Source organism: Agrobacterium sp. fls2-241-TYG-188a, assembly GCF_030209845.1.
Map to the genome: position 1 here is coordinate 1,427,284 of NZ_JARVRD010000002.1, position 55,729 is coordinate 1,483,012.

Here is a 55,729-nt window from a genome sequence, read left to right on the forward strand (position 1 = left end):
GCTGGAGCACGTCGCGGGCGTGGTTCAGATACCCGATGGCCCGGGCCTCGGCATTGAGATCAACCGCGATGCGCTGGAGCAATATGCTTTGAAAGACGCGTGATCCCTGGGTGAAGGGATCGCGATAAAAAAAGCCGGGCGTCAGAGATGACGCCCGGCTTTTTGTTCTTCATATTCCGTCACACCGAACTCGAGCTGCACCGCAACTGCGACCCGGCAAGTCTGGTACGTGCAAACGAGCGCGGAGGGTCAAGCCAGGCACGACGTATCGCGAATAATCAGTTCGTAGCCTTCAGATCGACCGGGAAGAACAGCGTCTCGCCAGATGAGTCGTCCACGCCGTCATTGTCCGTAACCGCGAATGCCTTGCCGGACTTGTCGAAGGCGAAGCCTTCCAGTTTGTCCACGACATAGCCGTTTGTCTGGGCTTTCAGCACGGCCAAGAAGTCGTAGACTTCCGTCTTCTTGACGAGCGGCAGTTCGCCACCGATCTTGCCGGGCTTGAGGTCAGAGATTGCGACGGTGTAAAGCTTCTTCAGCTTTGCCTTATCACCCACCTGGTTGTCACGCTCTACGATGTAAACCTGATCGCCATGGGCAGTGATTTCGGAAAGGCCGACCCAGCCCTCGCCAGCCTTCTCCAATGGATAGCGAACTGCGCCCCATTCCTTGGACTTCGGATTATAGGACACGAGCTTCACTGTGCCCTTTTCATCCTTGCCCCATTCGCGTTGAACGGCCATCCACAGCGTGGCGTCATCGCCCTTGCCGATCATGGTCACGCCTTCAAAGCCGAAGCGTGTCTCACCTTCCAGCAATTCCTTGGGAAGAGCGATCTCGGCCTTGATCTCACCCTTGGCGCTGATGTTGTAGAGAGCGTGCGGAACGAGTTTCTCACTATTGCCTTCGGATGCCACCCAATAGCCGCCCTTCCCATCCAGCGTGATGCCTTCGAGATCCAGTTTCTGAGCGGCAGTGCCATCGCGCTTGACGCGAAGGACGCTGGTGATGACAGCCGGTTGCTTCGTCGCGTCTATGGTGAAGATGGATGGCTGATTGCCGTAAACCGAATCTGAAACGGCGTAGAAAATGCCGTCTTTCTCGGAATCACCAACGAGACCAGACAGGGCGCCCCATCCAATCGGCATTCCATCTTTCTGCGCCGATACGATTTGCGGATAGGCTGCCTTGGCTTCGGAACGCTCGTAGATCATGACGTGCGAGCGCGCTCCGCCATCTTTTGCCAAATCAGCTTCGTTGGCGGTGACCAGCAGGTTTCGCGACGGAATGGCTACCGCACCTTCCGGTGACACGCCCGATGGCAGGATTTGCGTGAGGGTCGGCTCACCGCCAGTATCCTTGTAGACGCCGACGACAGAAGCGCGCTCCGCCAGGACGAAGAAGTATTTGTCTTCTCCGAATGTCGCGGCTTCAAGCCCTTCAGGCTCGATACCCTTGGATTTTGAACGCTTTTCCGGGTAGTGGCCGAGTGCGGCTACGGCATGTTCGAATGACGAACCAGCTTCGTAGACAACCTTGCCGGCCTTGTCGAAAATCGTAAAGCCACGCGCGCCACCTTCCCAGTCGCCCTCATTGGCAACAACGATGCGATCATTGCCGAGCCATTTCACGGCATCCGGCTCACGCTTGCGCGCATCCTGCTTGTCGGAAAACGCCAACTGTCCATCGCTCTTGGTATCGATGTCCTTGAGATCGACGGTCCCGGCAGAGAAGTGGCTGGTTACCTTGCCGCTCTTGCCGTCGATGATAACAATATGGTTGTTTTCCTGAAGTGTCAGCGCAACTTCGCCATTGCCGTTGATCGACACGAATTCTGGCTCGGGATCTTCCGGGGCAATCTCTGCCAGGCCCGTCACATCGATCTTCTTCAGCGTTCCGCAATCCGGCGCACCATCCTTCAAGCCGATGGTAACGAGGAAACCGGCGGGCATCTGCGGCAAGGCGCCGTCATTGGCTTTCTCATCCCGCTCATTCTCAATCGCGATGGCGATGAAGCTCTTGTCCGGCGAGATGGCAACGGAATCAGGCTGGCCGCCCAGGTCGCAACTGGTCTCGATCTTGCGAGAAGCGATGTCTACCGTAACCAGCTTGCCCGCTGGCTTCACATAGCTCTCGGACGTATTGACGGCCGCAAGAACCTTGGCTCCGGATGCCGTGACCGAGGTTGGCTCTCCGTCCATCATCAGCGCGCCCAGCGCTTTCGGTGCCTTGGCGTCGCTGATGTCGATAAAGCCGATCGCGCCGAGCGGGCTATCGGAATAGATCAGCGTCTTGCCATCACCACTGGCAGTGATGATTTCCGCAGAGGTTACGGTCTCTTCCTTCTTGTCGGAAGGAAGGTTCAACGCCACCGGAAAAGACGCAATGCGGTTGAAAACCTGTTCAGCCGCAGCAGGAAAAGCGGCAGAGGCGAAGAGTGCCGCAGTCAGCGCAGCACAGGAAAAACGAAGTGTCATGGTGTCCCCTTCAATGCACCCCAAAAATGCATGGATGCGTTTTTGCGACATGGACGTGACAGGGACATGACAGTGCGAACTTGATGATAAACAAAAAGCCCGGCGCGTGGCCGGGCTTTCAGCATTTTGTGGCAACCATTCGCAAGACTGCGCAAAGAGCCAAAATTTTCCTCGTCTACCTCAAATGCCGTCCGCACGCCGCAGGCGCAGACAGCCCGGGCGAATTAGGAGTTAACAGCGTCCTTCAGGCCCTTGCCTGCGGAGAACTTTGGAACGTTGCGAGCCGGAATATCGACTTCTGCACCCGTGGATGGGTTACGGCCCTTGGAGGCTTCGCGACGGCTTACGGTAAAGCTGCCGAAGCCTGCGAGACGGATGTCGCCACCAGCCTTCAATTCGCTCTGGACGGTTTCGAATACTGCGTCGACGGCAGAAGCGGCATCAGCCTTGGTGAGACCAGCCTTTTCGGCAACTGCAGAAACGAGCTCGTTCTTGTTCATGTTTCCACCCCTTTCAATGGTATGAAACGACTCAAATTGGATCGGCGCAGAATACTTATCTATTCGCGCACCGCCACCCAAAAGCGCTGGAATGGCCTGAAAAACAAGGGGTCTAGCGTTCTTTTCACAAAAAAGGCTGGCATTACTGCCAGCCTTTCAACGATTTTGTGCTAAATTAGCACCATCGATCACAGCAACGCATCAATGTGCGATTGTCTGACTGCCGTCATCTACACCTTCAACGGTTGCAATGACCGGCGTCTCGATGCTGCCATCCCACTCGATAGGCTCTGGCATACGCACAAGCGCATGTTGCAGGACCTCACCCATGCGGGCAACCGGAATGATTTCCATTCCGTTTTTGACGTTATCAGGAATATCAGCCAGATCCTTGGCATTCTCTTCCGGAATAAGTACCTTCTTGATGCCACCGCGAAGTGCGGCGAGCAGCTTTTCCTTCAGGCCACCGATTGGCAGCACGCGTCCGCGAAGGGTGATTTCACCCGTCATCGCGACGTTGCGGTCAACGGCAATGCCCGTCATGATGGACACGATGGCGGTAGCCATCGCCACACCCGCAGATGGACCATCCTTCGGTGTCGCGCCTTCCGGCACGTGCACGTGAATGTCCGACTTGTCGAAGCGCGGCGGTTCGATGCCGAAATCCACAGCGCGCGAGCGGACATAGGAAGCCGCTGCCGAAATGGATTCCTTCATGACTTCCTTCAGATTGCCCGTCACCGTCATGCGGCCCTTGCCGGGCATCATCACGCCTTCGATCGTCAGGAGTTCGCCACCAACCTCTGTCCAGGCCAGACCGGTGACAACACCAACCTGATCTTCGCGTTCGGCTTCGCCATGGCGGAAGCGTGGAACACCCAGATAGTCATGGATGTTTTCGGCAGTCACTTCGACCGATTTGGTCTTGCCCTTGATGATCTCCGTCACGGCCTTACGTGCCAGCTTCATCAATTCGCGTTCGAAGTTACGCACGCCGGCTTCCCGTGTGTACTGCTGGATGACCGCCATCAAGGCGCCATCCGTCACAGAAAACTCTTCCGGACGCAGGGCGTGTTCCTTGATTGCCTTTGGCAGAAGGTGACGCTTGGCGATTTCGCGCTTTTCGTCTTCCGTGTATCCAGCAATACGGATGACTTCCATACGGTCCATCAATGGGCCTGGAATGTTCAGCGTATTGGCCGTCGTTACGAACATGACGTCCGACAGGTCATATTCCACTTCGAGATAGTGGTCCATGAATGTCGAGTTCTGTTCCGGATCCAGCACCTCCAGCAAAGCAGATGATGGATCACCGCGGAAATCCTGTCCCATCTTGTCGATTTCATCGAGCAGGAAGAGCGGGTTTGCCTTCTTTGCCTTCTTCATCGACTGGACGATCTTGCCCGGCATCGAACCGATATACGTACGGCGGTGACCACGGATTTCGGCTTCGTCACGAACGCCACCGAGCGCCATACGCACATATTCGCGTCCGGTTGCCTTGGCGATAGACTTTGCAAGCGAGGTCTTGCCGACACCGGGAGGGCCGACGAGGCACAGGATCGGGCCACGAATCTTCGTCGCACGGGCCTGCACGGCCAGATACTCGACGATGCGTTCCTTGACCTTGTCGAGACCGAAGTGATCCAGCTCGAGAACCTTCTCGGCCGCATTCAGATCGGTCTTGATCTTGGACTTCTTGCCCCATGGCAGGCCGAGCAGCCAATCCAGATAGTTGCGCACGACTGTCGCTTCCGCAGACATCGGGCTCATCTGACGAAGCTTCTTCATTTCGGCTTCCGCCTTTTCGCGGGCCTCCTTGGAGAGCTTTGCTTTGGCAACACGTTCCTCCAGTTCGGCCATCTCGTCGCGGCCATCCTCGCCGTCGCCGAGTTCCTTCTGGATCGCCTTCATCTGCTCGTTCAGATAATATTCGCGCTGCGTCTTTTCCATCTGGCGCTTGACGCGCGAGCGGATACGCTTCTCGACCTGAAGAACGGAAATCTCGCCTTCCATGAAGCCGAGTGCCTTTTCAAGGCGCTGCTTCACACTCACCGTTTCAAGCATTTCCTGCTTTTCGGTGATCTTGATGGAAAGATGCGAGGCAACCGTATCGGCCAGCTTCGAATAGTCATCGATCTGGCCAGCAGCACCGACAACTTCCGGCGAAATCTTCTTGTTGAGCTTCACATAGCTTTCGAACTCGGAAACAACCGAACGAGACAGAGCCTCGATCTCAACGGGGTCTTCTTCCGGCTCGTCCAGAAGAACAGCAGTTGCTTCGTAGAAGTCTTCCCGATCGGTGTATTCATCGATTTTCGCGCGGCCCTTGCCCTCAACGAGCACCTTGACGGTGCCATCGGGAAGCTTGAGCAGCTGCAGCACGTTGGCAACAGTGCCGACGCGGTGAATTGCTGACGTGTCTGGGTCGTCATCGCTGGCGTTGATCTGGGTGACCAGCATGATCTGCTTGTCGGAACCCATGACTTCTTCCAGTGCGCGGATGGACTTTTCCCGCCCGACGAACAGTGGGACAATCATATGCGGGAAAACGACAATGTCGCGCAGGGGAAGTACGGGATATGTACCACCAGATGCAGCAGACGTAATGTTCGTCATATCATTTCCTTTCAATGGTCCCCCGAAGAGGACGCTTGCCGGACTGTCTTGGGGAGGTTCCGGCATATTCTCAGTCGTGACTAGAAGTGGAGTTCGCCACGGCCATTTTCAAGTCACAAGGTCAGATACCCTTTGGCACAGGCAGGATAAGCCCTCGAATACGCAACAACGCCTGACACATCAGAACTTTTCCGTTGCCCGCACCTGGCGGCAAACAGGAAAAACGACGCAGCTTCAAAAAAACGTCATGTCGCGCTGCAAATCACTTCTAAAACTTTATCAGGAAAGCGCAATCGGCTCCAAACGCAAAATGGCCGCGCGGGTTCTTATTGCAGTCTTTCCTGCGCATAAAACGCAAAAAAGCCCGCAGGTTGCGGGCTTTTCCATCCATATCCGCTCAGGTTGTTCAAGCCGAAACGTTGGCTTTTTCTTCCTGACGGTCCGCATAGATGTAGAGCGGACGCGCAGCACCACTCACGACCTCGTCGGAGATGACAACCTCGCGCACACCTTCCAGCGTAGGCAGCTCGAACATGGTGTCGAGCAGGATTTTCTCCATAATCGACCGCAGTCCGCGCGCACCGGTTTTGCGGGTGATTGCCTTGCGAGCGATCTCACGCAGAGCGTCGCCCTGGAATGTCAGCTCGACGTCTTCCATCTCGAACAGTCGCTGGTACTGCTTGATCAAAGCATTCTTCGGCTCGGACAGGATCTGGATCAGTGCGTCCTCATCGAGATCCTCAAGCGTTGCCAGAACGGGCAAACGACCGATGAATTCAGGAATGAGGCCGAACTTGACGAGATCTTCCGGCTCGAGTTCGCGCAGCACTTCACCCACGCGACGATCGTCTTCAGCCTTGACCGTTGCGCCAAAACCGATCGAGGTCTTTTCGCCACGGGCCGAGATGATCTTGTCGAGGCCCGCAAAGGCGCCGCCGCAGATGAACAGGATGTTGGTCGTATCCACCTGCAGGAATTCCTGCTGCGGATGCTTGCGTCCACCCTGCGGAGGAACGGATGCAACCGTGCCTTCCATGATCTTGAGAAGTGCCTGCTGGACGCCTTCGCCCGATACGTCGCGGGTAATCGAAGGATTGTCCGACTTGCGGGAAATCTTGTCGACTTCGTCGATGTAGACGATGCCGCGCTGCGCCCGCTCGACATTGTAGTCGGCAGACTGCAGCAGCTTGAGAATGATGTTCTCGACATCCTCGCCCACGTAACCGGCTTCCGTCAGCGTTGTCGCGTCAGCCATGGTGAATGGCACATCGATGATGCGGGCAAGCGTCTGCGCAAGATAGGTCTTGCCGCAGCCGGTTGGACCGACAAGCATGATGTTCGATTTCGCCAACTCCACATCGCCATTTTTGGAGGCGTGTGCGAGGCGCTTGTAGTGGTTGTGAACGGCAACAGACAGAATTTTCTTCGCCTGCTTCTGGCCGATGACATATTCATCCAGGATCTTGATGATGTCCTGCGGGGTAGGAACACCCTCGCGCGATTTCACCATCGAGGTCTTGTTCTCCTCGCGGATGATGTCCATGCACAATTCGACGCATTCATCGCAAATGAATACTGTCGGCCCGGCAATCAGTTTCCGGACTTCGTGCTGGCTCTTGCCGCAGAATGAACAATAGAGTGTGTTCTTAGAGTCGCCGCCGTTGCTGCCGCTGACTTTGCTCATATCTCTTTCCTTCCAGCACGCCGCAGGTCCGCAAGGCGGATCGCGGTCAACTTACCGTATGCAGACCGGTCGCTTCCCATAAGCATCCATGTCTGCCTCGTTCCCGGGGTACTAACCGCATCAGATGGTCGTCTGACGAGCGGCGGCAACGAATTCCCCTTTCAACTCCGAAGCGGCAACGCCTCGGCATATTGCTTCTGTACCAATCCCAAACCCAATTACGGCTTTTGTTGGATTGACCCATGCTATGTCATAAAAATTCAACACAGCCTTAATATCTACTATTAGCGCTTTATTTTTCGGATTAAACCCCGAATTTGAAGTCGGGGTTTGCAACCGGAACCCAAAAGCGCCTTTATCAGCCTGCTGTGGCGCCTTCAATTTCCTGACGCGATGTCAGGATTTTGTCGACGACACCCCAGTTCTTCGCCTCGTCGGCATCCATGAAGTGGTCACGGTCAAGCGTATTTTCAACTTCTTCGAGCGTGCGGCCCGTGTGCTTCACGTAGACTTCATTGAGGCGACGCTTCATCTTGATAATGTCGCGTGCATGGCGCTCGATATCCGATGCCTGTCCCTGGAAGCCGCCCGACGGCTGGTGAACCATGATGCGGGCATTCGGCGTGCAGAAGCGCATGCCCTTCTCACCGGCCGCCAGAAGAAGCGAACCCATGGAAGCGGCCTGACCGACGCAAAGCGTTGAAACGGCAGGGCGAATGAACTGCATCGTATCGTAGATTGCCATGCCTGCGGTAACGACGCCACCTGGCGAATTGATGTAGAGCGCGATTTCCTTCTTCGGATTTTCCGATTCCAGGAACAGCAGCTGTGCGCAAACGAGCGATGCCATGTGATCTTCGACCGGACCGGTGAGGAAGATGATGCGTTCCTTGAGAAGGCGCGAATAGATGTCATAGGACCGTTCGCCGCGGTTGGTCTGCTCTACGACCATCGGCACCAGAGCCATGGCGGTATCAACTGGATTTGTCATGTCCGTCCTTTGTCAACTCTTACCCGGGAGCATTCGCACCCGGAATCAATTCTATTCGTCTACTCTCTACATAGAGTGTCATTGCCCGGTTCTTCAAGACTCAGGTGGCGGATATCCTTAATGACGCACCGGCAAATGTTTCCTGCCGCCTTAGCGCGCCACGGCATCGGGCACCACCGGCTTTCGTTCAGCACGCTGCGTCATCAACGCCGAAAGATAAATGTGGTCAACCATTGGTTAAACCCAGAATGTTTATTTGCAAAGCGGCTCTCGTAACGTCAGGTAGAAACCACTTCTTAGCTATTCATGAAGATAGTACCGCCGAAATGTTTTTCGTCATTATCGTTGTGTGATGGCTGTTACGACCGTTCGCTACCTGAAAACGGACATACGTATAGCCGCAGATATGCCATGCAGCCATCCAAAAGCAACTAGACAAACGGGGTTAGGTCAGTGTTCGACGCCAAGACGGGCATGTTACTTTGGTCAATGGAAACATTGACACTTTCGGCGGTTCTTGCTGTCCTGTGGCTGCATAATACGTCCAAGAGACACCATCTTTGTTTTTCGATGGGCTTTGCGCTCGTCGGCCTCGGAGCCATCCTCGTTGGCCTTCGCGGCCTGATCCCCGATTTCATTTCGATACAGCTTGCCAATATTTCGGCTCTGATGGGCTTCAGCTTCTGGATCATGGGCCTGTTGCTGCTGGAGAGCAGGAAGGTCGAAGGCTGGGTCGCGATCCCGCCCCTCGTCTGGATTGCCTTCATGTTCCTTCCTGCTGTGCGTGACAATATTGGCGCACGGGTTATTCTTCACCATGTATGTGCCGGCATCGGCTATTTCATGCTGGCGGGCGTGCTCATGACGTCCAGGGAGTATATCTCGAAGACGCGCAAGGTGCTTGCGGGCGCGCTTGTCGTGCAGGCGTTTGCGGGTGCGGCTGCGGCCTGCATCGTGGTTCCCTATACAATGGCATCGGGCCGGATCGTGCCGTTGACCCTGCCGACCGCTGTTGTTGGAGCGCTTGGCTTCACCATTCTGATGATGATCAGCGTCAAGATGTTTATGGAAGACTCCGAGCGCAGGCTGCACAAGCTGACGATCACGGACCACCTGACCGGCACCTTGAACCGTCGAGGCCTGATCCAGACGTTCGACGCCTTGAAATCAAGACTGGCGGGAACATCGAAGCACATCGGCTTCATTCTTTTCGATGTCGACCATTTCAAAAAGATCAACGATGAATACGGGCACCAGTGCGGCGATGATGTCCTGATCCGCTTTTGCGCACTGGCGAGCGTCATTGCCGATGGTCAAGGCGCCATCATTCGCATGGGCGGCGAGGAGTTCGGTTGCCTCGTGGAGACCGATGATCCCTCGAAGGTTGCCATCCTTGCCGAGGCCATCAGGATACAGTTCAGCCGCATGGAAGTTGTTGCGGATGGCAAGCAATTCTCTCCCACGGTCAGTGCCGGTGTGTTTTGCCAGATCGCCGCCGAAGCCCAGCTGGACACGATGCTGACGATGTCTGACCGCGCACTTTACGGCGCAAAGAAGGAAGGCCGCAACCGGACCGTGGTCCGTGAAGGCTCGATCAATATCGTCGTGCCCGCGACGGATCGTGACGAAGATCCCTGCGATAACAACGCCGATCGTCAGGTGGCCGCACTCGCCCGCATCGCCCACATTGCCAAAAGATAAGCCTTTGGCTTGACCTTCATGTGCTGTCGCTCCCATCATGGGTGCTTCGGCAACGGAGGTTACGTCATGCATGTGAGGTTCTTTACCGGCCTTTTGGTATCCGCAGCGCTTCTGGCAGGACCCGCCGTCGCCCAGCAGGCCTCGGATCTGCTTGCGCCGGAGCGATCAACAGGCACGAAGGCCGCCAGCCGCGTTGAGACCCGGAATTTCATGGTCGCGGCTGCCAATCCACTTGCGGCAGAAGCCGGGAAAAAGGTGATTGCCGAAGGCGGCAACGCCATCGACGCAATGGTGGCGGTACAAACCGTGCTCGGCCTTGTGGAGCCCCAGAGCTCCGGTCTCGGCGGTGGCAGTTTCCTTGTCTATTACGACGCCGCAAAAAACAGGATGACGACCTTCGACGGACGCGAAACCGCGCCCATGGAAGCGACGCCGAAGCTCTTTCTGGACGGCAGCGGACAACCCATGAAGTTCATGGATGCCGTGATTGGCGGGCGCTCGGTCGGCACCCCGGGCACCGTGCGGCTTCTGGCGGATGTGCACGAAAAGCTGGGCACGAAACCCTGGCCCGATTTGCTGAAACCCGCAGAAGCGCTTGCGACGGACGGCTTTGCAGTCTCGCCCCGCCTTGCCTCGCTGATCGCGGCTGAAGGCGACAGGCTCAAGAAAAACGATCAGGCCAGAACCTATTTCTTTGACGCGGCCGGAGCCCCGCTCAAGGCTGGCAGCATCCTCAAGAATCCGGACTATGCGCAGACGCTGACAACGCTTGCGCAACAGGGCGCAGATGCGTTTTACAGCGGTCCTTTGGCTCAATCCATCGTCAAGACCGTCCGGGAAGCAGCGGGCAATCCGGGCGTGTTGTCCCTGCCCGATCTTGCAAATTACCGCATCAAGGAGCGTGAGCCCGTCTGCGCGGCCTATCGCGGCCTCGACATATGCGGCATGGGCCCGCCCTCCTCCGGTGCCGTGGCCATCGGCCAGATGCTCGGCATTCTCGAAAACTTCGACATCAAGGCACTGGGTCCCGACAATGTTGAAAGCTGGAGAATGATCGGCGATGCCCAGCGGCTGGCCTTTGCCGACCGCGAACGCTATGTCGCCGATCCCGATTTCACTCCGCTGCCGATCAAGGGACTGTTGAGCAAGACCTATCTCGGGACCCGCGCATCGCTCATGGATGGGGGCCGTGCACTTGATGGCGCAGCCGTCAAGGCCGGGGAACCGGAGTGGGACCACGCCCTGCTGTTCGGCCGCGGCCCGACGCTGGAGATGCCCTCTACCAGCCATTTCGTGATTGTCGACAAGCAGGGCAATGTCGTGTCGATGACCACGACCATCGAGAGCGGCTTCGGTTCGCGCCTCATGACCAATGGTTTTCTCCTGAACAACGAGTTGACCGATTTTTCCTTCAAGACCCATGATGGTGCCTTGCCCGTCGCCAACCGCGTCGAACCCGGCAAACGGCCACGCTCTTCCATGGCGCCAACAATCGTCATGAAGGACGGAAAGCCGCTTCTCGCCATCGGTTCTCCCGGTGGCAGCCAGATCATCGGCTATGTCGCACAGGCGCTGGTCGCCTATATCGACTGGGGAATGCCTGTAGAACAGATCGTCGCGCAGCCTCACCTCATCAATCGTTTCGGTACCTATGATATCGAGGCCGGAACAGACGCGGAAAAATTCGCAGCGCCGTTGAAAGCTCTGGGATATGACGTAAAGCCGGGAGAGATGAATTCAGGTCTCCACGCCATCGAAATCACCGGCACCGGCCTCGTTGGCAGTGCCGATCCTCGCCGGGAAGGCGTTGCTGTCGGCGACTAGAGGGACTTCCCCGGCGTAAGGCTTTGCGATAGAAATCGGCCATGACAGACATGCCCGATTTCCTCCGCATCGATACATCCAGACGTTCGGTTTCGCTCGACGCCCGTCACCCCGGCTTTTACGGCAACCCCAACGCCGTCTATGCAGCGCTGCACGCGCAATGCCCAACCTTTTACTGGGAAGAACAGAAGCAATGGTTCTTCACAGGCTATGACCACGTCAACGCGCTTCTGCGGGACCGCCGCTTTGGTCGGCAGATACTCCACATCGCAAGCCGTGAAGAACTGTGCCTGGCACCGCCCTGCGAACATACCCGCCATTTCGATGCTGCCGAGCGTCATTCGCTGCTGGAAATCGAACCGCCCGAACATACGAGACTTCGCACGCTGGTAAACCGGGCTTTCGTGTCGCGCCATGTCGAAAAGATGAAGCCGGAAATCGAAGCGCTGGCGCATGGGCTGATCGACCGCTTCGAACAGGACGGCAGGACGGAATTGCTATCGTCTTTCGCCGACATCATCCCCGTAACGATGATTGCGCGGATGATCGGCATTCCCGAAGAGATGGGGCCGCAACTGCTGAAATGGTCCCATGCCTATGTTGGCATGTACATGTTCAAGCGAACGCGTGAGGACGAGGTTGCCGCCGATCAGGCCGCAAGGGAATTCGCCGATTATGTCCGCAGCATCATCGAGGAACGTCGCAGGGAGCCGAAAGACGACCTGCTCAGCCATATGATCCACACTGAGCATAAGGGCCAGTATCTGACCGATGACGAGCTGATATCCACGACAATCGTTCTGCTGAATGCGGGCCACGAGGCCACCGTTCACCAGATCGGCAATTCCGTGCGTGTCATTCTGGAAAGCGGAAAAGACCCGGCGCCACTGTTTCAGGACGGGAAGTCGACTGAGAGGACTGTTGAAGAGACGCTGCGGATTTGTGCGCCGGTCCACATCTTCCAACGGTGGGCATTGGAGCCTACAGAGATAGACGGCATCCCGTTCAAGCGAGGCGATAAGGTCAGCCTCATTCTGGCCGCCGCCAACCTCGATCCCGCGAAATTTACCGAGCCGTTGGTCTTCAAGCCCGAGCGTGCCGAAGCGCCAAATCTTTCCTTCGGTGCGGGCATTCATTTCTGCATCGGCGCGCCGCTTGCGCGGCTGGAACTCAACATTGCCTTGCCGCTGCTCTTCAAGCGATTGCCCGGACTTCGCATCGACAAGAAGCCAAGGGTCAAGGACGTCTATCATTTTCACGGGCTGGAGCGGCTGGATCTGGCCTGGTGACAGGCTGCGCTGAGAGCTACAGCCTGATCACATAGTCCTTGCGGGTCGTCTTAACGACCTCCCATGTACCCTTGAAGCCCGGACGGATGATTTGCCGGTCTCCGGGCCTGAGATGTACGGGCTGACCGCCCTCCTCCGTCAGGATGGAGTGGCCTTCGAGAATGTGGAAATACTCCCACTCGTCATAGTCGACGCGCCACTTGCCGGGCGTCGATTGCCAGATGCCGGCATAGATTCCGCCGGAAGCTTCTTCCAGATTCCATGTGGTGAATTTCGGGTCGCCGGAGATCAACCGTCCGGGTGCGGGTGCGCCTTCTTCCGGCTGCACGGCGGCGAGGTCGCCCTCTGACTTGAAGTTGAGAATATGCGTCATGGGCGACCTTTCTGCTTTATCAGACCTTGGCGAGCGACTGCTCGAGATCTGCAATGATGTCTTTCACGTCTTCGATGCCGATGGACAGGCGCACGACATCGGGGCCGGCACCGGCCGCAGTCTGCTGTTCCGGCGTCAACTGGGCATGGGTTGTGGAGGCCGGGTGAATGACGAGAGAGCGCGTATCGCCGATATTGGCAAGATGCGAAAACAGCTGCAGACCTTCCACCAATGTCTTGCCAGCCGCATATCCGCCCTTGACGCCAAAGGTGAAGACCGAGCCCGCTCCCTTTGGAGAATAACGCTGTTGCAGGACATGGTTCGGGCTGTCTTCCAGACCGGCATAATTGACCCAGCCCACCTTTGGATGTGCCTTGAGCCACTTTGCCACAGCCAAAGCATTGTCCGAGTGGCGCTGGACGCGAAGCGGCAATGTTTCGATACCTGTGAGGATGAGGAATGCGTTGAATGGCGCAATCGAAGGTCCAAGGTCACGCAGACCGAGGACACGCGCAGCAATCGCAAATGCGAAATTGCCGAAGGTCTGGTGCAGGACAACGCCTGAATATTCCGGGCGGGGCTGCGAAAGCGCCGGGTATCTGTCACTCGCAGACCAGTCGAACGTGCCGCCATCGACAATGATGCCGCCCATGGAGTTGCCGTGACCGCCCAGGAATTTCGTGAGCGAATGGACAACGATATCAGCGCCATGTTCGATTGGCCGCAGGAGATAGGGGCTCGCCATGGTGTTATCGACAATGAGCGGGAGCCCGTGCTTGTGGGCAACCTCGGCAATGGCGGCGATATCGACAAAAGTGCCGCCCGGATTGGCAAGGCTTTCGATGAAGATCGCCTTGGTCCGCTCATCGATATGGCTTTCGAAACTTTGCGGATCAGCAGCATCGGCCCAGCGCACCTGCCAGCCGAAATTCTGGAAGGAATGGCCGAACTGATTGATCGATCCGCCATAGAGCTGTTTTGCGGCTACGAAGTTATCGCCAGAGGTCATGAGCGTGTGAAATACCAGCATCTGCGCCGCGTGACCGGACGCCACAGCCAAGGCTGCCGTGCCGCCTTCCAGTGCCGCGACACGTTCTTCGAGCACGGCCTGGGTCGGGTTCATGATGCGCGTATAGATGTTGCCGAACTCCTTGAGACCAAAGAGAGCGGCGGCATGGTCGGAATCACGAAACGCATAGGCCGTGGTCTGGTAGATCGGCGTGGCGCGCGCGCCGGTCGTCGGATCAGGTTCTGCACCGGCGTGAATGGCCAGCGTGGAAAACCCCGGATTGTTCTCTGACATGTGTCCCTCCAATATCTTTTCTTCGCCTCTCGCGGCTACGGCAAAGCATAGAGCCTCACCGTGAAATGATAAGTGCGACTTGTGCTAACTATCAGCTAATTTTGAGACGCGGATGCTCAATTGCCGGGCAGCGGTCCATGATCACGTCTATGCCATAAGCCTCGGCTTTTGCCGCAGCATCGTCGTGCCTTACACCCAATTGTCCCCAGACAACTTTCGGCCGCGGCGTCAGCAGAATAACCTCATCGACAAGGGAAGGCAGGTTTTCCGCCGCACGGAAGACATCGACCATGTCGATTGAAACGGGAATATCGGCAAGTTTGGCAAAGACATGTTGGCCGAGTATCTCCTTGCCCTCATGCCCCGGATTGATGGGGAAGACGCGGTATCCTGCGGAGAGAAGAAATTCCATGACCCGGTAGCTCGGCCGAGCAGGATTCGGCGACGCCCCCACCAACGCGATGGTTTTCGTTTCCGACAGGATCCTGGCGATATGGTCGTCTTCGTAGGCATCATGATTCATTTCGGTGCTCCTCATTCCGATGCAGTCATTATCCGCGCTCACTTCCATCAACGAAAGCTTTTTATCAAAGAGACGTTGCTTCGCAAAAGCCGAGCCGATCACGAAGCCTGCGCAAATTGCTGGGCTAGTCATTACTTGTACCACATATGTACCATATTTGTTCATGTACAATTTAGCAACTACTTATAGTTACATTAGAAAACATGCGGGGACCGTAATGGCGCGGTCGGTCACTGGTAGAGCCGGCGGAAACACCGCCTTTCGACCTTAAAACTATCTCAAAAAACTCAATTTTTCTTCATATCAATCGGCACGAATCGATTGAAAATTTCTCAGCGGCTGAAAACGGTCAAATCGCCGAACATCCAGGCTGAAACGTCCGGCTAAATCAAAAGTTGCATACACATTGAGAATTGGCGTTCCACCTGGATGCTTCGGAGAATTTTTGCCGTTCCCTGACTGTATTTCCCGCGACTTGGCTGCAGGAAAGCCGTAAGAACGGGATGTCATTAGAGACTCAGGTTGCCATGCCGATTGATGTATTGTTTCTGGTATTGCTGGGTGCACTGCTGCACGCCAGCTGGAACGCCCTGGTAAAAGCCGGCAGCGACAAGGCGCTCGACGCGACATTGATCGCAGCGGGAGCCGCCGCCTGCTCCATCCCCTTCCTGCCGTTTCTGCCGCTTCCGGGTGCCGCTGCCGTCCCCTTCCTGTTTGCGTCGGCCGTGCTGCAATTCCTATACTTTCGCCTCGTCGCAGCCGCCTATACGGCAGGGGATATCAGCCTCGTCTACCCGATCATGCGCGGGGTCGCGCCCTTGATCGTCGCCGCAGCCAGCAATCTCCTTCTGGGTGAAGCCGTTAGCCCGGCAGCGCTGGCCGGCATCATCATCATTTCGGCGGGCATTCTCACCCTTGCCTTTGAAGCGAGGCGCGGCGGTCGGCGTGCCATCATCCTGTCACTGGCGAACGCCGTGGTGATTGCAGGCTACACATTCGTAGACGGCGTCGGCGCTCGCCTGTCGTCAAATCCCGTGTCCTATACGTTATGGATGTCGCTGCTGCCGCCAGCGCTTCTTTTCTCTTGGGCCTTTTATCAGCGCGGCTGGGCCCCGGTCGCAAACCATGTCAGGCGAAACTGGTTGCGCGGACTCGCGGGAGGATGCGGCTCGATCCTGTCCTATGGTTTTGCGCTTTGGGCAATGACGAAAGCCCCGGTTGCCGTCGTCGCGGCACTCAGGGAAACATCCATTCTTTTTGCCGTAGCCATCTCGGTTTTCATCCTCAAGGAAAGCGCGAGCCATTGGCGATATGTCGCGGCGGCCGTCATCGCGCTGGGTGTTCTTGTGATGCGGCTTGGCTGAATTTCACGCAATTTCGTGTGGTATTATGAAACCACACAGATAATCATATGTTTTTAAACGATTATTTTTGCAGCCTCAACTTTTCAGGCCGTTGACGGCATTTCACTCCCGGAATATAAGCACGCCAGACAGAATTTCCCCGGAAATACGGTCATTCCGGCTTTCGCGCATGCGCCAAGCCTCAAGCAACAAGAAACGCCCGCATACTTCGTTTGAGTGTGACGGGTCCAAAAGAAAGTGAAAAGAATGTCTACTTTCGTTCAGAAGCCTGCTGAGGTGGAGAAGAAGTGGGTCATCATCGACGCCGAAGGCCTCGTTGTTGGTCGTCTCGCCACCATCGTTGCAACCCGCCTGCGCGGCAAGCACAAGGCAACCTACACACCTCACGTTGACGACGGCGACAACGTCATCATCATCAACGCTGAAAAGTGCGTTTTCACCGGCAAGAAGTACTCCGACAAGAAGTACTACTGGCACACCGGTTACCCAGGTGGCATCAAGGAACGTACAGTTCGCCAGATCATCGAAGGCCGCTTCCCGGAGCGCGTTCTCGAGAAGGCTATCGAGCGTATGATTCCGCGTGGTCCTCTTGGCCGTCGCCAGATGAAGAACCTCCGCGTTTACGCCGGTTCCAACCATCCGCATGAAGCACAGCAGCCAGTCGTTCTCGAAGTGGCACAGCTGAACAGCAAGAACACAAGGAGCGCCTGATAATGGCCGATCTTTCCTCTCTGAAAGACCTCGCCCCGGCATCGGAAGCTTCGGCTCCCGTACACGTCCGCAAGGTTGACACTCTCGGCCGTTCCTACGCGACCGGCAAGCGCAAGAACGCCGTCGCCCGCGTATGGGTCAAGGCTGGTTCTGGCAAGATCATCATCAATGGCCGTGACTTCTCTGCGTATTTCGCACGTCCGGTTCTTCAGATGATCCTGCAGCAGCCGCTCGTTGCAGCTGCTCGCGCTGGTCAGTTCGACATCATCGCGACTGTTGCTGGCGGTGGCCTCTCCGGTCAGGCTGGTGCCGTTCGTCACGGTCTTTCCAAGGCTCTCACCTACTTCGAACCAGGCCTTCGTGGCGTGTTGAAGAAGGGCGGCTTCCTGACTCGCGACAGCCGTGTTGTTGAACGTAAGAAGTACGGTAAGGCCAAGGCTCGCCGTTCCTTCCAGTTCTCCAAGCGTTAATCGCTTCATCGATACGATGTTCGAAAAGGCGGGGCTTCGGCTCCGCCTTTTTGTTTGTGACAAGGCCGTTACGGGCCGAAGATGGAATGAGGCCAATGTCTCAAGGGCTGAGCGAAGCGCTGCCCTCTGCGGGGCGATCGTCCTCGATTTCATCCAGAATGCGATCCACCACGAGTTCGGCACCCTTGCGCGTGTAGTGGCTCTTGTCTGCGATGAAAGCCACGCCATCGCGCCCGAAGTAGCAGGACGCGGCACCGCCAGCTTCGCAGAACAGTGATTCCGGCAGAACCTTTTCGATCTTGGTATCGGCAGCTGTATCGAGAACCGCGTATGCGCGTGCTGTCTCTGCCTTGAAGCGTGAGACGGGATAAGCGAAATCCGGCGTGTCATCGCCCTTGATGATGTTTGCCGCCATGACTTCCGCAACGGATTTCTTGAAGCGTGGCGTGGGATAGACAAGCACGACACGCTTGCCAGCCTGTTCAAGCTTTTCCATGGTCTCCCTCAGATTATCGGCCAGCACCGGAACGGTCAGCTCCGAGTCCCGCATTGGCTTTCCATCCACGGACATATAGCCGGATCCGAAAAAATTGACCCACGAAGCCGCCATGACGACGACTTCGACCTTGCTTGCCAACAGATAATCCATGGCGCGCCGGTTGAACTCGCTGCAATTGACCGCTTGATCGTTCTGGGCATTCCAGACATCGACAATCGGGGCACAATGGCCGTGGGTCAGCTGAACCAATCCAACGTTCCGCTCCCGCAATTTATCAACCAGTGCCGGTGAGATGGCAGCAGAAATAGAGTCGCCCCAGACTGCATAGGTCTTTTGCGCGCTCTCCGTATTGAATGAGCATTTTTTGTCGGGAAGCGAGGGTAATCCATCACGAATCTGGAACAGGCATTTGCCGCTCCACGTCGCGGCATCCATGAAACTGTCCACCTTCGGGTCCACTCTGAACGGCAAACCATCCTGCGCACCCCAGACACCGAAACCGACAAATGCGACAAGGCCCGCCGCAACCGTCGTAAATATCTTTCGCCCGCCAGGTTGCGCGCGCCGGAAAGGCTGCTCGACAAAGCGCCAGCTTAGCGCGGCAAGAACGAACACTAGAGCGATCAGGCCGAGCATCATCACAGGCGTTGGTGGCTCCAGGCTTCTGATTCTCGAGAAAGCAAAAACCGGTTGATGCCAGAGATAGGCGCTGAAGCTGATGCGGCCGATCCAGACCAAAGGTGACTGGGAGAGAAGCCGTCCTGCCAAGTCCTTCTCATGGGAACAGAGGATGAGCAGCATCGTCCCACCAACGGGCAGAAGCGCAGCAAGAGAAGGAACGCGCGTGGAGGGTTCGAAGAGAAAGATCGCGCAGGCTATGCAGACGAGGCCCAGGGTCGCAAGATAACCATTCTTCGGCCGTGCCCTGCCCTGCAGATAGAAGGCACAGAGAGAGCCCGCCAGTATCTCCCAGGCCCTTGTCGGCAAAAGATAGTAATTGGCGGAGGGAAACCGCCAAGCGCCTATTTCACTGGCAATCAAGCTGGCGACGGCCAGAGCCGCAACAACGGCGAAGATCGTGCGTATCCGCAGCCTGAACAGAAAGAGCAGCGGAAACAGAAGGTAAAACTGCTCTTCAACGCCCAGGCTCCATGTGTGAAGAAGCGGCACCTCTGCCGCGTCGGCAGCAAAATAATCGGTCTTTTTCAAAAAGTAGAAATTTGAAACGGAAAGCGCCGTCAGCATCAGGCTTTTTGAAAAGTCTTCATATGCGCCCGGCAAAAGCCAGAACCAGGCCACAGCCGCCGAACAGGCCAGAATGAAAAACAGGGCGGGCAAAATGCGCTTGGCCCGCCGCTGATAAAATCGCGCAAGAGAAAAATCGCCGCGAGAATACTCCTCCAGAATGATGCTGGTGATGAGATATCCACTGAGGACGAAGAAGACATCGACCCCGATAAATCCTCCGCCGAATGCGGTAAAATTTGCATGGGAGAGGATGACAGCAAGGACAGCGACGGCACGCAATCCGTCAATTTCAGGCCGATAATTCATAATAAAAAACCAAAAGCACAACCAATGGTAACGGTTTATCGCAAGCCTGTTTGCCCGTAAAGCGCGGCAGGTTTGCTTGTCCACGGCGTTGATCATTCAAATCAGGCATTATTTGGGGTATGCAGGTCGTGTGCGCGTTGTCGCAACCGCGGAGGATTTCATGCCGTCAACATCCATAGACCATGCTTTTACCGGCGCTTCCCTCACCTCTGCCGCCAGCGACCCGACCTATGCCGGTGCACTCTCCTTCATGCGGCGGCGCTTGACCAAGGAGCTGAGCGGCGCTTCGACCGTGGTTTGGGGCATCCCTTTTGATGCGGCCACCTCCAACAGGCCCGGTGCCCGGTTCGGTCCTCAGGCCATACGGCGCGCTTCGGCCATTTTCGACAATGATCCGCAATATCCCTTCAATCGGGATCTCTTCGCCGACATGCCGACCATCGACTACGGCGATTGCCTTTTGGATTATGGCAACCATTGGCAGACGCCTGAAACGATCGAGAAAGAAGCAAGCGCCATCCTCTCAGCGGCAGATTTCCTGCTGACGCTTGGCGGCGATCACTTCATTACATGGCCCCTGCTCAAGGCACACGCTGCCAAACACGGTCCTCTTGCACTCGTCCAGTTCGATGCACATCAGGACACATGGTTCGATGACGGCAGGCGGATTGACCACGGCTCATTCGTGGCGCGCGCTGTCCGCGAGGGGCTTATCGATCCCGATCGATCCATTCAGATCGGCATCCGGACACATGCGCCAGACGATTGCGGAATCCAGATTCTTCATGGCTATGAGTTGGAAGACATGCGGGCAGCCGATATTTCTGCGCTGATCATCAGGCGCACCGGCGGACGTCCGGCCTACCTCACATTCGATATCGATTGCCTCGACCCCGCTTTCGCGCCCGGCACCGGCACGCCCGTTGCGGGCGGTCCGACCAGCGCAAAGGTGCTTTCCATTCTGCGCGGTCTTCAACGTCTCGATCTGAGAGGCGTTGATGTGGTTGAGGTGGCACCCGCTTACGACCACGCGGATATTACCGCCATTGCCGGAGCGACGGTTGCGATGTATATGCTTGGCCTGCGGGCAGAGCGGCTTGCCAAAGGCGGCTGACGCGCAACAGGCGGCCTGTTGATCCGACACCGACGTTTCCCCAATCTCTTTAAAATCAGGACAAGGACATGACAGCAAAAATCTTCATCGATGGCGAACACGGCACGACTGGCTTGCAAATTCGCACACGCCTTGCCGACCGCCGCGATATCGAGCTGCTGTCCATCCCCGAGGCAGAGCGGCGCAATACCGCCATGCGGGAAGATATGTTGAACGGTGCGGACATCTCCATTCTATGCCTTCCGGACGACGCATCGCGCGAGGCCGTGTCCATGGTGGAGGGCAACAACAAGGTTCGCATCATCGATACGTCCACAGCCTACCGGACGCATCAGGACTGGGCCTATGGCTTTGCCGAAATGGACAAGGCACAGGCAGAGAAAGTGCGTTCAGCCCGTTTCGTCGCCAATCCCGGATGCTATCCCACCGGTGCCATCGGCCTCATCCGCCCCTTGCGCGTGTCCGGCATTCTGCCGGATGGCTACCCCGTGAGTGTGAATGCGGTTTCCGGCTATACCGGCGGTGGCAAGCAAATGATTGCGCAGATGGAAGACCCAAGCCGCGAAGACGCGATCAGCGCCAACAATTTTCTCTATGGCCTGACCTTGAAGCACAAGCACGTTCCGGAAATGAAGATTCACGGCCAGCTTGATCGCTCACCGCTGTTTTCACCTTCCGTCGGTCGCTTCCCGCAAGGCATGATCGTTCAGGTGCCGCTCTTCATTGAAAATCTCAAGGACGGCGCAACAGTCGAGACGATCCACGCCGCGCTTGTCGAGCATTATGCCGGGCAGAATATCGTCAATGTGGTTCCGCTTGCTGAAAGCCAGTCTCTTTCGCGCATCGATGCAGAGGAACTGGCCAATCAGGACACGATGAAGCTTTACGTGTTCGGCAATGGCGAGCATGTCAATCTCGTCGCCGTTCTCGATAATCTTGGCAAGGGTGCCTCCGGCGCGGCGGTCCAGAACATGGAACTCATGCTTTCGGCATGACCTGAAACATCCGCATATCCATTACAAAAAAGGCGACGGTTATTTCCGTCGCCTTTTTCATGTCCGTCTCAAGGACTGATAGCACTTGGCCTCACCGCCGCTCGGCAGCAGCTTCCGAGAAAGGGTATTCGCCGAGAAAGCCGCGCCAATGAGCGATGGAAAAGGCGAGGACGAGAAGGGCCATCCCCTGATGGGCGAGCGCGACATGAATATCCACATGCATGAGCAGAGTGGTGATGCCGAGTGCAGCCTGAAGACAGATGAGCAGAAAAAGCAGGACGGAGCGGCGCGCGTGTGGCGTTCCAGGCACAGCCCGCGCCAGGCTGATCATGTTCCACAAGCTGACGGCCAGAAGCACATAGGCACCCAACCGATGCACGAATTGCACCGTCTTGGGATTTTCAAACAGATTGATCCACCATGGCTGCTGGAGAAAAAGATCACCAGGTATGAGCGAGCCATCCATCAGCGGCCAGGTATTGTAGGAAAGCCCGGCATTCAGCCCCGCCACCAGAGCACCGAGATAGATCTGGAACAGACAGAGGCAAGCCAAGAGCGCGGCAAAGCCCCTGCCCTTCTGGACGTTGGCCGCCTGCGCCGAATGCATGGAAAGCCCGCGCAATATCCACATGCAACCGGCAAAGATCAGACAGGCGATCGTCAGGTGAGTGGCAAGACGATATTGAGAGACATCCGTGCGATTGACCAGCCCGGACGACACCATCCACCAGCCCACAAAGCCCTGAAACCCGCCAAGTGCCAGCAAACCGATAAACGCAGGTTTCAGGCGCTTCTCAACCCGGCCCGTCAGCCAGAAATAGGCCAGAGGAAGGGCGAAGATCAGGCCGATGGCGCGCGCCAGAAACCGATGCGCCCATTCCCACCAGAATATCGTCTTGAACTCATCAAGGGACATGCCCTTGTTGATTTCCTGATATTGCGGAATGCGCTTGTAAAGATCGAATTCTTCCTCCCACTCGGCAACGGAAAGCGGCGGAATTGCACCATGGATGGGCTTCCATTCGGTAATCGAAAGGCCGGATTCGGTCAGCCGCGTGGCGCCGCCCACAAGCACGAGACAGAACAGCGTAAAGAGCACGACCCGCAGCCACGCGCGCAGAAGGCGGCGATTCTTCTCCTGCGTTTCACGACGCTGCTTCACAGAGGTTTCGACATTCGCCGCCGTGTTCGCCTGCATTCTTGACACTCCACAAGTCTTTGCGTTGGTTTGCAACAACGCATCGTGCAAAACAAGCCCCGGGCCCACCTCCACCTGCCATAAAGATTTGCGGCATTGGGTCGCGCCTGTATACTGACGCCCGGATCAAGAAGACGGGAAACGGTATGCCTACGCGCCTGAAATCATTCATCGGCACCATTGTCATCATCGGCCTGGTGGTGCTCTACGCGCTGATTGCCACCACATTCGCGTCGGCCACGCTGGCGACGCAGCCCTGGTGGGTGCATCTGGCATATTTCGTTTTTTCAGGCTTGCTCTGGATTTTGCCAGCCATGCTCATCATAAAGTGGATGGCTGGCCCCAAGCGCAGCAAGTGAGCGTCAAGCGGCAGAACGCTCGCGAGACGACTGTTCGCTCATGGTCATGATGTCGTTGTAGCCGAGGGTGGCGAGTTCCAGAAGCGCCTCGTCAGCCCGCTCGTCGTCGGCGACAGGCAGGGACAGAACAATTTCGGCGTCCACATATTTCATCAGGCGGAGAACGCCCGAAATATCGGCAGACCCGAATTCCAGCAGCACCGTGTCATAGGTATCAGAGAGAGCACCGACAATCATCATCAGCCGCTCCGTTATCTTGCGGGAAGGCAGCACCGTGGACAGGCCCTGCGGAACGATATGGGCATTCGAAAGGCGATCATGATGGATGGTTTCGCCGAACGCCGTTTCGCCGAACAAAAGGTCCGCCATTCCTGGCAGGTCGGGCTCTGCCGCCATCAGCCGTGTCGGGCATCCGGATACCGTCATATCGACCAGCACCACGCTGCGCCCGAGCTCCGCCATGGACCGCGCGAGCATGACGCTGGCCGTGGACCCGTCGTCACCAGTTGGCGACAAGACGAGAACGGTCGACTTTGCGCCTCGCATAGAGAGGAAGTCCGCCACCCCATGCACGGGAAGAACGAAACGCTCCTGTGGCGTTTCACTCAAGTCGTCAGTATGGGATGCATCTCTCTGCACGGCGTTTTCTCTGCTTTTCTGTAGGCAGCTGGTCTGCTTGCCCGGGACCATACGGGCTGGCGGTAACGCAAGCGTTAAGCTGCTGATGGCGGGATGCGAAAAAGACATTCGGGCGGAACGGAAACCTGCGATCTTTACTGGCCATTAACCATACAGGCCGATAACTGGCTCATGAATGATTTTGGAGCATGATTGCGGATGACCTTCGCTGCCCCACGCCTGATGTCCGCATTTCTCGTCGCCCTCACGGCGACGCTCTGCGGCTGCTCGGCGTACAAGCCCGCACCACGCGCCTTCAACGAGGCAGCCCTTCAACCCTATCGACTCGATAGCGGTGACCGCTTGCGCGTTACCGTTTTCGATCAGGCGGCGCTGACAAATACCTACACGATCGATCAGGCAGGCTATGTCGCATTCCCGCTCGTCGGGCAGGTTCCGGCCAGAGCCAAGACCGTCTCCCAGCTCGAATCGGCTATTGCGCAGAAGCTACGTCAGGGTTTCCTCAAGAACCCGGATGTCACGATCGAGATCGATCGCTACCGCCCGGTTTTCGTCATGGGCGAAGTCGGTCGTCCAGGGCAATATTCCTACGTTCCCGGCATGACGGCACAGAATGCCATCGCTGTCGCCGGCGGGTTCACGGCCCGCGCCAACCAGCGCGACATCGATATTACGCGCAAGATCAACGCGAATGTCCTCACGGGCAGGGTCATCATCTCAGCGCCCGTGATTGCGGGCGATACGATCTATGTGCGGGAGCGGTTCTTCTGAACAGTTTCAAGGCGCTTCGCCGCCACGCCCTCCGAATAGAATCGGGTCTCAAAGTTTGCGGCCGAAGCGGCACTGCCAGCCAGTGTCTTTCGGCTCACCGTTGCGGGAAAAAAGGTATTGCGTATCCCGCCCCCTGTTCGTGCCTCAGTCCCACAGAGAGAAGCGCGTGAACTTGCGTCATTGGTAATGTTCATTCACCATTTGCTGCTATAGTGTGCGGCTATGGAACAGTTGATGTCAAACCCGACGCACGTATCCATCATCGCGCCGAAATTGATTACGCGGAAAGTCATAGATGAGTAAGGCTGGAGGGGGCAGTGATCCGATAGATCTGAACAGCTTGCGCAAGAAACTCTCTCGCTCAACTTCTGAACGTGAAGATCAGGCACCGCAACCAGTGACGCTCAATCCACTCGCTCGCCAGGTCGCCAATCAGCTCCGCGCAACAAGCCATTCACCCAACATCGTCATCGGCCAACTGCGCCTTCTTGAGTTCGCCGTGTTGGCCGTCATGGGCATCGTCGTCAACGCGATTGAGGTCCCAGACGCGATCACGTCGAAGCTGGCGCTGATCGGAATGTGCATCTGCAATGCGGTCATCTGCGCAACGATGCTGCAGCTAACGGATGCCTACCAGCTACCGAACCTTCGTCGCGCACTGCAGACGATGGCACGTGTGCAGGGAGCATTGCTGGCATCCTTCGCGCTTACCTGCCTGCTGACCACCCTCCTGCCCGTTGGCATTTTGTCCTGGAAGACCTTTGGTATCTGGTATGGCGCAAGCGCGGTCTTCCTTTTCATCGAAAGAATCATCGTCGGCCTCATGATAAGACATTGGGGCCGAAACGGCGTGATGGAGCGGCGCGCCGTCATCGTCGGCGGAGGCCAGTCCGCCAAAGAACTGATCCGCTCCCTTGAGCATCATGACAACGATATCCGCATCTGCGGAATTTTTGACGACCGCAAAAGCGCGCGCTCGCCGGATGTTGTTGCCGGTTATCCCAAACTCGGCACATTCGCCGAACTCGTGGAATTTGCACGGCTGACGAAGCTCGACATGCTGATCATTTCCATCCCCATGAGTGCGGAGGCACGCATACTGGAGTTGATTCGCCAATTGTGGGTCTTGCCGGTCGACATCCGCATCGCCGCCCACGCCAACAAACTGCGCTTCAGGCCCCGCTCCTATTCCCATATCGGCAGCGTACCCATGCTCGATGTCATGGATAAACCCATACGGGACTGGGACTTCGTGGCCAAGCGCACTTTCGATATCGTGTTCAGCATCATCTGCATTGCGCTGCTGTGGCCCATCATGCTGGCAGCAGCGGTTGCTGTAAAATCGACCTCCAAGGGTCCGGTTCTGTTCAAGCAGAAGCGCCACGGCTTCAACAACGAAACGATCAACATCTGGAAGTTCCGTTCCATGTATGTGGAAATGAGCGACCCGACGGCCAAGATGGCGGTGACGAAAAACGATCCGCGCGTCACGCCCGTAGGGCGCTTTCTTCGCAAATCCTCGATCGATGAACTGCCCCAGCTTTTCAACGTTCTTGCGGGCGATCTCTCGCTCGTCGGACCACGCCCTCACGCGATCCACGCGCAGACGGGCGATCTGAAATATACCGAGGTCGTCGAGCACTATTTTGCACGTCATAAGGTCAAGCCCGGTGTGACGGGCTGGGCCCAGATCAACGGCTGGCGTGGCGAAATCGACCATGATGACAAGATCAAGAACCGAACGGCGCATGATCTCTACTACATAGAGAATTGGTCACTGCTGCTGGACCTCAAGATACTGATTCTCACGCCGATCCGATTGCTGAAATCGGAAAATGCTTACTAGGCGACTGGAACCTCTTTTGATTTCATCCGTTTAGCTGCGCATTTATGACCGCAGGGGAATCCATATGACACGGACAAATAATCTTTATCTCGTTATCGGCGCGCTGGTCGTCGCAGTCATCGGCCTTGGCGCCTATGTCTGGCATGAGGAAAGCAAGCCCAAGGGCATCGAAATGAATATCGGTCCAAACGGCGTTTCCGTCCAGGAGAATTGATAGAATCCAGCTTCGCGCAGGTTGAGAAATCTAGACCGGTTTGTGCCAGTTTCGTGACGGGCAAAACCGGTCTTTTCATGAGAAGAGATCAGAAAATGATCGCTTCGCATGAAGTGATGGCTTGGCGCAGATGACGTGCGACAGGCCGCAGACAGGATTTAGTCAAACATGGTTTCTGGGCTCGGTTCACACGTACAGCTCTTCTCCACGGAGCTGGCGCTTAAGGCCATCAGCAAACAGGAAGCGGTCAGCGCATCGCTCCCCCAGCACTCAACGATCGACCCATCCTTATTGGCTCGCTGTATCCCTACCCCCGAGGTCGAGACGGTGAGCAAAGCAGGCCGCATTTCCCTGAGCGAACAGGCAGAGACCTTCGATCTATCGCCAAAGGTCACATCTGCCAGCTTTATGAGGGAACTCAAATTGTGGCTTGCGGATCTATCGTGCGACCGGATGAATTTCAGCCGTGGCTGCGCCATGCTGCAGGCTTTCGCATCCAGCACACTCAAGGTGTTCGATCCCGTTGAAGGCGTCGTTGTGAAAGCAGGCGACCGCGACACCGATGTCAGCAGCGAACAGATAAGCGCGGTTGGTTGGAGCCAGTTTCTCAAGTCGCGAGTCAAGCGCGAGGCCGATAACGCTTATTCGAAAGACGAGGACGGCAACTACGTCGACCTTATCTCAGGCGAGCAGGCTTATTTCGGCGCAGTGGGCAGCAAATTCTACTACTTCACCTGGCCGTAATCGTTTTGATCTGAGAGATGAAATGGGAGACCCGCCGCTGTCCCACCCAGCATATGGCGGGTCTCAACCGTTTACCCCTTCCAGTCAGGGCATTGACAGAGAACCACGGAAATTGAATTACGGCAAGATCGTGGCAGCCGTTTTGAGTAAAAATTATCCACACTGCATTTTGCGTGATCAGTTTTACCTTCTGCGAGACCAGCAACCGATCATCCGCACAGAGGTTTCTTCAGCTGTTTTTCAGGCGACTGCGATTTTCCGCTTGCGCAAGAACGACCATCTATATAAACGCCTGTCCTGTGTCGGAGCGTAGCGCAGCCCGGTAGCGCACTTGACTGGGGGTCAAGGGGTCGTGGGTTCGAATCCCGCCGCTCCGACCATTTCCTCCGAGGTATCCCCCATACCTCGTTCGCCTGAAGAATCAGGCCGCAGCTTCTTCAACCTTCAGATCATATCCTTTGGCACGTCGGTCATCGATGTGAGCGTTTGCACGTGCTCTAACTCTTCCCAGCTTCTATCCATGGCATAGGCGGACGACAGGTAAGGTATGCCGAGATGCCCATAGCGGATTGAAAGCTGCCGTTCCGCCGTTTCCTCATCCAGACCGGCCACACGGCTGACATAGATTGCGGATGCGAGGCCTGTGCGGTCGGCACCGGACTTACAGTGGATGAGGATAGGCTTTGGCGCGTCACGCATGATTTGCGCCAGCTGCGTCATGCGGGCCATCGCAAGCTGCTTGCGGGCAGACATTCCAAAGTCGATGTGCTGCACACCCAGTTTTTCAGCAGTTTGTGTTTCGTGCCTGTACCAAGACGATCTTTCGTTCTCACCACGGAGATTGATGATCGTCTTGATGCCGTTTGCTTTGACATACTGCGCCAGTTGGCTGTCGCTCAACTGGCTTGAGCGGTAGACCTGCCCGGGGATGACTTCGTGGAAATTTCCCGAAACCAGCAGCAATCCGAAATAGGTGAAAAAGATTGCAGGTAGAGCCAAAGCAATCGCAAAGCCACGGACCAAAAGAATGCGCATATTCATCTTTCCTGTTGTTCAACAGGACGATGGCCATCATTTCTGACAGCAAGCTGAACACGGAAACCCTTTGCATCCGGCGGTCAGGCCATGGGCGCAATAGGTGTCACCGGGCAAAGACATAGACGGCATAGACCGCAATCAAGGCCCCTGCGCCCACGGCGGTAATGACTGCGAGGCGCTTTTCAATGAAGTGCCTGATCGACTCGCCATATCGCTGCAACAGCCCAGCCAGAATGAAGAAGCGGGCGGCGCGTGTGACAACGGCAGACAGGATGAACAGACCAAGGCTGATATTGGCGGCACCGGAAAGAATGGTCACGACCTTGATTGGTGGAAGATGCGCAAGGCCCGATGTGACCAGGAGCAGCAGGATCGTTTCATAATCAACCGATGCCTTCATGTGTTCAAAGCTTTCCAGCTTCCCATAGAACTCCAGCACAGGCCGCGCTACGCTTTCAAAGGCGTAGTGCCCCAGATACCAGCCACCGATGCCCCCTAATACGGATGCGATCGTCGCAACTGCCGCATAGAACATCGCACGCCGTGGCTTTGCCAGCACCATGGGAATGAAGAGGACATCGGCGGGAACGACGAAGATGGAGCTTTCCACGAAAGCAACGATGGCGAGCCACCATACAGCTGTCTTTCGCGCGGCAAGCGCCATTGTCCAAGCATATAATCCTTTGAGCATCGCGCACCTCTTTCACAGGGCCGTTCTAGCCGCCGTCATGCCTGGTGGCAAATGCTGCGGAGCAGTAAATCATCGAACACCGACCATTATTTTGCATTGCAGCAGAATTAAGCCCCCGCAAACCCGGGGGCAACAGTAAACCATATGTTGCACCACGGAAAAAATCCATTTTTACTGGCAGTGGAGGTCAATCTGAACTATAATTTGAGCGGGACGCATGGAGGAGGAAATAGTTATGGACTATGTCGGCTTCGTTACTTCTATCAACCCGTTCATCATCGGCATTCTTCTGGCGGTTCTGGCCATCGGCGCTTATAATTCCTGGGTCTCGCACTAGACTGTCGCGCCATCCCAGCAGGCATTGATGCCCGACGTTGGTGTGAAGCGGGTTGGTTTGCCATAGGCATGACATATCGACGATGCTATCTATCCGGCAGGAAAAATAGCCTCAGGATAAGTAATGACGCAAAACTTCACCTTTACGGACACGTCTGAAAGTCTCAGCACGGTATTGCAGAGATTGATCGGAAACCTGAGTGGAAAAACGATCACACTGCGGGATTTGATGGAAGCAATCGGCGAGCAGGGCTTGCTGCTGATGTGCGCCATTGCCTGCCTGCCGTTTCTCATCCCCGTTTCCATACCGGGTGTCAGCACTGTATTCGGTGCAGCGATCGTCATGATCAGTCTCGCAATCACGCTCAACCGTCTTCCGTGGCTTCCCAAACGCATTCTGGACAAGGAAATGGAAACCGCGCGTCTGGTGCCGGCGCTTGAGAAGGGCGTCAACATCGTCTCGAAGCTGGATCGATATATGCGCCCTCGCCTGCCCGGCCTGACAACAGGGACTGTTATGGCGCGGGTGAACGGCCTTGCGATTATGACGGCCGGTGTTCTCTTGATGATGCCGCTCGGTTTCGTGCCCTTCTCCAACACCCTGCCCGGCGTTGCCATTCTGCTGTTTTCCGCAGGGATGATCCAGCGCGACGGCGCGACCGTTCTTGGCGGCTATCTGTTCCTTATCCTCACGACGATCTACTTCGCCATTCTGGCTTATGGTGCCTTCTGGGCAGGACAAGGCCTCAGCAACTCTCTCACGGGCGCGTAGTGCCTCCACGGCGCGCTTGCCTGTCGCGCCGCCTGGTTGCCCACCACACCGTAAGGCGCCGCCTCTGGCGCCTTACAAACGGCAAATCCTGTGACAGGACGAGGAGGCCGAGCGGCACCATCCAGAAGCCGAGGATCGGAAGAAATCCGAGCACACCGCCAACGATCAGCAAAACGCCGATAATGATGCGCCCGACTCGCGAACGCGGCATCGGAACACTCCATTTTCCCAAATGAAGGCGCCCGGTTTTGGGGTGAATGCCAAAAGTCATCGCAAAACACCCCCGCTAAAGAAGACGATGTGATTTTTTTTTGAGGTCAACATTCCCAGAAACGTGGGGACTTCGGTGGATAAAACAAGACTGATGCATTTTTTTTAAAAAAACCGCTTGGCAAAAGGGAAAAGCATTTGTATTACCCCGCTCACACCGCGCCAAGCAGCGCACGTTCCCTGGTAGCTCAGCGGTAGAGCATTCGACTGTTAATCGACAGGTCGCCGGTTCGAATCCGGCCCGGGGAGCCACTTCTACCAATATGGTCAAGTGGTACGCTGCAAAATCAGCAAACATACTTTACATAACATCCCCCCACTGATCGGCTGAGACCGTTTTGCTGCCTCAACCACAGTTGTCAGTGATTCCTGAACGATAGCGTTCTCCGTCTTCTCCTTCCAAGACAGCACCAGCACAGCGAGGCTAACCGCCATACGGTTTGAGCTTCGATTCGACTGTCCTCCGAGTCAGAACCGCTTATCTGGATGCTGAGATCCCGGCGAAATCTGGCGTCGGCTTCCCTTCATGCAAATGTATAAAAAGAATGAAACCCGACAATCCAGCAAATCGGGGATGGAAGGTACGGTATTTGACTTTTAACAAAGTTCAAAACTGAAAAGTGCGAAATTTGCGGTCAGCTGCACTGAAAAATTGACGAATGACTAAACGACAAACCTATAAATTAACAATTCATTCCGCAATAAAATACAACTATTCGCAAATTTAATTAATATAGTATTTGCAATTTACTTAATAAAAAACGGTCAGATTTTCGTAGTTAAATCAATTGCGCACCCACCAATTTATAGGAAAACCCTAGGGGATAAAAAGTGAAAAACCTGCCAATATTAACTAAATTTATGATAATCATGGCACTTAGCACAGTATTTTGCCTAGGTGTTGCAATTTATACTTCAAATAAAATGAAAAATATTGACGACTCTTACAGTGGCCTTCTGGAAGAGGAAGTTAATGCTGCGATTGCATCTTCGCGAGCAAATCGTAGCTTTCAGTCAATGCGCGGCTCTGTTGGCGAGGTGCTTATGGCAACCGATCAGGCTGCCTTAAATAAGTCCAAGGCTGAATTTGATGCTTCTCGCGCACGCTTCATCGAGCAGATGGACGTGGCAGCGAAGGCCTTACCTACCGACAAGTTGCTGGTGGAGGCCAAGAACGAAGGTCTGCGTGTTGCTGACACGGTGTGCAGTGGTTTGGTCGCAGCAGGCATGGCAACGACTGACCCAGAAGAAAACAAGCAACTTCAACAGAAGTTCTTTGAGAAGTGTCAGCCAGAAATTGCGCGCGTATCTGCAATGATGACGGAGAACACAGCTCGCATTATCAAGCTGACCGACGTCCAAAGCGTGGAACTGACGTCTCAAACAGAATCGATCGTCATGTCGTCGCTGGCTGGTATTGTTCTTGGAATGGGCATCGTGCTGGCCTTCGGAACATTCGTCATTCGCTCCTCAGTATCAAGCCCCATTCGCCAGCTGGCATCGACGATGGGCATTCTTGCCGGGGGCAATCTTTCCGCCGAGGTAGAAGGCACGGAACGTCGCGATGAAGTGGGCACCATGGCCAAGGCCGTGCAGGTGTTCAAGGATACCGGCCTCAAGGCTCGCGAGCTGGAGACACAGGCGGCCAGCGAACGCAACATGTCGGAAGCGGAACGCGCCCGTGTGGCAGAAGCCGATCGTCAGCCCGCCGCGGACATGGCAGAAGCCACCACCGGTCTTGCAGAAGGTCTGCAGCATCTGGCCGGCGGTAACCTCGGCTTTGAGCTGAGCCGCCCATTTGCGGCCGACTTCGAAGGCCTGCGCAGCAACTTCAATGCCGCCGTCGCCCAGTTGCGTGAAACCCTGTCTTCCGTGGCTGATGCAACCCGCGCCATCGATAGTGGCTCACGGGAACTCTCTGCCAGCGCCAACGACCTGTCCAAGCGTACCGAGCAGCAGGCCGCAGCACTGGAAGAAACCGCAGCTGCGCTCGACGAAATCACGGTCAACGTCAAGAATTCCACACATCGCACCGAGGAAGCTCGCGAGATGGCGGTCGACGCCAACAAGTCGGCACGTCAGTCGGGTGAGGTCGTGGCCAATGCGGTCAACGCCATGCAGCGCATCGAGGCTTCGTCCAACCAGATTTCCAACATCATCGGCGTCATCGACGAAATCGCATTCCAGACCAACCTCCTGGCGTTGAATGCCGGTGTTGAAGCCGCCCGCGCGGGTGAAGCTGGCAAGGGCTTTGCCGTCGTTGCCCAGGAAGTGCGCGAACTGGCACAGCGCTCGGCGCAGGCGGCAAAGGAGATCAAGGATCTTATCCGCACGTCTGCCGACGAAGTGGAAAGTGGCGTCAAACTCGTCACGGCAACCGGCGAGGCGCTGAAGGTGATCGATGACCACGTAGCCGCCATCAACGGCCAGCTGGACGCGATCTCGACATCGGCCCGCGAACAGTCTGTCGGTCTCTCCGAGGTCAACACCGCCGTAAACCAGATGGACCAGACCACGCAGCAGAACGCCGCCATGGTGGAACAGGCTACAGCCGCCAGCAGTACCTTGGCCAACGAAGCCGATAAGCTGCGCCAGCTCGTCAGTCGCTTCCAGCTTGGCAATGGCGGAACGGGCCGTGCAGGCGCAGCGCCCATGGCCGTCGCCACCCCGGCACGCCACGCCGCAGCCCCCTCGCCTGCCCGCAATCTTGTCAACAAGCTGGCCCGCGCTGTCGGCGGTGGTGGATCGGCAGCAGCCGCAGTACAGAACTGGGAAGAATTTTAAGCCACTTGTCCTCAAAAGACATCAGCATAAGCAAAGGCCTGGCATATCAATCTGCCGGGCGTTTGTTCTGGCGGAGAAGCTTCCGAACCGTTTCGCCATTCAGCTATTTAGGCACATGGACAGGTTGAATGGGAAATCCGCCAGAGAGCTCCTCGGAGCTTTGCTAAATGGGTGTGTAGTTAGGCGGAATGCGGGCCTTTGTCGCGCCTATCTTCGCGGCGATTTCAAGGGCAGGAAAACGCGATTCCAAAGTTTCCGTCTGTCTTCCACCTCACCTTCACCGCCACCGGTGGAACTTGCCTTGAGATCACGCAACGGATTCCCTGCCGAAATGGTCTGCTTAATGCTGATGCTTCGGACGGCATGAAAAAAGGCGCCATTCTCGGAATGACGCCTTGTGTTTTCGCATTGGGCTGCAAGTGCAGGCGTTAGCGGCGCTGCGCAGAACTCTTGCTGTTCATGTTGTTATTCGCGCTGCCCGATGTTGTCGTCGATGTAGCCGAGATGGGGTCGCTGGCTGGGAAGCTATCTTCCAGGCCTTCCTCCAGATCCTCGTCCTTGCTGTTGTTGTGAGCGTCTGCCTGCTCATTTTTCATCGACTGGGCTGCGGGAGACTTTTCTTCGCCAGACAAGCCCACTTCCTGTTCGGCTTCGCTCCAGTGGCGCTCGTGGTCGCCTTCGCGGCGGCCCTCCTGCTCCCACTTCTCGTAGGCCTTCCTGCGAATTTCTGCGTCACGATCAACCATGTCGTCCTCCTTAAGGTTTGATTGTGGGAGAAACAAATGATCAGCAAGGTTGGTTCCTGAGGGCACCAACAATCCTTTTGCGGAACCTCAGGGGTGCCCGCCCGTTGTTCCTTCATACCAAGGAGAATTACAATGGACGAGAAGCACAAAAACGCGCTGGACATTGACGACAAGGATGTCGCTGATTTTCATACCGAGCGCGAACTCAAGGGCGATCCGGAAGAAGTGGACCCTGATGGCGATATGAACCTGAGGGCGCGTCGTCAGGCGGCTCGACAGCACGAGGACGCCTTTATTGTCGCAACGGATCTCGAAGATGACGATCAGCGCGATGCTGCTCCCGGCACACGAGAGCAGCCTTAACCGCATACGTTCTAGCGGCGCACCGAAACGATGGACTTCCTGCTGAAGTTCGACACCTGAACGCGACCGGACTGATTGCCGCCCAGAATCTGGGCGGTATTTTTGTTGAGGCTCTTTAGGATACCGGCATGATAACTCCTGCCGCTTCTGACCACCACAACGTCGCCGGGCTTTGCACCACTTGTGGGTACGGCGTAACCGAATGACGTCCAGGACTTTGCAAATCCGGAAGATTTAGGCGGCTGGCGGCCTGATTTTTCTGCCACGACACTCAGGAAATGGCCACACCAGGGTGTCTTGCGTGGGTTTACACCGAGAATTGCCTTCAAGGTCTTGTTGTTTTTGCCCTCATGAAGGCCGGAATACCGCTCAGCTTGATTGAGCATTCCAGCAGATGCAGGAGCAGTGAACGCTGCGCAAAGTGACGCAGCCAGAACGAACGCAGTTACTTTCAAATTCTCGCCCTTTAGAAGCACGCAAACACATCGGCCCTGCCCCGTCGGAAGTGTTGTGTGCATATTCAGAGTACAGCGGCGGAAAGCGCTCATTCATTTTGCGCTGGCCGCCGATGACGGTCGATCTATTCCGCCAATCCAGCGAGAATTTGACCAGATATAGGCGAAAATTAGAACGTTTCTTAAGGGATTTTCTTAAGGTTATCTTAAGTATTCTGCAAGTCGGTTTTTGTGCTCTGCCACATTTCGAGATCATTGAGTGGGGGATGCCCGAAAAGCAAAAGCCACCCGGCTTTTATGGCGGGTGGCTGTCGTTGCGATCAATCCGTAAATCTGGTTCAGGAGGCGAGTTTCTGCGTATCCACAAGGCAGTGCGCATCACGGCTGGCCTCGATGAAGGCGATGCGGGCGATCTCGCCTGCCACGCTTCCAAGAAGGGAGGCTCTGCACAGCCTCAGCGCCTGCTCATAGACCTTGCCAGAACGGCTCGGCCACTCATGCTGCAAAAAATCAAAAGCCTCGTAAACGCCGTTGAAGGTTCTGGGTGCGCCATTTTCCAGGGAAATAATAACGGGGGCTTCCCATTTGACGTCGTTCAGCATCATTGATTGGACTTCCATACTCAATTAACCCGCCTCTAACGCCGGACCCGACATATGGTTCCGGCGCAAATGGTTTCAAGAGATAATAATTTACCCCTTGAAAACCATGTTCGTAGAGGGCGTGATTGTAGACTGTTTGACGGAACAAAGCTCTTCAACAATCATTCAAGGTCCAGTGAACCGAGGGGCATATGACGAAGACGAAAAATTCCGTTCTAGTGTGGTTTCGTAAGGACTTACGCCTTGCAGACAATCGAGCGCTACAGGCAGCAATCGACCATGGCGATACCGTGGTGCCTGTCTATATCCGCGAGGACGAGGCCACCACGAATGGACCTCTGGGAGCGGCACAGACCTGGTGGCTGCACCACTCGCTCGACACATTGTCGAAGGCGATGGAGAAGGCGGGATCAAGGCTGATCCTGCGTTCCGGCAAGCCGGAGTCGGTTCTTAAATCGCTTTGCGAGGAGACCGGAGCGAGTAGCATATTCTGGAACCGCCGATACGATCCCTCAGGTATGGAAACCGACCAGACGATCAAAAAGACGTTTCGTGACGATGGTTTCGAAGTCGAAAGTTTCGCCGGATATCTTCTGCATGAGCCCTCGCAGCTCAAGACGAAAAGCGGCGGGCCCTACCGGGTCTACACGCCATTCTGGCGGGCGCTCGAAGGCGGCAAGGAGCCAGACGATCCCCTGCCCGCGCCGAAGTCCATACCGTCCCCATCCAGTTGGCCAAAATCCGAGAAACTGGCGGATTGGAAGCTGCTCCCCACCAAACCAAACTGGGCCAAGGATTTTGACGAGGTCTGGAAGCCCGGCGAGGCAGCGGCAGCGGACAAGCTGAAAGACTTCGTGGATGGCGCCTTGAAAGGCTACGAGGAAGGCCGCGACTTTCCCGCAAATCCCGCCACCTCGATGCTGTCTCCGCATCTGACCATGGGCGAAATATCGCCTGCCCAGCTTTGGGCTGCCACGCAGGGTCTTTCACGGCATGTGAGTTCAAACGACGTCAGCCGCTTTCGCAAGGAGATCGCCTGGCGGGAATTCTGTTACCACCTGCTGTTCCACTTCCCGCACCTGGATAAGAAAAACTGGAACGACGCCTTCGATGCCTTCGAGTGGCAGACGGACAGAGCCAAATTCAACGCGTGGAAGAAGGGCAAGACAGGATATCCAATCGTAGATGCCGGTATGCGCCAGCTGTGGAAACATGGCGTCATGCACAATCGTGTGCGGATGATCACGGCTTCCTTCCTCATCAAGCATCTCCTGATCGATTGGCGCAAGGGCGAAGAGTGGTTCCGCGATACGCTCGTCGATGCCGACCCCGCCTCCAATGCCGCCAACTGGCAGTGGGTCGCGGGCTCTGGCGCGGATGCGTCGCCGTTTTTCAGGATCTTCAACCCCATTTTGCAGGGCGAGAAATTCGACCCCGAAGGCGAATACGTCAAAACCTTCGTTCCCGAGCTTTCCAAGTTGGAAAAGAAATTTATTCACAAGCCCTTCGAAGCGCCCAAGGCGGCGTTGGAGAAGGCAGGGGTGGAACTTGGCAAGACCTACCCTCAGCCGCTTGTTCACCACGATACGGCTCGGAAACGGGCGCTCGCCGCCTATTCGGACATCAAGAAAGGTGGATAAGCGGCGCTATCGGCAAGATTTTGCGCAAGAGACCTATTCACCGGAAGATAATTTCTTGTCACAACGCCTGTAGACGAGGAGATAACGGCATCATCTTCGCGACAGATCAAAAGGCCCCATCATGACCATTCATAGCTCTGTGATCACAGCCATTGGCAACACGCCTCTTATCCGCTTGAATGCAGCGTCTGAGGCGACCGGGTGCGAAATTCTCGGCAAGGCCGAATTCATGAATCCTGGCCAATCCGTCAAGGACCGTGCCGCGCTCTATATTATCAGGGATGCCGAACGCCGCGGCCAGTTGCGCCCCGGCGGTACCATCGTGGAAGGCACGGCTGGCAATACCGGCATCGGCCTGTCTCTTGTCGCAAATGCACTGGGCTACAAGACCGTCATCGTCATTCCGGAAACCCAGAGCCAGGAAAAGAAAGACGCATTGAAACTGCTTGGCGCGCAGCTGATCGAAGTGCCGGCAGCGCCCTATTCCAACCCCAACAATTACGTCAAGGTTTCCGGCCGACTGGCAAAGCAGCTCGCGGCCACCGATCCGAACGGAGCAATCTGGGCCAACCAGTTCGACAATATCGCCAACCGACAGGCGCATATCGAAACCACCGCTCCGGAAATCTGGGATCAGACCGATGGCAAGGTGGATGGCTTTGTCTGCGCGGTCGGTTCTGGTGGCACCCTTGCCGGTGTGGCGGATGGCTTGCGCGACTTCAATTCGGACATCAAGATTGGCCTGGCCGACCCGGAAGGCGCTGCCCTCTATGAATTCTACAAGAATGGCACACTGAAATCCGAGGGTTCTTCCATTACGGAAGGTATTGGACAGGGCCGCATTACGGCCAATCTGGAAGGTTTCCAGCCGGATTTTGCCTATCGCATTCCAGATGCAGAGGCCCTGCCGATTGTGTTTGATCTCGTCATGAACGAAGGACTGTCGCTGGGCGGTTCATCCGGAATTAACGTTGCCGGTGCGATTAGGCTTGCCCGCGACCTCGGTCCGGGGCATACAATCGTCACCATTCTTTGTGACTATGGCAACCGTTATCAATCGAAGCTTTTCAACCCTGCCTTCCTGCTGTCCAAGGGGCTGCCCCTTCCAGTCTGGCTCACGGAGAAGCGGGAGATTTCGGTGCCCTACGAAACTGCCTGAGGTGAGTGTCAATGCCCGTGAATGCCCTGTTTCGTGACGACTTTTACCTGTCCACATGCGAAGCGGTTGTAACGGCAGTTCACGAAGATGGTGGCATAGAGCTGGATCAGACCTGTTTCTATGCCACATCCGGCGGCCAGCCCGGAGATACCGGTTTCCTCGAACGCGCCGACGGCTCTAAGATAGACATCGGACTGACGAAACACGGCGCAGATAAAAGCATCATCATCCATGTCCCCACCGAGGGACAAGCTGCTCCAGAGCTTGGCGAAAAGCTGACCCTCCATATAGACTGGCAACGCCGCTACAGGCTGATGCGTATGCATACGGCCTGTCACCTCCTGTCCGTCGTTTGCCCATGGCCCATTACGGGTGCTGCGGTGGGCGAGGACGAATCGCGTGTCGACTTCGATATGTCCGAGACTATCGACAAGGATGAGGTTACCTCAAAGCTGATGGACCTCGTTCAGCAGAACCTCCCGGTTTTTCTGAAATGGATCACCGACGAAGAACTTGCCGCCAATCCTGATATCGTCAAATCCAAGAATGTCCGGCCGCCGCTTGGCCTGGGCCGCGTAAGCCTTGTCTGTATTGGCGAGGATTCGGCAGTTGACAGCCAACCCTGCGGGGGCACTCATGTGTCCGAGACGCAGGAAGTCGGCGAGATCTACATCGCCAAGATCGAAAAAAAGGGCAAGGAGAACCGTCGCTTCCGAATTCGCTTTGGAAAGCCCGACGCATCCGCCTGATTGTGGGAGAATTATCGTGAGCACGGATAAAAGCCGCTTCGTCGTTTCGGCGGATTGGGTAGAGCAGCAGCTCGGCACCCCGCATTTTCGTCTGGTCGATGCCTCCTGGTATCTGCCGGCGCACAAGCGCAACGGCAAGGAAGAGTATCTGGCCGGTCATCTGCCCGGCGCAGTGTTCTTCGATCAGGATGTCATCGCAGACCACGATACCGGCCTGCCGCACTCCCTGCCCTCACCCCAGTTTTTTGCCGATGAAGTCGGAAAGCTCGGAATTGGCGAGCATGACACCATCGTTGTTTACGATGGTCCGGGCTTTTTCTCCGCGCCCCGCGTGTGGTGGATGCTGCGCGTCATGGGCGCAGAACAGGTTTACGTGCTGGATGGTGGGCTGGACGGCTGGAAGGCCGCAGGCAAGCCACTGGAGACTGGTACACCTGTCATAGAGCCCGCCACTTTCGATCCGCATTTTAAGCCCAAGCGCGTCGTTTCCTTTTCGGCAATGCGCGCCCTCGTTGATAGCGGCGAAGAGCAGATTGCCGATGCGCGCGGCGCCGGTCGTTTCACGGGCGAAGAGGCGGAGCCACGCGCCGGAATGCGCTCAGGCCATATGCCGGGTGCGCGCAACCTGCCTGCCACGGCCTTTTCCGAGAACGGCCAGTTCAAGGACCTGCCGACAATCCGCAAGATGATAACGGAAGCGGGCATCGATCTGTCTCAGCCCGTCGTCACCAGCTGCGGCTCTGGCGTAACCGCTGCCGTCATTACACTGGCACTGGAATCGCTTGGGCACACGGACAACGCGCTCTATGATGGTTCCTGGTCGGAATGGGGCAGCAAGGACGACACGCCTGTCGTCACCGGCCCGGCAGAGCCAGTCCCGACGCAGGTCCATGGCCCGCTGAAGGCACATGTGACACAGCTGGAGATGACATCCGCACCGAAGGTCAGCCTGCCGGTGCCGGTCAACATCCAGACCGCCATCATGCGGACGACGAATATTCCCCTGCATTTTTACCGCTACCTCTACTGGCGTGTGGGAAAACGCTGGCATTGGCACAGGCGAATGGGCATGAGCGATGCAGAGCTTTCGGCAACGCTGCGCGATCCAGCCAATTGCGTGACCGTGCTCTACATGAACGGTGCGCCAGCAGGCTTCTTCGAACTCCAGAAACTCGACGCCGATGTCACCGAGCTCGCCTATTTCGGATTGATGGAAGAAGCGATTGGTGCGGGCGTTGGCAAATGGTTCCTCCTGCAGGCGCTCTATTCCGCGTGGCAGGATAATCCAAAGAAAGTCATCGTCTCCACCAACACGCTGGACCACCCCCGCGCGCTGCAGCTTTACCAGATGATGGGCTTTTCACCCGTCAGCACCTATCAGGCATGGGTAGAGCCTCTGACAGATAGCGAGTATCTGGAAATTTCCCGCCGCAATTGATCGGCAAACGATGAACGGTGCGTGGGGTCTCTCCAGGCACCGTTTTCACATCAGCGACACTATTCTTGGCAAAGGCGCAGATTCAAGAGATCCGCGCCGCCGTCGGGTTACAGTTCCTGCCCCAGATTGACCGCGGTCGGAATTTCCTGAGCAGGATTGCTTTCCTTTTCGTTGCCCGCGGCTGCGAGATGAGCGGCTATCAGTTCGCCATGGAACCGTGCCATTTCATAGCAATAGGTGATTTCGCGCTTTTCGGCTGACCAGTAGACATCAGGTCTGCCGCAGGTGCGGGCCGTCAGCTTGACCTCGCCCTTGAGCGCATAGCCGGTAAAGCTGCGTGCAATCAGGTCCAGAACCTTGGATTCCTTGAGAATCGTGGCATAGATATCCAGAAATGGATCGCGAACCGGCTCATAGCGCGACACGAATTTCGTGGCACCGGCCTTTGCAACATGCGGCTTCAGCAGCTCGTTCCAATGGGATACTGTCTGTGGATAGGAGGCCTCGCAGGCCTTCCAGTCGCCTTTCGGCAGCCCCATCATATCGGCCAGATCACCGTAACCACCAGCGTCCTTGCCAACCATCAGGCACGCCATCTGGCGATCACGCGTGGGGTTTGGCACCAGAACCGAATAGAGCGGCGCATTATGATCCGGCAACGCACCTGCCGAACGGGCCAGATACCAGCTGTCGGTGGCGTTGACGATGGCTGTATCGAGCCATTCCTCGTTCGCCTCCAGCATCATGGTCCCGGCGAGCTGATCAGCGGAATCGCGGCCTGCTCCCGCATCCGGCAAGGCCAGATCGGAGATGAGCATACGCGATGCTTCGTGAAAGAGGCTGAAGATCGCATTTCCGATGACGAAATTGACCGTCTGCTGCAGCTGCTCATCGGAAAGGCCATCCAGCGCGGGAGCCGTTTGCGCATGGGCTGCAGGTGAAACGAACGAAAAAACCGTGACCAGGGAAGCGGTCATCAACCTGCGCAGCATGGACGTCAACTTTCAAAAACGAGGACGTTCGATTGATTGCCACACTCAACGATTCAAGCAATGGGCTAGTTGCGTCTTTACGCAAGAAACGGGTGGATACACGACTCTTTGAAGCGCATAGCGACAAACAAGCAACGCAGGAGAGCCGATATGACCCGAATTACTTTTACCGCAATGCCAGCAGAGGAAGCCGAGGCCTATCGCAACGGAAAGTTGGACGCCTATGGGCAACAACCCGAATCCTCGATCGCAAGCGGACCTCTCCCCTGCCGCGCCTGTCTAGGCCAGATCAGAGACGGTGAACGCGTGCTGCTGCTTGCCTATCGACCTTTTCCAGACTTGCAACCTTTTGCTGAAACGGGTCCGATTTTCATTCACGCTGAAGCCTGTGCGACCTATGTCGCCGAGGAGGTCCTGCCGCCCATGCTCGACAGCACGGATTACATCGTCCGCGGCTACAGCGCCTCCAACCGCATAATCTATGGAACCGGCGCGGTCACGCCAACAGACGCCATCAGGAACCGCGCAAAAGAGCTTCTGATACGCGGCGACGTCTCCTATGTGCATGTGCGCTCGGCGCGCAACAATTGCTACCAGTGCCGGATCGACAGGGTATAAATGGGCGATTGCGGTAGATTTTACCGAAATCGATAAGCCGGCTTCAAATTTTCCATGCGATTTTGACCTGTAGTCAAAAGGGAATGGCAATGTCCGGCACATTGAGCACGCATAAGCGCGGTGCAGACCGCAGCAAGACACGCATCTTCGGAACGGTCCACTACGTCAATCAGTCTGTGAAGGGTCGCGTCGTCGATCTATCAGCCACGGGGATGGCGCTTGAACTTGAAGGCCCCTTTGCCGCCGCAAAGGGAAGCCGGGTCAAGGTGCAGAGCGAAGATCTGGGCCACATCGAAGGCATCGTCCAGTGGCAGCACAGAAACAGGCTCGGGCTGCAGCTGCAGCTTTCAACCAATACGCTGGCGCAGATTTCGTCCTATTTCCGCTTCTTCCATGAAGACGTGAAGCCGACACTTGCCGGATAGGAATTTTGACAAGACCGCCCGAAAATACGGGGCAAATCATACGCATGTCATTTTGATGATGGACTCCTCGGCAATTCGTTTTACGCTGACACCTTCCCATGCAGCCTGAAATCATTGCAGGAGTTTCCATGTCTTCCCTTATCGGCCTTCATCCCATCACGCGACGTTCTCTGCTGGGAGGCATCGCCGCCTCCTCGGCGTTGGTCATGCTTCATCCCTTTGCGGCGCGTGCACAGGCCAATCAGGCGCATCTGCGCATCATGGAAACCACCGATATCCACGTCCATGTCTTTCCCTATGATTATTACGCCGACAAGCCGAACGACACCTTGGGCCTTGCGCGCACCGCATCCATCATAGACAGCATCCGCGCCGAGGCAGGCAATACGATGCTGGTCGACAATGGCGACTTTCTACAGGGCAACCCGCTGGGTGATTACATTGCCTATGAGCGTGGAATGAAGGCGGGAGACAAGCACCCGGTCATCAGCGCCATGAATGTTCTGGGTTATGATTGCGGCACACTGGGCAATCACGAGTTCAATTACGGCCTCGACTTCATGTTCAACACCTTGGCCGGTGCAGGCTTTCCATATGTCTGCGCAAACCTGACCAAGGGTCAGCTCGCATCCGACCCAAAGCAGGACGACCTGTTCTTCAAGCCCTACGTCATCCTCGAAAAACAGATAAAGGACGGCTCCGGGGCAACCAGCCCGGTCAAGATCGGTGTCATCGGCTTCGTGCCGCCGCAGATCATGATGTGGGATGCCAAGAATCTGGAAGGCAAGGCGCAGACCCGCGATATCGTCGAAGCTGCCAAGGCCTGGGTTCCTGTCATGAAGGAACAGGGCGCCGATATCATTATCGCGCTGTCCCACTCCGGCATCGAGGGCAAGGGCCAGAGCGAGCGCATGGAAAACGCTTCACTCTATCTGGCTGGCGTCAAAGACATTGATGCCGTCTTTACCGGCCACCAGCACCTCGTCTTCCCCGGCCCCAAGACCTGGGACGGGATAGAGGGCGCCGATCCCGTAAAGGGCACGTTGATGGGCAAGCCTGCCGTCATGGCTGGCTTCTGGGGCTCCCATATGGGCCTCATCGACCTGCTGCTGGAGACGGACGGCAAGAGCTGGAAGATCGTGGATTTCACCACCGAAGCGCGACCGATCTATCACCGGGACGACAACCGTAAGATCGTGGCTGACGTGAAGGACAAGGCCGAAGTCATAACCGCCGTCAAGGCTGACCACGAGGCAGCACTTGCCTATGTCCGCCGCCCCGTGGGCAAGACATCCGCGCCGCTCTATTCCTATTTTGCGCTGGTTGCAGACGATCCATCCGTGCAGATCGTGTCCAACGCCCAGACCTGGTACATCAAGGACATGCTGAAGGACGGCCAATATAAGGACCTGCCGGTGCTGTCGGCAGCAGCGCCGTTCAAGGCCGGCGGCCGCGGCGGCTCGGACTACTATACTGATGTCCCCGCCGGTGACATTGCCATCAAGAACGTGGCGGACCTTTATCTCTATCCAAACACAGTGCAGGCGGTTCTCATCACTGGTGCCCAGGTCAAGGACTGGCTGGAGATGTCTGCGGGCATGTTCAACACGGTCGAAGTGGGAGCAAAGGACGCACCTCTGCTCAACAACGATTTCCCGTCCTATAATTTCGATGTGATCGACGGGGTCACCTATCAGATCGATATCTCGAAGCCTGCGAAGTTCGACAAGGATGGCAAGGCAGTCAATCCGCCAAGCAGCCGCATCGTCAATCTTCAATTCGAAGGCAAACCCATCGACCCCGAGCAGAAATTTGTCGTTGCGACAAACAATTACCGCGCCAGTGGCGGCGGAAAGTTCCCGGGTATTTCCTCCGACAAGATCATCTTTGTGGCACCCGACACCAACCGCGACGTGATCGTCCGCTACATCATTGCCGAGGGGACCATCAATCCCGCCGCCGATGACAACTGGTCTTTTGCGCCGGTCGCAAACACGACAGCCATTTTCGAAACCGGACCGAAGGCGCGTCAATACGCCAAGGATGTGAAGGGGGCGAAAATCGAGGAGGCCGGCGATGGAGCCGAGGGGTTTGCCAAATTCAGGCTGACGCTCTGACGAAATTGATGCCGGGGCGCGCAGACCGCTGCCGCCCCGTTACTGGCTGGCGTCCGAGATGCACATTTCTATCGGTGTTCTCGGAAATTTGTTTTTAGGACATGCTCCAATTCCTTCTTTTTCTCGTATTGTGAAACATACTTACAGTGCCAATGGCGCAGGTATTGAATGGCAATACTTCGAATTGGCGTCTTCAGGAGGTTTCAATGCCCGCCTACCGTCCGCCACGCATCTCTGCTGCCGAAATAACACCACGCGACGTCTATCTTTCCAGACGACATTTCCTGGGAACGGCTGCCGGTCTCGCCACGATAGGCCTGACGGCTGGCAATGCGCTGGCCGCGCCACTTGTCGCAAAGCCCGGCGCCTACAAGCTGGATGAAAAGCTCACACCGCTTGACGCCGTTACCAGCTACAATAATTTCTATGAATTCGGCACGGGCAAGTCAGATCCGAAGGAAAATGCCGGCAGCTTCAAGCCCACACCTTGGACCGTGAAGGTCGACGGTCTCGTGGGTAAGCCGCAGGAATTCGGCATTGAGGACCTGCTGAAATATCCATTGGAAGATCGCACCTATCGAATGCGCTGCGTCGAAGGCTGGTCGATGGTCATTCCCTGGATAGGCTTTTCACTGTCCACGATTCTCGACAAGGTCGAGCCATTGGGCAGCGCCAAATACGTCAAGTTCGAAACCGTGGTGCGCCCGGAAGAAATGCCCGGCCAGAGCGGTCTTTTCCAGCCACTGGATTGGCCCTATGTCGAAGGCTTGCGCCTGGACGAAGCGCGCCACCCGCTGACAATTCTGGCGGTCGGCCTCTATGGCGAAACATTGCCCAACCAGAACGGCGCACCTATTCGCCTTGTTGTTCCCTGGAAGTATGGGTTCAAGGGCATCAAATCGATCGTGCGTATGTCGCTCGTGGAAAAACAGCCTGAGACAACGTGGAAAAACTCCAACGCACGCGAATATGGTTTCTATTCCAACGTTAATCCCAATGTGGACCATCCGCGCTGGAGCCAGGCGACAGAGCAGCGAATCGGTGAAGGCGGCTTCTTCAGCACGCAAAATCGCCCGACGCTGATGTTTAACGGTTATGAGGAAGTTGCGAGCCTCTATTCCGGGCTGGATCTGAAGGCGAATTACTGACCATGGCATTTGCGCTTTCGCTTCCCGCCCTTCCCAAGCGATACCAGCCCGCCGCCATCTGGGCGCTCTATGTCGTCGGGCTCTGTCCCGGCGTCTGGTATTTTTATCTCGCCTCCACTGGCGGGCTAGGGTTCAATCCGGTCAAGGATTTCGAACACCTGCTTGGCATATGGGCTTTGCGCTTCCTGTGCCTCGGCCTCTGCGTCACGCCACTGCGCGACCTCTTCAACGTCAATCTCATCGCCTACCGCCGGGCCCTGGGCCTGATCGCCTTTTATTATGTGCTGGCGCATTTCGCAGTCTATCTCGTTCTGGACCGCGGGCTGGTCATGAGCTCAATCATCGCAGATGTCCTCAAGCGCCCCTATATCATGTTCGGCATGGCGGGGCTGGTTATGCTCGTACCCCTGGCTCTCACGTCCAACCGATGGTCGATTCGCAATCTGGGCTCGCGCTGGAACACGCTGCACAAGTTGTCCTATTTCGTCCTCATCGCTGGCATCCTGCATTTTGTGCTCGCCCGCAAATCGCTGACGCTCGAGCCTGTCTTCTACATATCGGTGATGGTCATCCTGCTCGGATATCGAAGCGTCAGGCCGGCAATCATGGCCCGCACACGGGCTCGCAAGGCCGCCCTCTCACCCGGACGTGCCGGACGATGAACGCAGCCAACACTATCCCCACGACATAACAGGCAATATTCCAGAGCGAGAAAACGCGGCCAAGCAGCAATGCCCCGGCTGTGGTTGCCCGAAACGCATCCAGCGCAGGAAAATGCACCAGCCGCAGCAATTCCACAGCGATTGCCAGCCCGCAGGCAATCGCTACTGCCAGATTCCGTCTACGCGCTGGCATGATGGCTTCCACGAGCAGGTAGACCATCGATCCCCACAGCACCGATCCACCGTATTTCACGACAACAAAGGGCAGCCCGGCCATATAGCCATATCGTCGCAGCAGCAGACCGGCCGCAATCACGCCGCATGCGCAGATAAGAAGCGCCAGTCGGCTGTCATAAAATCGGTGGGCATCCTTTATCATCATGTCGCTTTATTTCCGGTTTGTTGTAGAGATACAATCCTGCCGAGCAAGAGGACCGATGGCTTTGACAAGCGAAACCACCTACCCCGCCAGCCGCCTTGCAACGCTTGACGCCCTTTTATGCGATCGGCAGCCATGGGGCGAGTTGAAAGGCATAAAGCGTTTCATCGTCGAGTTTCTCTATTTCGGAATCAAGGAAGCGCGCGCCTGCATGTTTGCCGGCTTGTTCTTCATCTCCATCTTTCTTGTGCCGCGCGGCGGTCTGTTCGGTCTGCCGCGCTATGATGTTCTCCTGGTCGTCGCCCTGGGCATCCAGTTCTTCATGATCTGGAGCAAACTGGAGACGTGGGACGAAGCCAAGGCTATTTTGCTTTTTCACGTCGTGGGTTTTGCGCTCGAAGTCTTCAAGACATCCAGCGCCATCCAGTCATGGTCCTATACGGATTTTGCCTACACCAAGGTTTTCGGCGTACCGCTGTTTTCCGGCTTCATGTATGCCGCCGTCGGAAGCTATATTATCCAGGCATGGCGTCTGCTTGATGTTCGCATTCGCCATCACCCACCCTACTGGATGGCGTCGATGATCGGCATCGCAATCTACGCCAACTTCTTCACCCACCACTTCATCGGCGATTATCGCTGGTACATAGCCGCCTGCGCGCTGGGCCTCTACGCCCGCGCCACCGTCATCTATCGCCCCTATGATCGCGACCGGAAAATGCCGCTGTTGCTGTCCTTCATCCTGATCGGCTTTTTCGTCTGGCTCGCAGAAAACATCTCCACATTCTTCGGCATCTGGAGCTACCCAAACCAACTCGGCGCGTGGTCGGCAGTGCATATCGGAAAATGGAGTTCATGGTCGCTCCTCGTCATCATGACCTTCTCCATCGTCTCTTACCTGAAGCACATCAAAGGGCGCATCTCAGTGCCGGAGTGAACCGGAGCCTTTCATGAAAATCGCAGCGGCGCAGAGTGTCGTTACAAAAGACTTTGCCGAAAATGGCCGGACGATACGTGCGCTCATTCACCAGGCTGCGAAGGACGGTGCCCGCCTCGTCCACTTTTGCGAAGGTGCTTTGTCTGGCTACGCGAAGGCGCAGATTACTGCTCCCGAAGACTGGCAAAACTTCTGTTGGGATGCCCATGCCGACGAACTCAATGCCATCGCCGAGACATGCAGGGAAAACCGCATCTTCGCCGTCATTGGTTCTGCATTTCCACTGCCTTTGCCACACCCACCAAACAACAGCCAGTATGTCATTAGTGATCAGGGTGAGATGACCGCTCGATACGACAAGCGCTATCTTTCCAATTCCGAACTCGAGCAGGGGTGGTATACGCCGGGAAAACATCCCACAGTTTTTGAGGTCGATGGCTACCGTTTCGGTTGCCTGACCTGCATCGAAGTTCAGTTTCCTGAACTGTTCATGGGATATGAACGTCTGGATGTGGATGCAATTCTGTTTTCATCCTACGGAATCGGCAACTTCTTTCAGATTGCGCTGCGCGCACACGCCGGTTTCAATTGCATCTGGATCAGTGGTGCAACGCCCGCACAAAAAGCAGCCCAAGGCCCTGCGATTATTGTTGGGCCAGATGGAAAGATCATCGCCTCATGCGGTGGGACGCCCGCCAACGAACTCGCTTTCGCGACGCTAGATCGCGAAGACGCCAACTATGACATTCCCCTCAACAAGGCGCGTCCATGGCGCAGATCCGTAAGGCTAGGCATGATAGATTCGCAAAAGCAGACCCCTATTGATTGACCCGAGCCGGTGCCAATGAGGGCAGGCAAGGAAACAGCGCGCCGGAGTAGTCGCTGGTGCGTGATTTTATCGTTTCTGCTCCATGCTTTGCTCTTGGCTGCCTTCTTTCTAAGTCCTGCGCCTCAACCGAATTCGGTCTCGCCAGACAGAAGCATCACCGTGGAGATTATCACCCAAGTCCCTGCCCCGCCGCAGCCGGATAGGTCGGGTATATCTCCTGCAGACAGCCTGCCGACCCCGCCTCCGCCAGCCGCGACTTACTCGCCGAACGACAGTAAGGCGAGCACCCCGCCAACTGAAAGCTCGAATACGCCGCCGCAGCAGGCCCCAGTGAACGACAACGGAAAAACACTCGTGAAGCCGTCGCACATGCTCTCACAGGAGGTTCTCGCGGACAACCGCAGCAGACAGGCGCGAGAGGCGCTGAAACAGCTCGCACCAGCAGAGCAGATTGAACAGCTCTGTAATCTCGAGGCCATGGCGCAGGTCGGCGCGTGGAGCAAGAGCCTCAAACCAGACCGGGTTGTGGCCTATGCCATGGCTGACTCTGAATTCTCTGGCACCAATTTCATCGCCAAGGGTGCCGCGATCCACAGCGAGCAGGACTGGTACCGCCTTCAATTCAAGTGCCAGTTGACCCCGGATAAAGAGAAAGTCGTAGCCTTCGAATTTCTAATGGGAGACGCAATCCCAAGAGACATCTGGGCCGAGCACGATTTGCCGGACGAAGACGGCCCATCCGATTAAAGGCAAACGCCGCTGTTTCTGGACGCCCAGCCATCCCGCTACAAAAATATTTCCCTAAACGAAAAAGCCGGGTGATTTCTCACCCGGCTTTCTATCATCAAGCGCTTTTCAGCGCTTTCAATTATGCAGCTTCAGCTTCAGCAGCTTCTGCAGCAACGCGTGCCTTGTCGGCCTTGCCCTTGGCGTCTACGTCGCGCTCAACGAACTCGACAACAGCCATGGCAGCGTTGTCGCCCTGACGGTAGCCAGCCTTCATGATACGCAGGTAGCCGCCGTTGCGGGTTGCGTAACGTTCAGCAATGGCGTCGAACAGCTTGCGAACAGCATCCTGATCCTTGATCTGCGAGATGGCCTGACGACGAGCGTGCAGGTCGCCACGCTTGCCGAGCGTAACCAGCTTTTCAACGATCGGGCGGATTTCCTTCGCCTTAGGAAGCGTCGTTACGATCTGCTCATGCGTGATGAGCGAAGCCGCCATGTTGGCAAACATTGCCTTGCGGTGGCTGGCGGTTCTATTGAGCTTGCGGCCTGAATTTCCGTGGCGCATTGCTATTCTCCTTTAATGCAGGCTTCCTGTCCGGGCCTGCCGTTTCCTGGCACATGCAGGCAACCAGTCTTTCGTAACGGCGCCTGTTGTTTGACGGGGAAAGGCAGTCTTTAAAGGGCCTGCCTTTTTATTGGTTAATATTGATCTTCGTAACGCTTGGCCAGATCTTCGATGTTCTCTGGCGGCCATGCTGGCACTTCCATGCCGAGGTGCAGACCCATGGAAGCGAGAACTTCCTTGATTTCGTTCAGCGACTTGCGGCCAAAGTTCGGAGTACGAAGCATTTCGGCTTCCGTCTTCTGAATGAGGTCGCCAATGTAGACGATGTTGTCGTTCTTCAGGCAGTTTGCCGAACGAACAGACAGTTCCAACTCGTCGACCTTCTTGAGAAGCGCCGGGTTGAACGCCAATTCGGTTACAGATTCTTCTTCTGCTTCCTTCTGTGGCTCATCGAAGTTGACGAAGACGCCGAGCTGGTCCTGAAGAATACGAGCAGCAAATGCTACTGCGTCTTCGCCGGAAACCGAACCGTTGGTTTCGATCGTCATGATCAGCTTGTCGTAGTCGAGAACCTGGCCTTCACGGGTGTTTTCCACCTTGTAGGACACTTTCTTGACCGGCGAATACAGGCTATCGACCGGGATAAGGCCAATCGGCGCGTCTTCAGCACGGTTACGCTCTGCAGGCACATAGCCCTTGCCGTTGTTGACAGTGAATTCCATGCGGATTTCAGCGCCATCATCGAGCGTGCAGATAACGTGATCCGGGTTGAGGATCTCGATGTCGCCTACGGTCTGAATATCACCAGCAGTGACAGCACCAGGACCCTGCTTGCGTACGACCATGCGCTTGGAATCGTCACCATCCATCTTGATGGCGATTTCCTTGATGTTCAGCACGATGTCCGTCACGTCTTCCCGAACGCCGGGAATGGAAGAGAACTCGTGCAAAACACCGTCGATCTGAACCGCTGTCACAGCGGCGCCACGCAGAGACGACAAGAGAACGCGACGGAGCGCGTTACCAAGCGTCAGACCGAAACCGCGTTCCAGCGGCTCGGCAACCAGCGTTGCCTTGGTGCGGCTGGAAGACGTGAACTCGACCTTGTTCGGCTTGATCAGTTCCTGCCAATTCTTTTGAATCATCTTTAAACCTTCCGTTCGCCGCCACCATCCAATCGTGACGGACCGAGCATGATCACCGAGAGGAACCCAAAAGTTCATCGGAGGGTTTGAAAGCGTTGGTTTGCCGGATGAACCAGCACCACACGCCGAATACGCGAAAATTCCGCCAAACCGAGGGTGAGGCGGAATTCCCAGACAGAAGCGCGTTAGACGCGGCGCTTCTTGCGCGGGCGGCAACCATTGTGCGGGATCGGCGTCACGTCGCGGATGGAGGTGATCATGAAACCGGCAGCCTGCAGAGCGCGAAGTGCAGATTCACGACCCGAACCTGGACCGCAAACTTCCACCTCAAGCGACTTCATGCCGTGTTCCTGAGCCTTCTTGGCGCAATCTTCAGCAGCGATCTGGGCAGCAAAAGGAGTCGACTTACGCGAACCCTTGAAGCCCTTTGCACCAGCAGACGACCAAGCAATCGCGTTGCCCTGTGCGTCGGTGATGGTGATCATCGTGTTGTTGAAGGTCGAGTTGACGTGCGCAACACCCGACGTGATATTTTTGCGTTCGCGACGGCGTACGCGTGTGGCTTCCTTGGCCATGATATACCTTTCATTGATCTCTTCACCGCCGTAACACCAGCGGCTACACCGGCGAAAAGCCCAGAAGACCTTTCGCCAAACTCAGAAAGGCTGGTGCGGCCTGCACCAGCCTCCCCTTCCGGAAGACCGGAAAATTACTTCTTCTTACCAGCGATTGCCTTCGCCGGACCCTTACGGGTGCGGGCGTTGGTGTGCGTGCGCTGACCGCGGACCGGAAGGCCACGACGATGACGCAGGCCACGGTAGCAACCGAGGTCCATCAGGCGCTTGATGTTCATCGCGGTTTCGCGACGAAGATCACCCTCGACGCGATAGTCGCGGTCGATGGTTTCGCGGATCTGAAGGACTTCGGCATCCGTCAGCTGATGAACGCGCTTTTCAGCCGGAAGACCGACCTTTTCCATGATTTCCTGCGCGAATTTCGGACCGATCCCGTGAATATAGGTCAAAGCGATAACAACGCGCTTAGCCGTCGGGATGTTGACGCCAGCGATACGTGCCACGTCTATTCTCCTTGCGTTCCAGTTGCCATCCGGCAAGTGGTGCTTTCATTTGAGCGGCACGATTTTGCCGCCAGTTCAAATTCCTGTTCGTCACAAGTCAAAACGACCGAACCCGGACTTTCCTTCCCTAAAGGAAAATCCGCGCCAGTCGCTTGGGTTGTCGCGAGTTGGCGCGGTGTTTAACGGAATCGGTTCAAAAAAGCAACCGGCTCCGCCAAGATTCTTTAGATACGCGCGGCTGAAGCAGATGATCCCGCATCTTTTTCAAGCACAGCCTCGATAGCGGCCGTCACGTCATCGACGTCAGCCATGCCATCAAGCACCACGAGCTCTCCCTGCTCCTGGTAGTAGGCGGACAAGGGTGCCGTCTTCTCACGGTACTCAGAGAGCCGCTTACGGAACGATTCGGGGTTATCGTCGGAACGCACGGTTCCACCTGCGGCAATCGTTTCTGCCACACGGTTTTCGATTCGGCGTATCAGCGCTTCCTGATCGACCTTCAATTCAATGACGGCATCCAGAACGAAATCCTTCTGCCGAAGGTTTTCGGAGAGCGCCTTTGCCTGTGGAACGGTGCGCGGATAACCATCCAGGATGAACCCATTGGCACAGTCCGCCTGCTCGACCCTTTCGGAAACGATCTGGTTGACGATGTCATCCGACACGAGACCGCCGGAGTCCATGACTTCCTTGGCACGCTTACCGATTTCAGAACCGGCACTCACGGCAGCACGGAGCATGTCGCCCGTGGAAAGCTGTGGGATACCGTATTTGTCTGTCAGACGCTTCGCCTGGGTCCCCTTGCCGGCCCCAGGTGGTCCCAAAAATATCAGTCTCATCGTCCCCTCTTTCCTCCACGCAGTTTCGATTTCTTGATGAGCCCCTCATACTGCTGGGCAATCAAGTGACCCTGAATCTGTGCCACTGTATCTAGCGTTACACTGACAACGATCAAAAGCGAAGTACCACCAAGGGCTAATGGGATGCCTGTACGGGCGATAAGCGTCTCAGGAAGGATACAGACGAAGACCAGGTAGATCGCACCCACGACCGTGATACGGGTCAGGACGTAATCGATATACTCCGCTGTCCGCTCACCTGGGCGAATGCCCGGGATGAAGCCGCCATGTTTCTTGAGATTGTCTGCCGTATCCTTCGGATTGAATACGATAGCTGTATAGAAGAATGCGAAGAACGCGATGAGCAAGCCGTAGAACAGCATGAACAGAGGCTGGCCGTGCTGCAGCGACGCAATGACCGTCGTTGCCCATGTCGGCAGTTTCGTGCTGTCGGTAAAGCCCGCAGCCGTTGCTGGCAGCAAAAGCAGCGATGACGCAAAGATTGCCGGAATGACGCCCGCCGTGTTGAGCTTCAGCGGAAGATGCGAGGTATCGCCCTGGAACATCCGGTTACCGACCTGACGCTTCGGATACTGGATCAGCAGGCGCCGCTGCGCTCTCTCGACGAAGACGATGAGCGCGATGACACCGATGCAGACAACGAGTACCGTCAACATCAATGGCGTGGACAGCGATCCTGTCTTGCCGAGATCAAGAGTACGCGCCAATGCGCCAGGAAGGCCCGCTGCAATGCCGGCGAAGATGATCAGAGAAATGCCATTGCCGATGCCGCGTGACGTGATCTGCTCGCCAAGCCACATCAGGAACATGGTGCCGCCGAGAAGAGTGATGACGGTGGAGACACGGAAGAACCAGCCTGGATCGATAACGAGCCCTGCCCCGCTCTCAAGACCGGCAGCAATGCCGTAGGCCTGAAGCGTACCGAGCAGAACCGTGCCGTAGCGCGTGTACTGGTTGATGATCTTGCGGCCTGCTTCGCCTTCCTTCTTCAACGCTTCGAGCGAGGGCACGACCGACGTCATGAGCTGCACGATAATCGAAGCGGAAATGTAGGGCATGATGCCGAGAGCGAAGATCGCCATACGCTCGACAGCGCCACCTGCAAACATGTTGAAAAGGCCGAGAATACCGTTGGCCTGGCCCTGGAATGCCTGTGCATAGGCTTCCGGGTTCAGACCGGGAAGCGGGATATGCGTGCCAAGACGGTAAACGAGAAGTGCGGCAAGGGTAAACCAGAGTCGCTTTTTCAGATCTTCAGCTTTCGCGAAGGTCGAAAAGTTCAGGTTTGAGGCCAGTTGTTCCGCTGCTGAAGCCATAAATTTCTCCGCATGACCCTTGTCCAGCGGCACGGAAACCGGCAATTCCGGAAAAGGTCGTAAAGATACTGGTTCAAAAACCGGGCTTCGGACGGATCACGGCTCTAACGCCGAAATCATGCCTCACCCTGTTTTCGTTCGTTCGCTCCACATTCAACTGAATGCTTCGGAACTGTGAGGCTCTCCCCGCAACATTCACACATTGCTTGAGAGTATCCGCATAAGACATTCTAATCGATTAGGATTCAAAAACTTATGCGACTGTAGAACATGAAAGCCCGGAGTGAAACACCCCGGGCGTTCGTCATCTTATATTACTCTGCGGCTTCGGCTGCAACAACCAGAAGCTTGATGGAACCACCAGACTTCTCGATCTTTTCAACAGCAGGCTTGGAAGCGCCAGCAACTTCGAAGGAAACCTTCGTCGTCAACTCGCCGTCAGCCAGGATACGAACGCCATCCTTCGGACGACGGATCACGCCAGCGGCCTTCAGAGCTGCTGCGTCGATCGTTGCCTTGGCGTCGAGCTTGCCAGCATCGATGGCGGCCTGAACGCGACCGAGAGAAACGGTGACGAATTCAGATGCGAAGATGTTGTTGAAGCCGCGCTTTGGCAGACGACGGTAGATTGGCATCTGGCCGCCTTCGAAGCCGTTGATGGCAACGCCCGAACGAGCCTTCTGACCCTTGACGCCGCGACCACCGGTCTTGCCCTTGCCGGAACCGATACCGCGACCTACGCGGATGCGGTTCTTCGTCGAGCCTTCGTTGTCTTTAATTTCATTGAGTTTCATGATGACTTCCTCCGTCTCACTTCTCGTCTACGACGCGAACGAGATGCTGGACAGCACGGATCATGCCGCGAACAGCTGGAGTGTCTTCCAGAGTGCGCTGACGGTGCATCTTGTTGAGACCCAGGCCGATCAGCGTCTGGCGCTGAACCGCAGGGCGGCGAATTGGGCTGCCGATCTGTTCGACCGTAACAGTCGTCTTGGCTTCAGTAGTCTTCTTGGCCATGATACTGCTCCTTATTCTTCAGTCGCGTTGCCGGAAGCGGCGCGGCGGGACTGAAGGGTCGCATACTTGAGACCACGCTGTGCAGCGATGTCCTTCGGATGAACCTG

General features: G+C 56.2%; 59 protein-coding genes and 2 tRNA genes (2 of these 61 running past the window's edge). 31 read left to right on the top strand and 30 right to left on the bottom strand.

All coding sequences use genetic code 11. The features are described 5' to 3' along the window. Positions 1 to 103, top strand: the final stretch of a protein-coding gene (locus QRN85_RS13660; protein WP_284758729.1) for a mandelate racemase/muconate lactonizing enzyme family protein. It extends 1,034 nt beyond the left edge of the window; only the last 103 of its 1,137 coding nucleotides appear in the window; the start codon falls outside the window, past its left edge; its stop codon occupies positions 101 to 103. 175 nt (positions 104 to 278) lie between these two features. Here the strand turns inward: QRN85_RS13660 and QRN85_RS13665 are convergent, their stop codons facing one another. The 6 genes from QRN85_RS13665 to clpP all read right to left on the bottom strand — a co-directional run bounded on the left by QRN85_RS13665 (position 279) and on the right by clpP (position 8,271). Further along, positions 279 to 2,477, bottom strand: coding sequence for an esterase-like activity of phytase family protein (locus tag QRN85_RS13665; protein WP_284758730.1), 2,199 nt, complete (start codon positions 2,475 to 2,477; stop codon positions 279 to 281). Positions 2,478 to 2,701: 224 nt separating this feature from the next. After that, on the bottom strand, positions 2,702 to 2,977 hold the full coding sequence (gene hupB / locus QRN85_RS13670) for a DNA-binding protein HupB (protein WP_062589465.1): 276 nt from the start codon (positions 2,975 to 2,977) through the stop codon (positions 2,702 to 2,704). A 201-nt stretch (positions 2,978 to 3,178) separates the two neighbouring features. Further along, positions 3,179 to 5,596, bottom strand: a complete 2,418-nt coding sequence (gene lon / locus QRN85_RS13675) for an endopeptidase La (RefSeq protein ID WP_284758731.1) — start codon at positions 5,594 to 5,596, stop codon at positions 3,179 to 3,181. Positions 5,597 to 6,002: 406 nt separating this feature from the next. Beyond that, positions 6,003 to 7,280, bottom strand: coding sequence for an ATP-dependent Clp protease ATP-binding subunit ClpX (gene clpX / locus QRN85_RS13680; protein ID WP_062589463.1), 1,278 nt, complete (start codon positions 7,278 to 7,280; stop codon positions 6,003 to 6,005). A gap of 120 nt (positions 7,281 to 7,400) precedes the next feature. Then, positions 7,401 to 7,661, bottom strand: a complete 261-nt coding sequence (locus QRN85_RS13685; protein WP_113221431.1) for a hypothetical protein — start codon at positions 7,659 to 7,661, stop codon at positions 7,401 to 7,403. Then, positions 7,639 to 8,271 (bottom strand): ATP-dependent Clp endopeptidase proteolytic subunit ClpP, encoded by a 633-nt coding sequence (clpP, locus tag QRN85_RS13690; protein ID WP_062589462.1) that lies wholly within the window; start codon positions 8,269 to 8,271, stop codon positions 7,639 to 7,641. Before clpP ends, QRN85_RS13685 begins: the two co-directional genes overlap by 23 nt. Positions 8,272 to 8,760: 489 nt before the next feature. Between clpP and QRN85_RS13695 the strand changes: the two genes are divergently transcribed. The 3 genes from QRN85_RS13695 to QRN85_RS13705 all read left to right on the top strand — a co-directional run bounded on the left by QRN85_RS13695 (position 8,761) and on the right by QRN85_RS13705 (position 13,085). Further along, the gene (locus QRN85_RS13695; RefSeq protein ID WP_284758732.1) at positions 8,761 to 9,972 is read left to right on the top strand and encodes a GGDEF domain-containing protein; all 1,212 of its coding nucleotides are present in this window, start codon (positions 8,761 to 8,763) and stop codon (positions 9,970 to 9,972) included. A 66-nt stretch (positions 9,973 to 10,038) separates the two neighbouring features. Continuing rightward, positions 10,039 to 11,796 carry a gamma-glutamyltransferase gene (gene ggt, locus QRN85_RS13700; RefSeq protein ID WP_284758733.1) on the top strand — a complete coding sequence of 586 codons (1,758 nt, stop codon included), beginning with the start codon at positions 10,039 to 10,041 and terminating at the stop codon, positions 11,794 to 11,796. A gap of 41 nt (positions 11,797 to 11,837) precedes the next feature. Next, positions 11,838 to 13,085 (top strand): cytochrome P450, encoded by a 1,248-nt coding sequence (locus QRN85_RS13705; protein WP_284758734.1) that lies wholly within the window; start codon positions 11,838 to 11,840, stop codon positions 13,083 to 13,085. Positions 13,086 to 13,101: 16 nt separating this feature from the next. On the opposite strand, the gene QRN85_RS13710 is transcribed toward QRN85_RS13705, so the two are convergent. The 4 genes from QRN85_RS13710 to QRN85_RS13725 form a co-directional block, all read right to left on the bottom strand. Further along, the gene (locus QRN85_RS13710) at positions 13,102 to 13,458 is read right to left on the bottom strand and encodes a cupin domain-containing protein (RefSeq protein WP_284758735.1); all 357 of its coding nucleotides are present in this window, start codon (positions 13,456 to 13,458) and stop codon (positions 13,102 to 13,104) included. Between the two features lie 19 nt (positions 13,459 to 13,477). Continuing rightward, complete coding sequence (locus tag QRN85_RS13715) at positions 13,478 to 14,761, bottom strand: O-acetylhomoserine aminocarboxypropyltransferase (RefSeq protein WP_284758736.1); 1,284 nt, start codon at positions 14,759 to 14,761, stop codon at positions 13,478 to 13,480. Positions 14,762 to 14,852: 91 nt separating this feature from the next. Beyond that, positions 14,853 to 15,284: a CoA-binding protein gene (locus tag QRN85_RS13720; protein WP_284758879.1), complete on the bottom strand. Its 432-nt coding sequence runs from the start codon at positions 15,282 to 15,284 to the stop codon at positions 14,853 to 14,855. A 303-nt stretch (positions 15,285 to 15,587) separates the two neighbouring features. After that, complete coding sequence (locus QRN85_RS13725; protein ID WP_284758737.1) at positions 15,588 to 15,794, bottom strand: hypothetical protein; 207 nt, start codon at positions 15,792 to 15,794, stop codon at positions 15,588 to 15,590. A gap of 17 nt (positions 15,795 to 15,811) precedes the next feature. On the opposite strand from QRN85_RS13725, the gene QRN85_RS13730 reads away from it, so the two are divergent. The 3 genes from QRN85_RS13730 to rpsI all read left to right on the top strand — a co-directional run bounded on the left by QRN85_RS13730 (position 15,812) and on the right by rpsI (position 17,829). Next, positions 15,812 to 16,648 carry an EamA family transporter gene (locus tag QRN85_RS13730; protein ID WP_284758880.1) on the top strand — a complete coding sequence of 279 codons (837 nt, stop codon included), beginning with the start codon at positions 15,812 to 15,814 and terminating at the stop codon, positions 16,646 to 16,648. Between the two features lie 246 nt (positions 16,649 to 16,894). Next, complete coding sequence (rplM, locus tag QRN85_RS13735) at positions 16,895 to 17,359, top strand: 50S ribosomal protein L13 (protein WP_062589455.1); 465 nt, start codon at positions 16,895 to 16,897, stop codon at positions 17,357 to 17,359. A 2-nt stretch (positions 17,360 to 17,361) separates the two neighbouring features. Continuing rightward, positions 17,362 to 17,829, top strand: coding sequence for a 30S ribosomal protein S9 (gene rpsI / locus QRN85_RS13740; RefSeq protein WP_062589454.1), 468 nt, complete (start codon positions 17,362 to 17,364; stop codon positions 17,827 to 17,829). Between the two features lie 100 nt (positions 17,830 to 17,929). Here the strand turns inward: rpsI and QRN85_RS13745 are convergent, their stop codons facing one another. After that, positions 17,930 to 19,882 (bottom strand): acyltransferase family protein, encoded by a 1,953-nt coding sequence (locus QRN85_RS13745; RefSeq protein WP_284758738.1) that lies wholly within the window; start codon positions 19,880 to 19,882, stop codon positions 17,930 to 17,932. Positions 19,883 to 20,042: 160 nt separating this feature from the next. Here QRN85_RS13745 and speB point away from each other — a divergent pair, with 160 nt between their 5' ends. Then, positions 20,043 to 20,996, top strand: a complete 954-nt coding sequence (gene speB, locus QRN85_RS13750; protein ID WP_284758739.1) for an agmatinase — start codon at positions 20,043 to 20,045, stop codon at positions 20,994 to 20,996. A gap of 68 nt (positions 20,997 to 21,064) precedes the next feature. Further along, complete coding sequence (argC, locus tag QRN85_RS13755) at positions 21,065 to 21,991, top strand: N-acetyl-gamma-glutamyl-phosphate reductase (protein WP_062589450.1); 927 nt, start codon at positions 21,065 to 21,067, stop codon at positions 21,989 to 21,991. 91 nt (positions 21,992 to 22,082) lie between these two features. On the opposite strand, the gene QRN85_RS13760 is transcribed toward argC, so the two are convergent. Next, on the bottom strand, positions 22,083 to 23,189 hold the full coding sequence (locus tag QRN85_RS13760) for a COX15/CtaA family protein (protein ID WP_284758740.1): 1,107 nt from the start codon (positions 23,187 to 23,189) through the stop codon (positions 22,083 to 22,085). A gap of 146 nt (positions 23,190 to 23,335) precedes the next feature. On the opposite strand from QRN85_RS13760, the gene QRN85_RS13765 reads away from it, so the two are divergent. After that, the gene (locus tag QRN85_RS13765; protein ID WP_062589448.1) at positions 23,336 to 23,548 is read left to right on the top strand and encodes a DUF2842 domain-containing protein; all 213 of its coding nucleotides are present in this window, start codon (positions 23,336 to 23,338) and stop codon (positions 23,546 to 23,548) included. Positions 23,549 to 23,551: 3 nt separating this feature from the next. Here QRN85_RS13765 and QRN85_RS13770 read toward each other — a convergent pair whose 3' ends face one another. After that, on the bottom strand, positions 23,552 to 24,187 hold the full coding sequence (locus tag QRN85_RS13770; RefSeq protein WP_284758741.1) for a tyrosine-protein kinase family protein: 636 nt from the start codon (positions 24,185 to 24,187) through the stop codon (positions 23,552 to 23,554). A gap of 198 nt (positions 24,188 to 24,385) precedes the next feature. Here QRN85_RS13770 and QRN85_RS13775 point away from each other — a divergent pair, with 198 nt between their 5' ends. The 5 genes from QRN85_RS13775 (at position 24,386) to QRN85_RS13795 (ending at position 28,142) form a co-directional block, all read left to right on the top strand. Beyond that, the gene (locus QRN85_RS13775; protein WP_062589446.1) at positions 24,386 to 24,958 is read left to right on the top strand and encodes a polysaccharide biosynthesis/export family protein; all 573 of its coding nucleotides are present in this window, start codon (positions 24,386 to 24,388) and stop codon (positions 24,956 to 24,958) included. A gap of 295 nt (positions 24,959 to 25,253) precedes the next feature. Further along, positions 25,254 to 26,804 (top strand): undecaprenyl-phosphate glucose phosphotransferase, encoded by a 1,551-nt coding sequence (locus QRN85_RS13780; RefSeq protein WP_284758742.1) that lies wholly within the window; start codon positions 25,254 to 25,256, stop codon positions 26,802 to 26,804. 64 nt (positions 26,805 to 26,868) lie between these two features. Then, positions 26,869 to 27,018, top strand: coding sequence for a hypothetical protein (locus QRN85_RS13785; protein ID WP_112963693.1), 150 nt, complete (start codon positions 26,869 to 26,871; stop codon positions 27,016 to 27,018). 168 nt (positions 27,019 to 27,186) lie between these two features. Beyond that, the gene (locus QRN85_RS13790) at positions 27,187 to 27,762 is read left to right on the top strand and encodes a hypothetical protein (RefSeq protein ID WP_284758743.1); all 576 of its coding nucleotides are present in this window, start codon (positions 27,187 to 27,189) and stop codon (positions 27,760 to 27,762) included. 303 nt (positions 27,763 to 28,065) lie between these two features. Then, positions 28,066 to 28,142, top strand: a tRNA-Pro gene (locus QRN85_RS13795). A 64-nt stretch (positions 28,143 to 28,206) separates the two neighbouring features. Here the strand turns inward: QRN85_RS13795 and QRN85_RS13800 are convergent. After that, positions 28,207 to 28,797, bottom strand: coding sequence for a dual specificity protein phosphatase family protein (locus tag QRN85_RS13800; protein WP_502870768.1), 591 nt, complete (start codon positions 28,795 to 28,797; stop codon positions 28,207 to 28,209). A gap of 106 nt (positions 28,798 to 28,903) precedes the next feature. Next, a complete protein-coding gene (locus QRN85_RS13805) occupies positions 28,904 to 29,491 on the bottom strand; it encodes a YqaA family protein (RefSeq protein ID WP_062589363.1) in 588 nt (195 codons plus the stop codon). 460 nt (positions 29,492 to 29,951) lie between these two features. Here QRN85_RS13805 and QRN85_RS13810 point away from each other — a divergent pair, with 460 nt between their 5' ends. Next, positions 29,952 to 30,599, top strand: coding sequence for an exopolysaccharide biosynthesis protein (locus tag QRN85_RS13810; RefSeq protein ID WP_284758745.1), 648 nt, complete (start codon positions 29,952 to 29,954; stop codon positions 30,597 to 30,599). Here QRN85_RS13810 and QRN85_RS13815 read toward each other — a convergent pair. After that, positions 30,586 to 30,870: a hypothetical protein gene (locus tag QRN85_RS13815; RefSeq protein WP_284758746.1), complete on the bottom strand. Its 285-nt coding sequence runs from the start codon at positions 30,868 to 30,870 to the stop codon at positions 30,586 to 30,588. The genes QRN85_RS13810 and QRN85_RS13815 overlap by 14 nt on opposite strands. 176 nt (positions 30,871 to 31,046) lie before the next feature. Here QRN85_RS13815 and QRN85_RS13820 point away from each other — a divergent pair. Together QRN85_RS13820 and QRN85_RS13825 are read left to right on the top strand one after the other, a co-directional pair. Continuing rightward, positions 31,047 to 31,121, top strand: a tRNA-Asn gene (locus QRN85_RS13820). Positions 31,122 to 31,913: 792 nt separating this feature from the next. Then, positions 31,914 to 33,653: a methyl-accepting chemotaxis protein gene (locus tag QRN85_RS13825; RefSeq protein WP_502870769.1), complete on the top strand. Its 1,740-nt coding sequence runs from the start codon at positions 31,914 to 31,916 to the stop codon at positions 33,651 to 33,653. A 428-nt stretch (positions 33,654 to 34,081) separates the two neighbouring features. Here QRN85_RS13825 and QRN85_RS13830 read toward each other — a convergent pair whose 3' ends face one another. After that, positions 34,082 to 34,399 (bottom strand): DUF2934 domain-containing protein, encoded by a 318-nt coding sequence (locus QRN85_RS13830; protein ID WP_284758748.1) that lies wholly within the window; start codon positions 34,397 to 34,399, stop codon positions 34,082 to 34,084. A gap of 132 nt (positions 34,400 to 34,531) precedes the next feature. Here QRN85_RS13830 and QRN85_RS13835 point away from each other — a divergent pair, with 132 nt between their 5' ends. Next, positions 34,532 to 34,762, top strand: a complete 231-nt coding sequence (locus QRN85_RS13835; protein WP_062589358.1) for a hypothetical protein — start codon at positions 34,532 to 34,534, stop codon at positions 34,760 to 34,762. An 11-nt stretch (positions 34,763 to 34,773) separates the two neighbouring features. Here the strand turns inward: QRN85_RS13835 and QRN85_RS13840 are convergent, their stop codons facing one another. Further along, positions 34,774 to 35,148, bottom strand: a complete 375-nt coding sequence (locus QRN85_RS13840; protein ID WP_082469762.1) for a TIGR02594 family protein — start codon at positions 35,146 to 35,148, stop codon at positions 34,774 to 34,776. Between the two features lie 407 nt (positions 35,149 to 35,555). Beyond that, positions 35,556 to 35,822: a DUF982 domain-containing protein gene (locus QRN85_RS13845; protein WP_062589357.1), complete on the bottom strand. Its 267-nt coding sequence runs from the start codon at positions 35,820 to 35,822 to the stop codon at positions 35,556 to 35,558. A 188-nt stretch (positions 35,823 to 36,010) separates the two neighbouring features. On the opposite strand from QRN85_RS13845, the gene QRN85_RS13850 reads away from it, so the two are divergent. From QRN85_RS13850 to sseA, 4 genes are all read left to right on the top strand, one after another. Continuing rightward, positions 36,011 to 37,459: a cryptochrome/photolyase family protein gene (locus QRN85_RS13850; protein ID WP_284758751.1), complete on the top strand. Its 1,449-nt coding sequence runs from the start codon at positions 36,011 to 36,013 to the stop codon at positions 37,457 to 37,459. 121 nt (positions 37,460 to 37,580) lie between these two features. Continuing rightward, entirely contained in the window at positions 37,581 to 38,618 is a 1,038-nt protein-coding gene (locus tag QRN85_RS13855; protein WP_112964930.1) for a cysteine synthase A, read from the top strand. An 11-nt stretch (positions 38,619 to 38,629) separates the two neighbouring features. Further along, on the top strand, positions 38,630 to 39,367 hold the full coding sequence (locus QRN85_RS13860) for an alanyl-tRNA editing protein (RefSeq protein WP_284758754.1): 738 nt from the start codon (positions 38,630 to 38,632) through the stop codon (positions 39,365 to 39,367). A gap of 16 nt (positions 39,368 to 39,383) precedes the next feature. Then, complete coding sequence (gene sseA, locus QRN85_RS13865; RefSeq protein ID WP_284758755.1) at positions 39,384 to 40,805, top strand: 3-mercaptopyruvate sulfurtransferase; 1,422 nt, start codon at positions 39,384 to 39,386, stop codon at positions 40,803 to 40,805. A 107-nt stretch (positions 40,806 to 40,912) separates the two neighbouring features. Here the strand turns inward: sseA and QRN85_RS13870 are convergent, their stop codons facing one another. Beyond that, positions 40,913 to 41,782 (bottom strand): DUF4344 domain-containing metallopeptidase, encoded by an 870-nt coding sequence (locus tag QRN85_RS13870; protein WP_244475505.1) that lies wholly within the window; start codon positions 41,780 to 41,782, stop codon positions 40,913 to 40,915. A 165-nt stretch (positions 41,783 to 41,947) separates the two neighbouring features. Between QRN85_RS13870 and QRN85_RS13875 the strand changes: the two genes are divergently transcribed. The 5 genes from QRN85_RS13875 (at position 41,948) to msrQ (ending at position 46,767) form a co-directional block, all read left to right on the top strand. After that, on the top strand, positions 41,948 to 42,415 hold the full coding sequence (locus QRN85_RS13875) for a DUF1203 domain-containing protein (protein WP_284758756.1): 468 nt from the start codon (positions 41,948 to 41,950) through the stop codon (positions 42,413 to 42,415). Positions 42,416 to 42,504: 89 nt separating this feature from the next. Beyond that, a complete protein-coding gene (locus QRN85_RS13880; RefSeq protein ID WP_112964999.1) occupies positions 42,505 to 42,840 on the top strand; it encodes a PilZ domain-containing protein in 336 nt (111 codons plus the stop codon). 128 nt (positions 42,841 to 42,968) lie between these two features. Next, entirely contained in the window at positions 42,969 to 44,957 is a 1,989-nt protein-coding gene (locus QRN85_RS13885; RefSeq protein ID WP_284758757.1) for a bifunctional 2',3'-cyclic-nucleotide 2'-phosphodiesterase/3'-nucleotidase, read from the top strand. Positions 44,958 to 45,163: 206 nt separating this feature from the next. Further along, positions 45,164 to 46,105 carry a protein-methionine-sulfoxide reductase catalytic subunit MsrP gene (msrP, locus tag QRN85_RS13890; protein ID WP_284758758.1) on the top strand — a complete coding sequence of 314 codons (942 nt, stop codon included), beginning with the start codon at positions 45,164 to 45,166 and terminating at the stop codon, positions 46,103 to 46,105. Between the two features lie 2 nt (positions 46,106 to 46,107). Continuing rightward, entirely contained in the window at positions 46,108 to 46,767 is a 660-nt protein-coding gene (gene msrQ, locus QRN85_RS13895) for a protein-methionine-sulfoxide reductase heme-binding subunit MsrQ (RefSeq protein ID WP_284758759.1), read from the top strand. On the opposite strand, the gene QRN85_RS13900 is transcribed toward msrQ, so the two are convergent. After that, on the bottom strand, positions 46,709 to 47,149 hold the full coding sequence (locus QRN85_RS13900; protein ID WP_284758760.1) for a ribosomal maturation YjgA family protein: 441 nt from the start codon (positions 47,147 to 47,149) through the stop codon (positions 46,709 to 46,711). The two genes, msrQ and QRN85_RS13900, sit on opposite strands and share 59 nt — an antisense overlap. A gap of 55 nt (positions 47,150 to 47,204) precedes the next feature. Between QRN85_RS13900 and QRN85_RS13905 the strand changes: the two genes are divergently transcribed. From QRN85_RS13905 to QRN85_RS13915, 3 genes are all read left to right on the top strand, one after another. Beyond that, entirely contained in the window at positions 47,205 to 48,083 is an 879-nt protein-coding gene (locus QRN85_RS13905) for a DUF817 domain-containing protein (RefSeq protein ID WP_502870770.1), read from the top strand. A gap of 13 nt (positions 48,084 to 48,096) precedes the next feature. Continuing rightward, the gene (locus tag QRN85_RS13910) at positions 48,097 to 48,912 is read left to right on the top strand and encodes a carbon-nitrogen hydrolase family protein (RefSeq protein ID WP_284758761.1); all 816 of its coding nucleotides are present in this window, start codon (positions 48,097 to 48,099) and stop codon (positions 48,910 to 48,912) included. A gap of 354 nt (positions 48,913 to 49,266) precedes the next feature. Further along, a complete protein-coding gene (locus QRN85_RS13915) occupies positions 49,267 to 49,659 on the top strand; it encodes a DUF930 domain-containing protein (protein ID WP_284758762.1) in 393 nt (130 codons plus the stop codon). A 121-nt stretch (positions 49,660 to 49,780) separates the two neighbouring features. On the opposite strand, the gene rplQ is transcribed toward QRN85_RS13915, so the two are convergent. From rplQ to rpsE, 9 genes are all read right to left on the bottom strand, one after another. Further along, entirely contained in the window at positions 49,781 to 50,206 is a 426-nt protein-coding gene (rplQ, locus tag QRN85_RS13920) for a 50S ribosomal protein L17 (RefSeq protein WP_062589345.1), read from the bottom strand. A 134-nt stretch (positions 50,207 to 50,340) separates the two neighbouring features. Beyond that, a complete protein-coding gene (locus tag QRN85_RS13925; RefSeq protein WP_003495228.1) occupies positions 50,341 to 51,351 on the bottom strand; it encodes a DNA-directed RNA polymerase subunit alpha in 1,011 nt (336 codons plus the stop codon). Positions 51,352 to 51,536: 185 nt separating this feature from the next. Continuing rightward, positions 51,537 to 51,926, bottom strand: coding sequence for a 30S ribosomal protein S11 (gene rpsK / locus QRN85_RS13930; RefSeq protein WP_007766864.1), 390 nt, complete (start codon positions 51,924 to 51,926; stop codon positions 51,537 to 51,539). Positions 51,927 to 52,060: 134 nt separating this feature from the next. Continuing rightward, a complete protein-coding gene (gene rpsM, locus QRN85_RS13935; protein ID WP_062589344.1) occupies positions 52,061 to 52,429 on the bottom strand; it encodes a 30S ribosomal protein S13 in 369 nt (122 codons plus the stop codon). A gap of 224 nt (positions 52,430 to 52,653) precedes the next feature. After that, entirely contained in the window at positions 52,654 to 53,268 is a 615-nt protein-coding gene (locus QRN85_RS13940; RefSeq protein ID WP_284758775.1) for an adenylate kinase, read from the bottom strand. After that, positions 53,265 to 54,605, bottom strand: coding sequence for a preprotein translocase subunit SecY (gene secY, locus QRN85_RS13945; RefSeq protein ID WP_062589342.1), 1,341 nt, complete (start codon positions 54,603 to 54,605; stop codon positions 53,265 to 53,267). The genes QRN85_RS13940 and secY overlap by 4 nt, the downstream gene beginning before the upstream one ends. A 314-nt stretch (positions 54,606 to 54,919) precedes the next feature. After that, positions 54,920 to 55,399 carry a 50S ribosomal protein L15 gene (gene rplO, locus QRN85_RS13950; protein ID WP_062589341.1) on the bottom strand — a complete coding sequence of 160 codons (480 nt, stop codon included), beginning with the start codon at positions 55,397 to 55,399 and terminating at the stop codon, positions 54,920 to 54,922. 16 nt (positions 55,400 to 55,415) lie between these two features. After that, on the bottom strand, positions 55,416 to 55,622 hold the full coding sequence (rpmD, locus tag QRN85_RS13955; protein WP_045230765.1) for a 50S ribosomal protein L30: 207 nt from the start codon (positions 55,620 to 55,622) through the stop codon (positions 55,416 to 55,418). An 11-nt stretch (positions 55,623 to 55,633) separates the two neighbouring features. Continuing rightward, positions 55,634 to 55,729 carry the 3' portion of a 30S ribosomal protein S5 gene (gene rpsE, locus QRN85_RS13960; RefSeq protein ID WP_062589340.1) on the bottom strand. Its footprint extends 474 nt past the window's final position, so only the last 96 of its 570 coding nucleotides appear in the window; its start codon lies beyond the right edge, outside the window; its stop codon occupies positions 55,634 to 55,636.

Bases quoted from the DNA above. Each gene is read 5' to 3' on its own strand.
- QRN85_RS13665 (WP_284758730.1), bottom strand. From the start codon at position 2,477: ATGACACTTCGTTTTTCCTGTGCTGCGCTGACTGCGGCACTCTTCGCC.
- hupB (WP_062589465.1), bottom strand. From the start codon at position 2,977: ATGAACAAGAACGAGCTCGTTTCTGCAGTTGCCGAAAAGGCTGGTCTC.
- lon (WP_284758731.1), bottom strand. From the start codon at position 5,596: ATGACGAACATTACGTCTGCTGCATCTGGTGGTACATATCCCGTACTT.
- clpX (WP_062589463.1), bottom strand. From the start codon at position 7,280: ATGAGCAAAGTCAGCGGCAGCAACGGCGGCGACTCTAAGAACACACTC.
- clpP (WP_062589462.1), bottom strand. From the start codon at position 8,271: ATGACAAATCCAGTTGATACCGCCATGGCTCTGGTGCCGATGGTCGTA.
- QRN85_RS13695 (WP_284758732.1), top strand. From the start codon at position 8,761: ATGGAAACATTGACACTTTCGGCGGTTCTTGCTGTCCTGTGGCTGCAT.
- ggt (WP_284758733.1), top strand. From the start codon at position 10,039: ATGCATGTGAGGTTCTTTACCGGCCTTTTGGTATCCGCAGCGCTTCTG.
- QRN85_RS13705 (WP_284758734.1), top strand. From the start codon at position 11,838: ATGACAGACATGCCCGATTTCCTCCGCATCGATACATCCAGACGTTCG.
- QRN85_RS13710 (WP_284758735.1), bottom strand. From the start codon at position 13,458: ATGACGCATATTCTCAACTTCAAGTCAGAGGGCGACCTCGCCGCCGTG.
- QRN85_RS13715 (WP_284758736.1), bottom strand. From the start codon at position 14,761: ATGTCAGAGAACAATCCGGGGTTTTCCACGCTGGCCATTCACGCCGGT.
- QRN85_RS13720 (WP_284758879.1), bottom strand. From the start codon at position 15,284: ATGAATCATGATGCCTACGAAGACGACCATATCGCCAGGATCCTGTCG.
- QRN85_RS13725 (WP_284758737.1), bottom strand. From the start codon at position 15,794: ATGACATCCCGTTCTTACGGCTTTCCTGCAGCCAAGTCGCGGGAAATA.
- QRN85_RS13730 (WP_284758880.1), top strand. From the start codon at position 15,812: ATGCCGATTGATGTATTGTTTCTGGTATTGCTGGGTGCACTGCTGCAC.
- rplM (WP_062589455.1), top strand. From the start codon at position 16,895: ATGTCTACTTTCGTTCAGAAGCCTGCTGAGGTGGAGAAGAAGTGGGTC.
- rpsI (WP_062589454.1), top strand. From the start codon at position 17,362: ATGGCCGATCTTTCCTCTCTGAAAGACCTCGCCCCGGCATCGGAAGCT.
- QRN85_RS13745 (WP_284758738.1), bottom strand. From the start codon at position 19,882: ATGAATTATCGGCCTGAAATTGACGGATTGCGTGCCGTCGCTGTCCTT.
- speB (WP_284758739.1), top strand. From the start codon at position 20,043: ATGCCGTCAACATCCATAGACCATGCTTTTACCGGCGCTTCCCTCACC.
- argC (WP_062589450.1), top strand. From the start codon at position 21,065: ATGACAGCAAAAATCTTCATCGATGGCGAACACGGCACGACTGGCTTG.
- QRN85_RS13760 (WP_284758740.1), bottom strand. From the start codon at position 23,189: ATGCAGGCGAACACGGCGGCGAATGTCGAAACCTCTGTGAAGCAGCGT.
- QRN85_RS13765 (WP_062589448.1), top strand. From the start codon at position 23,336: ATGCCTACGCGCCTGAAATCATTCATCGGCACCATTGTCATCATCGGC.
- QRN85_RS13775 (WP_062589446.1), top strand. From the start codon at position 24,386: ATGACCTTCGCTGCCCCACGCCTGATGTCCGCATTTCTCGTCGCCCTC.
- QRN85_RS13780 (WP_284758742.1), top strand. From the start codon at position 25,254: ATGAGTAAGGCTGGAGGGGGCAGTGATCCGATAGATCTGAACAGCTTG.
- QRN85_RS13785 (WP_112963693.1), top strand. From the start codon at position 26,869: ATGACACGGACAAATAATCTTTATCTCGTTATCGGCGCGCTGGTCGTC.
- QRN85_RS13790 (WP_284758743.1), top strand. From the start codon at position 27,187: ATGGTTTCTGGGCTCGGTTCACACGTACAGCTCTTCTCCACGGAGCTG.
- QRN85_RS13800 (WP_502870768.1), bottom strand. From the start codon at position 28,797: ATGCGCATTCTTTTGGTCCGTGGCTTTGCGATTGCTTTGGCTCTACCT.
- QRN85_RS13805 (WP_062589363.1), bottom strand. From the start codon at position 29,491: ATGCTCAAAGGATTATATGCTTGGACAATGGCGCTTGCCGCGCGAAAG.
- QRN85_RS13810 (WP_284758745.1), top strand. From the start codon at position 29,952: ATGACGCAAAACTTCACCTTTACGGACACGTCTGAAAGTCTCAGCACG.
- QRN85_RS13815 (WP_284758746.1), bottom strand. From the start codon at position 30,870: ATGACTTTTGGCATTCACCCCAAAACCGGGCGCCTTCATTTGGGAAAA.
- QRN85_RS13825 (WP_502870769.1), top strand. From the start codon at position 31,914: ATGGCAACCGATCAGGCTGCCTTAAATAAGTCCAAGGCTGAATTTGAT.
- QRN85_RS13830 (WP_284758748.1), bottom strand. From the start codon at position 34,399: ATGGTTGATCGTGACGCAGAAATTCGCAGGAAGGCCTACGAGAAGTGG.
- QRN85_RS13835 (WP_062589358.1), top strand. From the start codon at position 34,532: ATGGACGAGAAGCACAAAAACGCGCTGGACATTGACGACAAGGATGTC.
- QRN85_RS13840 (WP_082469762.1), bottom strand. From the start codon at position 35,148: ATGCTCAATCAAGCTGAGCGGTATTCCGGCCTTCATGAGGGCAAAAAC.
- QRN85_RS13845 (WP_062589357.1), bottom strand. From the start codon at position 35,822: ATGATGCTGAACGACGTCAAATGGGAAGCCCCCGTTATTATTTCCCTG.
- QRN85_RS13850 (WP_284758751.1), top strand. From the start codon at position 36,011: ATGACGAAGACGAAAAATTCCGTTCTAGTGTGGTTTCGTAAGGACTTA.
- QRN85_RS13855 (WP_112964930.1), top strand. From the start codon at position 37,581: ATGACCATTCATAGCTCTGTGATCACAGCCATTGGCAACACGCCTCTT.
- QRN85_RS13860 (WP_284758754.1), top strand. From the start codon at position 38,630: ATGCCCGTGAATGCCCTGTTTCGTGACGACTTTTACCTGTCCACATGC.
- QRN85_RS13870 (WP_244475505.1), bottom strand. From the start codon at position 41,782: ATGACCGCTTCCCTGGTCACGGTTTTTTCGTTCGTTTCACCTGCAGCC.
- QRN85_RS13875 (WP_284758756.1), top strand. From the start codon at position 41,948: ATGACCCGAATTACTTTTACCGCAATGCCAGCAGAGGAAGCCGAGGCC.
- QRN85_RS13880 (WP_112964999.1), top strand. From the start codon at position 42,505: ATGTCCGGCACATTGAGCACGCATAAGCGCGGTGCAGACCGCAGCAAG.
- QRN85_RS13885 (WP_284758757.1), top strand. From the start codon at position 42,969: ATGTCTTCCCTTATCGGCCTTCATCCCATCACGCGACGTTCTCTGCTG.
- msrP (WP_284758758.1), top strand. From the start codon at position 45,164: ATGCCCGCCTACCGTCCGCCACGCATCTCTGCTGCCGAAATAACACCA.
- msrQ (WP_284758759.1), top strand. From the start codon at position 46,108: ATGGCATTTGCGCTTTCGCTTCCCGCCCTTCCCAAGCGATACCAGCCC.
- QRN85_RS13900 (WP_284758760.1), bottom strand. From the start codon at position 47,149: ATGATGATAAAGGATGCCCACCGATTTTATGACAGCCGACTGGCGCTT.
- QRN85_RS13905 (WP_502870770.1), top strand. From the start codon at position 47,205: ATGGCTTTGACAAGCGAAACCACCTACCCCGCCAGCCGCCTTGCAACG.
- QRN85_RS13910 (WP_284758761.1), top strand. From the start codon at position 48,097: ATGAAAATCGCAGCGGCGCAGAGTGTCGTTACAAAAGACTTTGCCGAA.
- rplQ (WP_062589345.1), bottom strand. From the start codon at position 50,206: ATGCGCCACGGAAATTCAGGCCGCAAGCTCAATAGAACCGCCAGCCAC.
- QRN85_RS13925 (WP_003495228.1), bottom strand. From the start codon at position 51,351: ATGATTCAAAAGAATTGGCAGGAACTGATCAAGCCGAACAAGGTCGAG.
- rpsK (WP_007766864.1), bottom strand. From the start codon at position 51,926: ATGGCCAAGGAAGCCACACGCGTACGCCGTCGCGAACGCAAAAATATC.
- QRN85_RS13940 (WP_284758775.1), bottom strand. From the start codon at position 53,268: ATGAGACTGATATTTTTGGGACCACCTGGGGCCGGCAAGGGGACCCAG.
- secY (WP_062589342.1), bottom strand. From the start codon at position 54,605: ATGGCTTCAGCAGCGGAACAACTGGCCTCAAACCTGAACTTTTCGACC.
- rplO (WP_062589341.1), bottom strand. From the start codon at position 55,399: ATGAAACTCAATGAAATTAAAGACAACGAAGGCTCGACGAAGAACCGC.
- rpmD (WP_045230765.1), bottom strand. From the start codon at position 55,622: ATGGCCAAGAAGACTACTGAAGCCAAGACGACTGTTACGGTCGAACAG.